The 57,671-nt window shown below is 71.6% G+C and carries 44 protein-coding genes (2 of these 44 only partly in view); 19 read left to right on the top strand and 25 right to left on the bottom strand.

Going from position 1 to position 57,671, the window contains the following annotated elements; all coding sequences use genetic code 11:
- A protein-coding gene (locus ACZ6MZ_RS20895) for a sigma factor-like helix-turn-helix DNA-binding protein (RefSeq protein ID WP_469353496.1) crosses the window boundary here: on the top strand, nucleotides 1-802 show its 3' portion. 554 nt of this gene lie to the left of the window's left edge; the window shows 802 of its 1,356 coding nt (coding positions 555-1,356); the start codon falls outside the window, past its left edge; the stop codon is at nucleotides 800-802.
- A 90-nt stretch (nucleotides 803-892) separates the two neighbouring features.
- Here the strand turns inward: ACZ6MZ_RS20895 and sucD are convergent, their stop codons facing one another.
- From sucD to ACZ6MZ_RS20865, 6 genes are all read right to left on the bottom strand, one after another.
- Nucleotides 893-1,777, bottom strand: coding sequence for a succinate--CoA ligase subunit alpha (gene sucD / locus ACZ6MZ_RS20890; RefSeq protein ID WP_384189429.1), 885 nt, complete (start codon nucleotides 1,775-1,777; stop codon nucleotides 893-895).
- A gap of 18 nt (nucleotides 1,778-1,795) precedes the next feature.
- Nucleotides 1,796-2,971 carry an ADP-forming succinate--CoA ligase subunit beta gene (sucC, locus tag ACZ6MZ_RS20885; protein ID WP_384189431.1) on the bottom strand — a complete coding sequence of 392 codons (1,176 nt, stop codon included), beginning with the start codon at nucleotides 2,969-2,971 and terminating at the stop codon, nucleotides 1,796-1,798.
- A gap of 336 nt (nucleotides 2,972-3,307) precedes the next feature.
- Entirely contained in the window at nucleotides 3,308-4,483 is a 1,176-nt protein-coding gene (locus ACZ6MZ_RS20880) for a VWA domain-containing protein (RefSeq protein WP_469353494.1), read from the bottom strand.
- A gap of 8 nt (nucleotides 4,484-4,491) precedes the next feature.
- A complete protein-coding gene (locus tag ACZ6MZ_RS20875) occupies nucleotides 4,492-6,798 on the bottom strand; it encodes a DUF5682 family protein (protein ID WP_469353740.1) in 2,307 nt (768 codons plus the stop codon).
- A 107-nt stretch (nucleotides 6,799-6,905) separates the two neighbouring features.
- On the bottom strand, nucleotides 6,906-8,027 hold the full coding sequence (locus tag ACZ6MZ_RS20870; protein WP_469353493.1) for an ATP-binding protein: 1,122 nt from the start codon (nucleotides 8,025-8,027) through the stop codon (nucleotides 6,906-6,908).
- A 108-nt stretch (nucleotides 8,028-8,135) separates the two neighbouring features.
- The gene (locus ACZ6MZ_RS20865) at nucleotides 8,136-8,570 is read right to left on the bottom strand and encodes an MmpS family transport accessory protein (protein WP_384189436.1); all 435 of its coding nucleotides are present in this window, start codon (nucleotides 8,568-8,570) and stop codon (nucleotides 8,136-8,138) included.
- A 132-nt stretch (nucleotides 8,571-8,702) separates the two neighbouring features.
- Here ACZ6MZ_RS20865 and ACZ6MZ_RS20860 point away from each other — a divergent pair, with 132 nt between their 5' ends.
- Nucleotides 8,703-10,058, top strand: coding sequence for an SWIM zinc finger family protein (locus tag ACZ6MZ_RS20860; RefSeq protein WP_469353490.1), 1,356 nt, complete (start codon nucleotides 8,703-8,705; stop codon nucleotides 10,056-10,058).
- Nucleotides 10,059-10,107: 49 nt separating this feature from the next.
- On the top strand, nucleotides 10,108-11,766 hold the full coding sequence (locus tag ACZ6MZ_RS20855; RefSeq protein ID WP_469353488.1) for a DUF5691 domain-containing protein: 1,659 nt from the start codon (nucleotides 10,108-10,110) through the stop codon (nucleotides 11,764-11,766).
- A 64-nt stretch (nucleotides 11,767-11,830) separates the two neighbouring features.
- Here the strand turns inward: ACZ6MZ_RS20855 and ACZ6MZ_RS20850 are convergent, their stop codons facing one another.
- The gene (locus ACZ6MZ_RS20850) at nucleotides 11,831-12,244 is read right to left on the bottom strand and encodes a cobalamin B12-binding domain-containing protein (protein WP_384189441.1); all 414 of its coding nucleotides are present in this window, start codon (nucleotides 12,242-12,244) and stop codon (nucleotides 11,831-11,833) included.
- Nucleotides 12,245-12,630: 386 nt separating this feature from the next.
- Here ACZ6MZ_RS20850 and ACZ6MZ_RS20845 point away from each other — a divergent pair, with 386 nt between their 5' ends.
- The gene (locus ACZ6MZ_RS20845; RefSeq protein ID WP_469353486.1) at nucleotides 12,631-13,518 is read left to right on the top strand and encodes an esterase/lipase family protein; all 888 of its coding nucleotides are present in this window, start codon (nucleotides 12,631-12,633) and stop codon (nucleotides 13,516-13,518) included.
- Between the two features lie 222 nt (nucleotides 13,519-13,740).
- Nucleotides 13,741-15,537 (top strand): M23 family metallopeptidase, encoded by a 1,797-nt coding sequence (locus ACZ6MZ_RS20840; protein ID WP_469353484.1) that lies wholly within the window; start codon nucleotides 13,741-13,743, stop codon nucleotides 15,535-15,537.
- Nucleotides 15,538-15,647: 110 nt separating this feature from the next.
- Here ACZ6MZ_RS20840 and pcrA read toward each other — a convergent pair whose 3' ends face one another.
- Entirely contained in the window at nucleotides 15,648-18,152 is a 2,505-nt protein-coding gene (gene pcrA / locus ACZ6MZ_RS20835; protein WP_469353483.1) for a DNA helicase PcrA, read from the bottom strand.
- A gap of 361 nt (nucleotides 18,153-18,513) precedes the next feature.
- On the opposite strand from pcrA, the gene ACZ6MZ_RS20830 reads away from it, so the two are divergent.
- From ACZ6MZ_RS20830 to ACZ6MZ_RS20820, 3 genes are all read left to right on the top strand, one after another.
- Nucleotides 18,514-19,689: a C40 family peptidase gene (locus ACZ6MZ_RS20830; protein ID WP_469353481.1), complete on the top strand. Its 1,176-nt coding sequence runs from the start codon at nucleotides 18,514-18,516 to the stop codon at nucleotides 19,687-19,689.
- Nucleotides 19,690-19,969: 280 nt separating this feature from the next.
- On the top strand, nucleotides 19,970-21,013 hold the full coding sequence (locus tag ACZ6MZ_RS20825) for a C40 family peptidase (RefSeq protein ID WP_469353478.1): 1,044 nt from the start codon (nucleotides 19,970-19,972) through the stop codon (nucleotides 21,011-21,013).
- 113 nt (nucleotides 21,014-21,126) lie between these two features.
- On the top strand, nucleotides 21,127-21,504 hold the full coding sequence (locus tag ACZ6MZ_RS20820; RefSeq protein ID WP_389783925.1) for a hypothetical protein: 378 nt from the start codon (nucleotides 21,127-21,129) through the stop codon (nucleotides 21,502-21,504).
- A 50-nt stretch (nucleotides 21,505-21,554) separates the two neighbouring features.
- Here the strand turns inward: ACZ6MZ_RS20820 and ACZ6MZ_RS20815 are convergent, their stop codons facing one another.
- Together ACZ6MZ_RS20815 and ACZ6MZ_RS20810 are read right to left on the bottom strand one after the other, a co-directional pair.
- Nucleotides 21,555-22,277 (bottom strand): LuxR C-terminal-related transcriptional regulator, encoded by a 723-nt coding sequence (locus ACZ6MZ_RS20815; protein ID WP_469353476.1) that lies wholly within the window; start codon nucleotides 22,275-22,277, stop codon nucleotides 21,555-21,557.
- Between the two features lie 97 nt (nucleotides 22,278-22,374).
- A complete protein-coding gene (locus ACZ6MZ_RS20810; protein ID WP_389783922.1) occupies nucleotides 22,375-23,673 on the bottom strand; it encodes a PspC domain-containing protein in 1,299 nt (432 codons plus the stop codon).
- A 176-nt stretch (nucleotides 23,674-23,849) separates the two neighbouring features.
- On the opposite strand from ACZ6MZ_RS20810, the gene ACZ6MZ_RS20805 reads away from it, so the two are divergent.
- A complete protein-coding gene (locus tag ACZ6MZ_RS20805) occupies nucleotides 23,850-25,181 on the top strand; it encodes a PspC domain-containing protein (RefSeq protein WP_469353474.1) in 1,332 nt (443 codons plus the stop codon).
- Nucleotides 25,168-25,431: a hypothetical protein gene (locus tag ACZ6MZ_RS20800; protein WP_469353471.1), complete on the top strand. Its 264-nt coding sequence runs from the start codon at nucleotides 25,168-25,170 to the stop codon at nucleotides 25,429-25,431. Before ACZ6MZ_RS20805 ends, ACZ6MZ_RS20800 begins: the two co-directional genes overlap by 14 nt.
- Here ACZ6MZ_RS20800 and ACZ6MZ_RS20795 read toward each other — a convergent pair.
- Complete coding sequence (locus tag ACZ6MZ_RS20795) at nucleotides 25,338-25,862, bottom strand: DoxX family protein (protein ID WP_386879148.1); 525 nt, start codon at nucleotides 25,860-25,862, stop codon at nucleotides 25,338-25,340. The two genes, ACZ6MZ_RS20800 and ACZ6MZ_RS20795, sit on opposite strands and share 94 nt — an antisense overlap.
- A gap of 208 nt (nucleotides 25,863-26,070) precedes the next feature.
- A complete protein-coding gene (locus tag ACZ6MZ_RS20790) occupies nucleotides 26,071-27,336 on the bottom strand; it encodes a hypothetical protein (RefSeq protein ID WP_384189477.1) in 1,266 nt (421 codons plus the stop codon).
- Between the two features lie 283 nt (nucleotides 27,337-27,619).
- Here ACZ6MZ_RS20790 and ACZ6MZ_RS20785 point away from each other — a divergent pair, with 283 nt between their 5' ends.
- A complete protein-coding gene (locus ACZ6MZ_RS20785; RefSeq protein ID WP_384189479.1) occupies nucleotides 27,620-28,042 on the top strand; it encodes a cupin domain-containing protein in 423 nt (140 codons plus the stop codon).
- Between the two features lie 79 nt (nucleotides 28,043-28,121).
- Here the strand turns inward: ACZ6MZ_RS20785 and guaA are convergent, their stop codons facing one another.
- Complete coding sequence (gene guaA, locus ACZ6MZ_RS20780) at nucleotides 28,122-29,708, bottom strand: glutamine-hydrolyzing GMP synthase (RefSeq protein WP_384336322.1); 1,587 nt, start codon at nucleotides 29,706-29,708, stop codon at nucleotides 28,122-28,124.
- Nucleotides 29,709-30,017: 309 nt separating this feature from the next.
- On the opposite strand from guaA, the gene ACZ6MZ_RS20775 reads away from it, so the two are divergent.
- Together ACZ6MZ_RS20775 and ACZ6MZ_RS20770 are read left to right on the top strand one after the other, a co-directional pair.
- Entirely contained in the window at nucleotides 30,018-30,347 is a 330-nt protein-coding gene (locus ACZ6MZ_RS20775; RefSeq protein ID WP_469353468.1) for a chorismate mutase, read from the top strand.
- Nucleotides 30,348-30,780: 433 nt separating this feature from the next.
- Complete coding sequence (locus ACZ6MZ_RS20770) at nucleotides 30,781-31,797, top strand: LPXTG cell wall anchor domain-containing protein (RefSeq protein ID WP_469353465.1); 1,017 nt, start codon at nucleotides 30,781-30,783, stop codon at nucleotides 31,795-31,797.
- A gap of 115 nt (nucleotides 31,798-31,912) precedes the next feature.
- Here ACZ6MZ_RS20770 and ACZ6MZ_RS20765 read toward each other — a convergent pair whose 3' ends face one another.
- The 6 genes from ACZ6MZ_RS20765 to ACZ6MZ_RS20740 form a co-directional block, all read right to left on the bottom strand.
- Nucleotides 31,913-33,757, bottom strand: coding sequence for a GMC oxidoreductase (locus ACZ6MZ_RS20765; protein WP_469353463.1), 1,845 nt, complete (start codon nucleotides 33,755-33,757; stop codon nucleotides 31,913-31,915).
- Nucleotides 33,758-33,806: 49 nt separating this feature from the next.
- Nucleotides 33,807-35,432, bottom strand: a complete 1,626-nt coding sequence (locus ACZ6MZ_RS20760; protein WP_469353461.1) for a succinic semialdehyde dehydrogenase — start codon at nucleotides 35,430-35,432, stop codon at nucleotides 33,807-33,809.
- A 75-nt stretch (nucleotides 35,433-35,507) separates the two neighbouring features.
- A complete protein-coding gene (locus ACZ6MZ_RS20755; RefSeq protein ID WP_469353459.1) occupies nucleotides 35,508-37,163 on the bottom strand; it encodes a serine/threonine-protein kinase in 1,656 nt (551 codons plus the stop codon).
- 116 nt (nucleotides 37,164-37,279) lie between these two features.
- On the bottom strand, nucleotides 37,280-38,935 hold the full coding sequence (locus ACZ6MZ_RS20750; RefSeq protein ID WP_469353737.1) for a serine/threonine-protein kinase: 1,656 nt from the start codon (nucleotides 38,933-38,935) through the stop codon (nucleotides 37,280-37,282).
- A 135-nt stretch (nucleotides 38,936-39,070) separates the two neighbouring features.
- Nucleotides 39,071-42,139, bottom strand: a complete 3,069-nt coding sequence (locus ACZ6MZ_RS20745) for a protein kinase (protein WP_469353457.1) — start codon at nucleotides 42,137-42,139, stop codon at nucleotides 39,071-39,073.
- Nucleotides 42,140-42,355: 216 nt separating this feature from the next.
- Nucleotides 42,356-44,257 (bottom strand): serine/threonine-protein kinase, encoded by a 1,902-nt coding sequence (locus ACZ6MZ_RS20740; protein ID WP_469353455.1) that lies wholly within the window; start codon nucleotides 44,255-44,257, stop codon nucleotides 42,356-42,358.
- A gap of 160 nt (nucleotides 44,258-44,417) precedes the next feature.
- Here ACZ6MZ_RS20740 and ACZ6MZ_RS20735 point away from each other — a divergent pair, with 160 nt between their 5' ends.
- On the top strand, nucleotides 44,418-45,572 hold the full coding sequence (locus ACZ6MZ_RS20735; protein ID WP_469353453.1) for a serine hydrolase domain-containing protein: 1,155 nt from the start codon (nucleotides 44,418-44,420) through the stop codon (nucleotides 45,570-45,572).
- A 51-nt stretch (nucleotides 45,573-45,623) separates the two neighbouring features.
- On the opposite strand, the gene ACZ6MZ_RS20730 is transcribed toward ACZ6MZ_RS20735, so the two are convergent.
- Complete coding sequence (locus tag ACZ6MZ_RS20730) at nucleotides 45,624-47,330, bottom strand: glycerol-3-phosphate dehydrogenase/oxidase (protein ID WP_389783890.1); 1,707 nt, start codon at nucleotides 47,328-47,330, stop codon at nucleotides 45,624-45,626.
- Nucleotides 47,331-47,584: 254 nt separating this feature from the next.
- Between ACZ6MZ_RS20730 and ACZ6MZ_RS20725 the strand changes: the two genes are divergently transcribed.
- Nucleotides 47,585-48,847, top strand: coding sequence for a nucleotide sugar dehydrogenase (locus ACZ6MZ_RS20725; protein WP_469353451.1), 1,263 nt, complete (start codon nucleotides 47,585-47,587; stop codon nucleotides 48,845-48,847).
- Nucleotides 48,848-48,941: 94 nt separating this feature from the next.
- On the top strand, nucleotides 48,942-49,472 hold the full coding sequence (locus ACZ6MZ_RS20720) for a hypothetical protein (RefSeq protein WP_389783887.1): 531 nt from the start codon (nucleotides 48,942-48,944) through the stop codon (nucleotides 49,470-49,472).
- 111 nt (nucleotides 49,473-49,583) lie between these two features.
- Here ACZ6MZ_RS20720 and ACZ6MZ_RS20715 read toward each other — a convergent pair whose 3' ends face one another.
- The 4 genes from ACZ6MZ_RS20715 to ACZ6MZ_RS20700 form a co-directional block, all read right to left on the bottom strand.
- Nucleotides 49,584-50,708 (bottom strand): GuaB3 family IMP dehydrogenase-related protein, encoded by a 1,125-nt coding sequence (locus tag ACZ6MZ_RS20715; protein ID WP_384188789.1) that lies wholly within the window; start codon nucleotides 50,706-50,708, stop codon nucleotides 49,584-49,586.
- A 125-nt stretch (nucleotides 50,709-50,833) separates the two neighbouring features.
- Nucleotides 50,834-52,336 carry an IMP dehydrogenase gene (gene guaB / locus ACZ6MZ_RS20710; protein WP_469353448.1) on the bottom strand — a complete coding sequence of 501 codons (1,503 nt, stop codon included), beginning with the start codon at nucleotides 52,334-52,336 and terminating at the stop codon, nucleotides 50,834-50,836.
- A 97-nt stretch (nucleotides 52,337-52,433) separates the two neighbouring features.
- A complete protein-coding gene (locus ACZ6MZ_RS20705; protein ID WP_030351487.1) occupies nucleotides 52,434-53,009 on the bottom strand; it encodes a sigma-70 family RNA polymerase sigma factor in 576 nt (191 codons plus the stop codon).
- A 260-nt stretch (nucleotides 53,010-53,269) separates the two neighbouring features.
- A complete protein-coding gene (locus ACZ6MZ_RS20700) occupies nucleotides 53,270-53,881 on the bottom strand; it encodes a response regulator transcription factor (protein WP_003948568.1) in 612 nt (203 codons plus the stop codon).
- Between the two features lie 425 nt (nucleotides 53,882-54,306).
- On the opposite strand from ACZ6MZ_RS20700, the gene ACZ6MZ_RS20695 reads away from it, so the two are divergent.
- Nucleotides 54,307-54,666, top strand: coding sequence for a WhiB family transcriptional regulator (locus ACZ6MZ_RS20695; protein ID WP_469353446.1), 360 nt, complete (start codon nucleotides 54,307-54,309; stop codon nucleotides 54,664-54,666).
- Between the two features lie 103 nt (nucleotides 54,667-54,769).
- Here the strand turns inward: ACZ6MZ_RS20695 and ACZ6MZ_RS20690 are convergent, their stop codons facing one another.
- On the bottom strand, nucleotides 54,770-55,660 hold the full coding sequence (locus ACZ6MZ_RS20690) for a LysR family transcriptional regulator (protein WP_386879140.1): 891 nt from the start codon (nucleotides 55,658-55,660) through the stop codon (nucleotides 54,770-54,772).
- Between the two features lie 81 nt (nucleotides 55,661-55,741).
- On the opposite strand from ACZ6MZ_RS20690, the gene ACZ6MZ_RS20685 reads away from it, so the two are divergent.
- A complete protein-coding gene (locus ACZ6MZ_RS20685) occupies nucleotides 55,742-56,437 on the top strand; it encodes an MOSC domain-containing protein (RefSeq protein WP_389791219.1) in 696 nt (231 codons plus the stop codon).
- Nucleotides 56,438-56,564: 127 nt separating this feature from the next.
- Nucleotides 56,565-57,671: the 5' portion of a multicopper oxidase family protein gene (locus ACZ6MZ_RS20680; RefSeq protein WP_469353443.1), read on the top strand. The gene runs 408 nt beyond the window's last position; only the first 1,107 of its 1,515 coding nucleotides appear in the window; it begins with the start codon at nucleotides 56,565-56,567; its stop codon lies off the right edge, out of view.

The following is a 57,671-nucleotide window of genomic DNA, read 5'->3' as shown; positions in this document are numbered from 1 at the left end:
CCCTGCCCAGGCCTTCGACGCGCTGTACGCGTTCGCGGCCCCCGCCCTCGTCCGCCAGGCGTACCTGCTCACCGGGCGGCGTAATCTCTCCCAGAATTCTGTCGAACGCGCCTTCCACCTCGCGTGGCAGCGCTGGCCCGAGGTCGCGGTCGACCGGGATCCGGCGGGCTGGGTGCGCGCCGCGGCGTACGAGTACGCGATGTCGCCCTGGCACCGGACGCGGCGCACCGGCAAGAAGCTCGACGTGGTCCCGGGCGAGCACGAAGGACGCGACGGACGGGAGCTGCGCGAGGCGCTGCTCGCTCTTCCGCCGTCGTACCGCCGCACGCTGCTGCTCTACGACGGACTCGGGCTGGACCTGCCGGAGACGGCCGCCGAGACGGAGGCGAGCACCCCGGCGACGGCGAGACGGCTGATCCACGCCCGCAAGGCCGTCGCCGGGCGGCTGCCGGAACTGACCGACGCGGAGCTGCTGCACGAGCGCCTCGGCGCGCTCACCCTGTCGGTGGAGCCGCCGAAACTCACCCCGGCCAAGAAGGTACGGAGCGGCTGCGAGCGGCGTGCCAGGCTCTGGACGCGGTCGGCCATCGCCTTCACCGTGCTGATCGTGGGGGCGACCGGGTTCACCCTGTCCACCGCGCCGACGCGGTACGAACCGCCGCAGTCCCCGGGTGAGCAGATCGAGGGCGTCCCGGTGGCCAGCGGTCCGCAGCGGCTGAGCAAGCAGGACCTGAAGCTGCGCGAGAAGCTCCGCAAGGAGCCGATGAACGGGCCGTACCGGCTCGTACCGCAGGTCCGCTGAGCTCGTACCGCCGGTCCCGCCGAGGGAGAACGCGCGTGGGCCCGCACCCCGGAAAGGGTGCGGGCCCACGCGCGTGGTGCGTTGAGACGATCAGCCCGCGAGAAGGGCGCGCGCCAGCTCGGCCGTCTCGGTCGGCGTCTTGCCGACCTTGACGCCCGCGGCCTCCAGGGCCTCCTTCTTCGCCTGGGCCGTGCCGGAGGAGCCGGAGACGATGGCGCCGGCGTGGCCCATGGTCTTGCCCTCGGGCGCGGTGAAGCCCGCGACGTAGCCGACGACCGGCTTCGTGACGTTCTTGGCGATGAAGTCGGCCGCACGCTCCTCGGCGTCGCCGCCGATCTCGCCGATCATCACGATCAGGTCGGTGTCGGGGTCGGCCTCGAACGCGGCGAGCGCGTCGATGTGCGTCGTACCGATGACCGGGTCGCCACCGATGCCGACGGCCGAGGAGAAGCCGATGTCACGGAGCTCGTACATCATCTGGTAGGTCAGCGTGCCGGACTTGGACACGAGACCGATGCGGCCGGGCTTGGTGATGTCGCCCGGGATGATGCCGGCGTTGGACTGGCCGGGGGTGATCAGGCCGGGGCAGTTCGGGCCGATGATCCGGGTCTTGTTGCCCTTGCTGCCCGCGTACGCCCAGAAGGCCGCGGAGTCGTGCACCGCGATGCCCTCGGTGATCACGACGGCCAGGCCGATCTCGGCGTCGATCGCCTCGACGACGGCCGCCTTGGCGAAGGCCGGCGGCACGAAGACGACGGAGACGTCGGCGCCGGTCTTCTCGATGGCCTCGGCCACCGAGCCGAAGACGGGTACGGAGGTGCCGTCGAAGTCGACGGAGGTGCCCGCCTTGCGCGGGTTGACGCCGCCGACGATGTCGGTGCCGTCAGCGAGCATGAGCTTGGTGTGCTTCATGCCGGTGGCGCCGGTCATCCCCTGGACGATGACCTTGCTGTCCTTGGTGAGGAAGATAGCCATGGTGTGCTGACCTGTCCCTTACTTCGCGGCCGCGAGCTCGGCGGCCTTGTCGGCCGCGCCGTCCATGGTGTCCACGCGCTGCACGAGCGGGTGGTTGGCGTCGGACAGGATCTTGCGACCCAGCTCCGCGTTGTTGCCGTCGAGGCGCACGACCAGCGGCTTCGTGACGTTCTCGCCCTTGGACTCGAGCAGCTCCAGGGCCTGGACGATGCCGTTGGCGACCTCGTCGCACGCGGTGATGCCGCCGAAGACATTGACGAACACGGACTTGACGTCCGGGTCGCCGAGGATGATCTCCAGGCCGTTCGCCATGACCTCGGCGGAGGCGCCGCCACCGATGTCCAGGAAGTTGGCGGGCTTCACGCCGCCGTGGGCCTCACCGGCGTACGCGACGACGTCGAGGGTCGACATGACCAGACCCGCGCCGTTGCCGATGATGCCGACCTCGCCGTCGAGCTTGACGTAGTTGAGGTTCTTGGCCTTGGCGGCGGCCTCGAGCGGGTTGGCCGCGGCCTTGTCCTCGAGCGCCTCGTGCCCGGGCTGGCGGAAGTCGGCGTTCTCGTCGAGCGAGACCTTGCCGTCCAGCGCGATGATCGTGCCGTCGCCGGACTTGATCAGCGGGTTGACCTCAACGAGGAGCGCGTCCTCCTTGATGAAGACGGTCCACAGCTTCTGCAGGACGTCGGCGACCTGGTCGGCGATCTCGGCCGGGAACTTCGCGGCGGCGACGATCTCGGCGGCCTTCTCGGGCGTGCAGCCCTCGTTGGCGTCGACCGGGACCTTGGCGAGCGCGTCGGGGTTCTCCTCGGCGACGACCTCGATCTCCACGCCGCCCTCGACGGAGGCCATGGCGAGGAAGGTGCGGTTGGTGCGGTCCAGCAGGAAGGAGACGTAGTACTCCTCCGCGATGTCCGCGGTCTCGGCCAGCATGACCCGGTGGACCGTGTGGCCCTTGATGTCCATGCCCAGGATCTGGCCGGCCTTCTCGACGGCGTCCGCCGGGTCGGAGGCCAGCTTCACGCCGCCGGCCTTGCCGCGGCCGCCGACCTTCACCTGCGCCTTGACGACGGCCTTGCCGCCGAGCCGCTCGGTCACCTCGCGGGCCGCTTCAGGCGTCTCGATGACTTCACCGGCCAGCACCGGTACACCGTGCTTGGCGAAGAGGTCCCTCGCCTGATACTCGAACAGGTCCACGCGTGTCCGTCCCTTTAGTCTCTTAAACCGCAGCCTGGTGATCGCGGGTTCGTTGTCTGCGTGGGCGTGCCGCGAAGGGCAACGTGACTGCGCTGTCACTGAGGGAGGCGTACACGCTGTCCGGTACGCGGCATGTCCGCCTCGCAGGTTATCCCCGTGGGCCGTAGGTCCCTAAATCACAGATCACACCTGAGCGGTGATACCTGTCACAGAGCGGTGATACCCGTCACAGTGGGCTCGGAGGGGCCCGCACACCCGGCCGATCGCCTTCCGCGGACCGGCGGAACGCGACCCCTTTATGCCTTTAGCAACCATTACACCCCTCACGCCCCCTTGTCACCCAAGAGTCGCGGTATCCGGCACGGGGAGGGGGCGCTTCTCGATCGCCGCCGCCATCACCTCGGGGAACAGATCCGGTGTGCAGGCGAACGCGGGAGCGCCGAGCGCCGCGAGGGCCGCCGCGTGCTCCCGGTCGTACGCGGGCGCCCCCTCGTCCGACAGGGCGAGCAGCGCCACGAACTGCACGCCCGACGCCTTCATCGCCGCGACGCGCTTGAGCATCTCGTCGCGTATGCCGCCCTCGTACAGATCGCTGATCAGGACGACCACGGTGTCGGCGGGCCGGGTGATCTGCGACTGGCAGTACGCGAGCGCGCGATTGATGTCCGTACCGCCGCCGAGCTGGGTGCCGAAGAGGACATCGACGGGATCGTCGAGCTGGTCGGTGAGGTCGACGACCGCCGTGTCGAAGAGGACGAGCCGGGTGTCGATGGAGCGCATGGAGGCCAGGACCGCACCGAAGACGGAGGCGTAGACGACGGACGCGGCCATCGACCCCGACTGGTCGATACAGAGGACGACTTCCTTCTTCACGGACTGCGAGGCCCGGCCGTATCCGATGAGCCGCTCGGGGACCACCGTGCCGTGTTCCGGCAGGTAGTTCTTGAGGTTGGCCCGGATGGTGCGGTCCCAGTCGATGTCCCGGTGGCGCGGCCGGCTGATCCGCGCGGACCGGTCGAGCGCGCCGGTCAGGGTGGCCCTGGTCCGGGTGGCGAGCCGCTTCTCGATGTCCGCGACCACCGTGCGTACGACGGCGCGCGCCGTCTCCTTGGTCGTCTCGGGCATCGCCTTGTTGAGGGAGAGCAGCGTGCCGACCAGATGGACGTCGGCCTCGACCGCCTCCAGCATCTCCGGCTCCAGCAGCAGCGTGGACAGACCGAGCCGGTCGATCGCGTCGCGCTGCATGATCTGGACGACGGAGCTGGGGAAGTACGTACGGATGTCTCCGAGCCAGCGCGCGACGGACGGTGCGGAGGCGCCGAGCCCGGCGGAGCGCTTGGCGCCGCTGTCGCCGCCCTTGCCTGCGCCGTACAGCGCGGCCAGCGCGCTGTCCATCGCCGCGTCCCGGCCCGAGAGCGCGCATCCCGTCCCGTCGGCGCTCTCCCCGCCGAGCACCATCCGCCAGCGGCGCAGCCGCTCGTCGGCCTTCCGGTCCGTCCCGTCCGTGCTCATCCCGTCACTCATCCCGTCACCCCCGCGAGGTCGTTGTCATCGGAGCCGAGCAGCAGCCGGAGCACCGGCAGCACGGCGTCCGCCCGCGCCTCGTCGAGGCCGGGCCCGAAGCCGGGGGCGGCGGCCTCGGACTCCACGGGTCCGCCGGCGGCGGGCCCGCGCCGCACCAGCTCGCCCAACGTGCGGCGGACGCCCGGCTCGTACGCGGAGAACGTGCGGCGCAGCAGCGGGAGAACGTCCGTGAAGGAGTCGGCGGACACCCCGGTCAGCCAGGCGTCGACCAGGCCGAGGAGCCGTTCGTCGTGGACCAGGAGCATCCCGCCCGCCCCGCCGACGAAACCCTCGATCCAGGCCGCGGCGTCGGCCGGCGGGGTGCCGGGCGACAGGGCGAGGCCCATGAGCCGCGCGGCCTCGTCCTCCGCGAGCCGTCCGTCGTCCAGCAGCAGCCGGGCGGCCCTCCCCCGGATTACCCCGGGCACGGTGTCCCGCTCCGCGAGCTTGCGCAGGACGGCTCCCCAGCGCCCGCCCAGATCGCGGACGTGGCCGTCGGGAAGGAGGCCGATCGCGGTGTGGACGCTGTCGAGATGCGTCCGCATCTCGGCGGCCCCGTCCGCGTCGAGGCCGGCGCACGCGGGCGGCAGACCGACGCAGATCCGCTCGGCGAGCCCGGCGGCGACCTCGCCGAGCGCGTCGGTATCGGTGGACCGTACGTCCCCGTACCGCAGCGAGCGCGCCAGCGCGGGCAGCGCCTGGGCGAGGTGGCCGACGTCGGCGTCGAGCGCGGCACGGTCGGCGAGGGCCCGCATCACCACCGGCAGCGCGTCGGGCAGTTCGGCCAGCAGACAGCGCTCGGCCAGCGCCGTGACCTCGGCGAGCGCGGTCGCCGACATGGCCTGCGACTCGGCCTTGCCGGTGGCGGCGGAGAGCACGGTGGTGCCCCATACGCCGGCCTCCGCGACCCGTACGAACAGCTCGGGCTCCCAGCGCAGCCGCCAGCTCTCCCGGAAGGTGCCGGTGGACCCGCGCCCGGCGGCCGGCTCGCCCCAGCCGACGGCGAGCAGCCGCAGCCGGTGCAGGAGCCTGCTGCGCGCCGCGTCGGTCTCCTTGCGCAGGTCGAGGTCCAGCTCGCGCTCCAGCGCCTCCGGCTTGAGCCGGAGCGAGCGCTGCAGCCGGGTGAGATCGCGCTGGAGCGGCACGGCGGGCGCCGTGTCCGGGACTTCGCCGAGCACATCCCCGACGATGAGCCGGTCCCGGATGAGCCCGAGCGGCACCTCGGATCCCTCGCACATCACGGCCCGGATCGCGTCGGTGGTCTCGGTGAGACCGGCGAGCGGGCGGCCGCGCATCGCGGCGAGGGTCTCGGCGAGCCGTACGGCCTCGATGACATGGGCGGAGGAGACCATCCGGTCCTCCTCCCGCAGCAGGCCCGCGACTTTGGTCAGCCAGCGCTCCACGGGGCGGTCGGTCACGCCGAAGAGATGGCCGTACCAGCCGGGCGAGTCGATGCCGGCTCCATAGCCGCTGTGCCGGGCGAGCCTGCGGTGGGTCCAGGGCACCCAGGTCATCTCGGTCCTGACCTTGGGCAGCCCTTTCAGGCGCGCGCGGTCCGCGCCGGCGGTGGTCTTCCCGGCCAGCGCGGGCACATGCCAGGCCCCGCAGACGACGGCGACGCCGTCATCCCCGAACTCCTTGCGCGCGGCGCGCAGTTGGAGCCGCATATGGGCCTCGCGGACGAGATCCCGCTGATGTCCGCCGTCGCCGTACTCCTCGCGCAGCGCGCCCATGGCCTCGGCGACCGCTTCGAACGGTGCGAAGGGGTCGTCCGCGCGCCCGCCGGAACCCCGGTGCTCGACGACGTCCTCCCACCAGCGCTCGGGATCGTCGTACCCCGCCGCCTCGGCAAGGACGGCGAGCGGATCGACGCGCAGCCCGCCGGTCTCGGGCGCGTCGGGCTCGCTCGCGGACTCGTCGGGCTCGTGGGGCTCGGCGTGCTCGCTCGCGGACTCGTCCCGCGCGGCGAGCGCCAGGGAGTGCGCCGTCGGCAGGTCGATGAACCGCACCGGTACGTCGTGCGCGAGGCCCCAGCGGAGGGCGACCCACTCCGGAGAGAACTCGGCCAGCGGCCAGAACGCCGCGCGCCCCGGATCGTCCACGGCGTGCGCGAGGAGCGCGACGGGCGGCCGCATCGCCTCATCGGCGGCGAGCGCCAGCAACGCGTCGCCCTCGGGCGGCCCTTCGATCAGCACGACCCGCGGCGCGGCCGCGTCGAGCGCCGCCCGCACGGCCCGCGCGGACCCCGGTCCGTGGTGCCGCACCCCGAGCAGCAACGGCCCCCGTCCGGCGGCCCGCCGTCCGGCACCGGCCGCCGGGCCCGGCGCCGTGTCCGGTACGGCGACGGCCGCGCCCCGCGAGTCCGTCGTGGTCACGCGCTCACCTCGCGGCAGGCGCGGTAGAAGTCCTTCCAGCCGTCCCGCTCGCGGATGACCGTCTCGACATACTCCTGCCAGATCACCCGGTCCGCCGCCGGGTCACGGACGACCGCGCCGAGGATGCCCGCCGCGACATCGCCCGGTCGCAGCACGCCGTCGCCGAAATGGGCGGCGAGCGCGAGGCCGTTGGTGACGACCGAGATCGCCTCGGCCGTGGAGAGTGTGCCGGAAGGGGACTTGAGCTTCGTACGGCCGTCGGCCGTGACACCGTCGCGCAGTTCACGGAAGACCGTGACGACTCGGCGGATCTCGTCCATGCCCTCGGGACCGGCCGGCAGGTCGAGCGAGCGCCCCATCTGGTCCACGCGCCGGGAGACGATGTCGACCTCGGCCTCCGCAGTGGCCGGCAGCGGCAGCACCACGGTGTTGAAGCGCCGGCGCAGCGCGCTCGACAGGTCGTTGACCCCGCGGTCGCGGTCGTTGGCCGTGGCGATCAGATTGAAGCCGCGGACGGCCTGCACCTCCTGTCCCAGCTCGGGCACCGGGAGGGTCTTCTCGGACAGGATCGTGATGAGCGAGTCCTGCACATCGGCGGGGATACGGGTCAGCTCCTCGACCCGCGCGGTCATGCCCTCGGACATGGCCCGCATCACGGGGCTGGGCACCAGCGCGTCACGGCTGGGGCCGTGGGCGAGCAGCCGCGCGTAGTTCCAGCCGTAGCGGATCGCTTCTTCCGGCGTGCCCGCCGTGCCCTGCACCAGCAGGGTCGAGTCACCGCTGACGGCCGCCGCGAGATGCTCGGAGACCCAGGTCTTGGCGGTGCCCGGCACGCCGAGCAGCAGCAGCGCCCGGTCGGTGGCGAGCGTGGTGACCGCGACTTCGACGATCCGCCGCGGTCCCACGTACTTGGGTGTGATCACCGTCCCGTCGGGCAGCGTGCCACCGAGCAGATAGGTGGCCACGGCCCACGGCGACAGCCGCCAGCGGACGGGCCGCTGCCGGTCGTCGGCCGCGGCCAGGGCCTTCAGCTCGTCGGCGAACGCGTCCTCGGCGTGCGGCCGCAAGGCCTCGCCGCCGGTGACGTCGGTGGTCGCAGTGGTTTCGGGCACGGTCATGGATCCCCCTCCAGATCGATCGACCGGATGTGGGATCCACGGTGCACCACGCCACTGACAATCGGCCGTCGTCGCAGGCCGGGGTGGTTCGCGGGGGAGTTGAGGGAGTTACTCCACGATCGGGGAGGCCGCGACGCAGCCGCCCGCGGCGGTCAGGCCCTCGCCCGACTCCTCCGTGATGACCTTGCCCTTGTAGATGATCTTGCAGGTTACCTCGGCGCCCGTGGGGTCCACGGCGATCGGCATGACGGCAGGCGGCATGATCCCGCGGAGCGTGACCGTCTTCGTCCAGGGCAGCGTGGGCTTCTCGACCTTTTCGATCTTCGGGTTCATGGCCTCGCCCCCGCCGGCGTGGAAGTCGATCGTGTCGATGTTCTTGCCCGTGACCTCGTACGTGACCTCGTACGTCTCGTTGACGGCCTTGTCGACCTCTTCGACCACGGCCTTGTCGATCTGCTCGGTGGCCTCGGAGCAGGCGCCCAGGCCGAGCGCGAGGCCGCTGACGGCGACGGCGCAGACGGCGGCGCGGATGGTGCGGTTCATCGGTGATCCCCCCGGATCTTGGTGTAGGAAGCTCGCCCACGGTAGCAAAGAAAAAGTAAAGCGCCCCCGCACAAGCTCCGTTGAATCAGCAGGTCAGGGCGATTGTCAGTGGGGCGTCCTAACGTCATCCCCATGAATCAACCGGGGGTGCGCTGGACGACGGAACAGGTGCTGGCTCTGGCTCCTGACGACGCGTCACGCAAGGCGGGAAACAAGCTGAGCGCGGCCGGGCCGTGGTCGGACGCGGGTAGCAGCGGCGTGGGAGCCGTGTGGGGCCTGTGCAAGGGCAGCGGCAGTAAGCCGTATCAGACGATAGTGGACATCACGGGCCCTGCCTACAGGTGCAGTTGCCCGAGCCGGAAGTTTCCGTGCAAGCACGCGCTGGGGCTGCTGCTGCTCTGGGCGGCGGACGAGAAGGCCGTGGGGGAGAAGCCGGAAGCGCCCGGCTGGGCCGGGGACTGGCTCGAAGAGCGCCGGAAGAAGAGCGCGGGGACGGCGGAGGGGGCCCCGGGCGAGGGCGGGACCGGAAAGCCGGCCGATCCGGCGGCCGCCAGGCGCAGGGCGGAGCGCAGGGCCGTGCGGATCACGGCGGGCGCCTCGGAGCTGGAGCAGCGGCTGACGGATCTGCTGCGCGGCGGACTGGCCGCGGCGGAGCAGTCGGGATACGGGCTGTGGGAGGAGACGGCGGCCCGCATGGTCGACGCGCAGGCGCCGGGGCTGGCCGGGCGGGTGCGGGAGCTGGGGGCGATCCCGGGCTCGGGCCCCGGATGGCCGGTGCGGCTGCTGGAGGAGTCCGCGCTGCTGCACCTGCTGACCACGGGGTGGCTGGGGCTCGACCGGCTGCCGGAGCCGCTGGCGGCGACGGTCCGCACCCGGGTCGGCCTTCCGTCGCCCGCCGGGGGTGCGCCGGTCCGGGACCACTGGCTGGTCCTCGCTCAGGACGACTCCTCGGACGGCAAGCTGATCACCCGCCGTATCCGGCTGTACGGACGGGACTCGGGGCGTTCCGCGCTGGTGCTGTCCTTCGGGGCGGCCGGCCGCTCCCCGCAGCTGGGGCTGCCGGTGGGCCTGATGATCGAGGCCGAGGTCACTCCGCACGCGGGCGCCGGGCAGCTGCGGGCCGACTGGGGAAGCCAGTTCGGCGCACCGGCCCCGATCCAGGGGCCGCCGCCGGGCGGCTCGACGGCCGCCGCGGTCGAGGCGTACGGACGCGCGCTGCGGGACGACCCCTGGCTGGAGTCGTGGCCGGCGACGCTGAGCGATGTCATACCCGTCCCCGAGATGGGGGGCGGCTGGCAACTGGCCGACGCCGACGGCGGATCCGCGCTGCCCGTCGCGCCCGCCGCCCTCTCGCGCCCCGGGCTGTGGAAGCTCGTCGCGCTGTCCGGTGGCGGCCCGGTCACGGTCTTCGGCGAATGCGGCCACCGCGGCTTCCACCCGCTCGCGGCCTGGTCCGCGGAGCTACCGGGGCCGGTTCCGCTCACCTGACCGCCGCCCGCGCCGCTTCGGACGACCCGACGCACGTACGGAGGACCCGATGACCAGCACCACCGCCACCGCCGCCACTACCGCCGCGTCAGGCACGACCCGTACCGCCCGCGCCACGACGCCCTGGGAAGAGCTCGTCACCTCGGCGCTGCTCGGCACGGACCGCCGCACCCCACCGGCGGAGCTCATGGCCCCGGGCCGGGACGCGCCCGTCGCCCTGCTGGACGCCGCCGCGCTGCACACCGTACGGCGCAGGGCGGGCCTGCTCCCCGCCCGCGCCGCCGGGCGCCCCGAGCCGGCGCCCCACGACGGCCGGGGACCGTTGCCGGAGGCGGCCGGCAGACGGCTCACGCAGCTGCTCGCCGACCGGTCGGCGCCCTCGGGCGGAAGCGGCCGGCGCGGTACGGCACCCGATCTCACGGAGCTGCTGCCCCAGTGGCTCGCCGCCGCCAACGAGCGGGAGTACCACGCGCCCGCCGCCGTACTGCCCGCGCTGCTCGACGCGGCCCGGGCGCGCACCGATCTGCGGCCGCAGGCCCTGAGGTTCGCCGGGCCGCGCGGGCTCTGGCTCGCCCGGCTCAATCCGGAGTGGAAGTTCGCCCTGCGGGGCGCGTCCGGTGGCTCCGTGCTGCCCGATACGCGCGACACCGGGGCCGTCCGGCTGCTCTGGGAGGAGGGCCTGTTCGCCGAGCGGGTCGCTCTGCTCTCCGCCGTGCGGACCCAGGGCGGGCAGGCGGCGCTGGAACTGCTGGCCTCGACGTGGTCCACCGAGCGCGCCGAGGACCGGCTGATGTTCCTCGACTCCCTGCGGACCGGGCTGTCCGGCGCGGACGAACCCTTCCTGGAACAGGCGCTGTCGGACCGCAGCCGCAATGTCCGGTCCACCGCGGCGGAGCTGCTCTCCGCCCTGCCGCACTCCGCGCTCGCGGGACGGATGGCGGCCCGCGCGGCGACCTGCGTCAGCATGGACCGCACGGGCGGCGGGGCGGCCGTCATGGTCGAGGCGCCGCACGAGTGCGACGCGGATATGCAGCGGGACGGCGTGATCCCGACACCGCCCGCCGGGCGGGGCGAACGCTCCTGGTGGCTGGGCCAGTTGGTGGAGGCCGCCCCGCTGGACTCCTGGCAGGCCAGGCTCGGCGGCCGCTCGCCGGAGGAGATCGTCGCGCTGCCCGTGCTGGACGACTGGGCGGACGAACTGCACGCCGCGTGGTGCCGGGCGGCCGTCCGGCAGCGGGACGCGCGGTGGTCCGGCGCCCTGCTGGGCGCGCCCGGGGCGTCCCCGGCCACCGGCACCGGCACCCCGTCCCTGGCCGAGCGCGCCAAACTCCTCGCCACGCTGCCGGCCGGCGACCGGGCCGACTGGGTGGCCGCGTTCATCGCCGCCCATGGTCTGTCGGAGGCGTTCCAGCTGCTCGGCGTCTGCGCGGTGCCCTGGGCGGGGCCGCTCGGCCGCGCGGTCGTGGACGCCCTCGACATCGCCCGGGACGCGGGAAGCTACCCGTGGAGCTTCAGCGGGGTCATGGGCCTCGCGGAACGCTGCCTGGATCCGGCGGAAGCGAGCCTCCTGGAGCTCCTCACGGCGACCCCGGACGAGCCGGAGGACGCGTCCCCGGGCGCGGGCGGCTACTGGTCGGAGGCGTTCCAGCGGCTGGTCTCGACCCTGCGCCTGCGCGCGTCGATGCTGACGGAACTGGCGCAGCCGTAGCGCGGGCCGGCCCGGTCCGGCCGGCCCGCGCGCCGCTGTCACGCGCCGCTGTCACGCCCCGCCGTCATGCACCCGCGGGCTGGCGGACGTTCGCGTTGACCCAGGTGACGATCGATGTCGTCGTCGCGCCCGGGGTGAAGAGCTCCGCCACACCCAGTTCCTTCAGCGGAGCGATGTCCGCCTCCGGGATGATGCCGCCGCCGAAGACCTTGATGTCCGCCGCGTCCCGCTCCTTCAGAAGCTCGATCACCTTCGCGAAGAGCGTGTTGTGGGCGCCGGAGAGGATGGACAGGCCGATCGCGTCGGCGTCCTCCTGGATCGCGGTGTCCACGATCTGCTCGGGCGTCTGGTGGAGACCCGTGTAGATGACCTCCATCCCCGCGTCCCGCAGCGCACGCGCGATCACCTTCGCCCCGCGATCGTGGCCGTCGAGACCCGGCTTGGCCACCACCACGCGGATCGGACCGGTCACACCCATCACTGCCTCCACATACCGACTGCGCCGTCATTGGTCCGGGTTCCCGGGCCCGTCGGGCCGGAGAAGTGAACGAACGTTATCTACAGCATCCCGCAAGCGGCCGTTTCGCGGAGGCCCGCGAGGGGGAAATCACACCTGGGACATGTTCGCTTTGCGTCCTTCCCGCACCGCCCGGCACTTCGGGCGGCAGGGACGGCCGCAAGGGGAGCCGCACAGGGAGCCGACCCACGGGCCCCGTTCCACCGTGCCGCCAGCCGCGCGGCGCGGTGGCGCGGCTTGTGTACCGGCCCCCGGCGTGTCGGCAGCCACCCGACCCGCCATGAGCGGCGCCCCATGAGGGCACCGGGGGACAGAGCCGCCTCCCGGGTGCCGTTCGGAGGTCGGCCATGAAGTTCCTGCCCGCCTTTCCGTCATTCGTACTGCAGCCGCTTCAGTCGCTTCAGCCCCTGCTGCGCCAGGTGGACCGGGTGGGCCACCCCGAATTCCCCGTCGCCGTCCTGCGCGCCACCGCGCTGGAGCTGGCGATCCTCACCGGCCATCTCTTCCTCTACCCGGCCGGGGTCGTCCAGGAGCGCCGCGCCGCCGCCCTCCCGCCGGAAACCTCCCAGCTCCCCACCGGGGGCCGCTCCCACCTGCCCGTCGTCCTGCTCCACGGGCTCGTCGACAACCGCTCGGTCTTCGTCCTGGTGCGCCGCTCGCTGTCCCGGCACGGCTGGCGCCATCTCGTATCGCTCAACTATTCGCTGCTGACCTGCGACGTCCGTACGGCCGCCGAGCTGCTCGGCCGGCACATCGAGGAGATCTGCGCCCGCACCGGACACCGTCAGGTCGATGTCGTCGGGCACAGCCTCGGCGGTCTGATCGCCCGCTATTACGTACAGCGCCTGGGCGGTGACACCCGGATACGCACCCTGGTAACCCTCGGTACGCCCCATGAGGGCACCGCCGCCGCCCCGATCGCGAGCGCCCATCCCGTCGTACGGCAGATGCGGCCGGGATCGGCCCTGATCGAGGAGCTGCGGCTGCCGGCGCCCGGCTGCCGCACCCGGTTCGTGAGCTTCTGGAGCGATCTCGACCAGCTCATGAGCCCCGTCGGGACGGCCCGGATCGAGCACCCGGATCTGCTCGCGGAAAACGTCTGCGTGAGCGGCGTCGGCCATCTCGCCCTGCCGGTCCACCCCGCGGTCGTCTCCGGCATCCGGCACACCCTTGAGAACGGTCCCGGGTCCGGCGAAAGCGGCACCGGTACCGGCGGTACGGCCTCCGTCGCCTGACGGACTTCTCTCGAACAGCCTTCGAACGTAGGGCCAAAGCTGTGCCCACAGTCCGCCGAAACACGGCCGAATGCCCGTTTCCGCGCAGCCCAAAACCTGCCGAAGATTGTCGCCGTCGCATACCGCCGGGTACAGTCGCGGCCACTGCTTTCCCTCTGGGGTCCGTCCGGTCAGGACCGGGCCCCAGACCCTGGTTCTGCTGCCGAGGCGAGAGAGAAGTTGGTGAACGACCAGCACGCCCACGCCGGGTATGCCGCATATGACGGCTATCAAACCGGCAGCTTCGAGACCGATCCGCTCTTCGGCAACCTTCCGGGCGGCCACGAAGGTTCCCCGGCCCACAACGGGCAGTACGACACCACGCAGTGGGACACAGGTGCCCACCAGACGGCCGGATATGACGCGTACGGCACGCCGCAGTACGACGCCGGCGGCCAGTGGGCCACCGTCACCGCCGCGGACGCCGGCTATCAGCAGCCGGCGGAGCACCTGGGCCAGCCCGATGCCACGGGACAGTGGGACGCGGATGCATGGAACCAGGCGAACCAGCTGAACGGGCCTGTCCAGACAGGACAGTTCGACAACACCCCGTTCGATCAGGCCCAGTTCGACCAGACGCAGTTCGACCAGAGCCAGTTCGACCAGACCCAGTTCGACGGCTCGCAGTTCGGCGCCACCCAGTTCGGGTACGGCGCGTCGGACCAGCCGGTCCCTCTCCCGTTCGACCCCGCGCAGGCCGCGCACTTCGAGACCGCGCAGTTCGACGCCGGGCAGTTCCAGGCCGCGCCCTTCGCCCACGAGCCGACCGCTCAGTGGGCGGCGCCCGCCTTCGACACCGGCGCGTACGACGCCACCGCGTGGAACTCGGGCGGCACGACGCCCGACGCGGCGCCGGAGACGCTCCTCTCGGAAGCCGTCGTACCGGAGCAGTACCACCCCGACGCGGAGTACACCCCGGACGGGCAGTACGACCCGCAGCAGCAGTACGACCCCCAGGCGCAGTACGCGCAGGACGGGCCGTACGAGACGGACGGCCCGTACGACGCCGACGGCCAGTACACCCCGGACGGCCAGTACAGCCCGCAGGAGCAGTACGGCCCCGACGCCGGGGACGACGTCCAGGAGGCCGGCTCCGACAACGGGTCCGACGCGCAGGCCGGCCACGACGACGACCCCGAGTCCGACCAGGTGCACATGGCAGCGACCATGACCGCACCCGCCATCACCCTCACGCCCCGCCCGGTACGCCGGGCCGGCGGCAGCGCGAACGGCAGCCGCGGCCGCCGCCGTACGCCCGCCAAGCGCTCCGCGCTCCTGACCGTCGCGGTCCCCTCCGCCTGCGTGATGGGCGTCGCCGGCATCGCCGCCGCCTCCGTCGGCGGACTCGGCGGCGAGGAAACTCAGGACGACACGACCACGACGGCCTCGGCCCCCGACCCCGGCTCCGTCAAGCCCGTCGCGGCCAACAACAAGCTGGACACCCAGCTCGCCGCCCTCAGCGCCGACGCCCGTGACTTCGGTGACCGCGCCAGCCGTACGCAGGAGCGCATCGACCTCAAGGCACGGCAGGAGGCGGAGAAGAAGCAGCGCGAGGAGGAGGCGGCGCGCAAGGAGGCCCTGCGCCCCAAGTTCGTCCTCCCCGTCTCGCAGCACGGACTCAGCGCCTACTACGGCCAGGCCGGCGTCAACTGGATGTCCGTGCACACCGGGATCGACTTCCCCGTGGCGTACGGCACGCCGGTGATGGCCGCGACCGACGGCACCGTACGGACGCAGTACAACAGCGCCTACGGCAACATGGCCATCGTGACCGCCGCCGACGGCACCGAGACGTGGTACTGCCACCTCAGCACCACCAAGATCCGCTCGGGTACGGTCAAGGCCGGTGACGTGATCGCGTATTCGGGTAACTCCGGCAACTCCACCGGACCGCACCTGCACTTCGAGGTACGGCCCGGCGGCGGCTCCGCGATAGACCCGCTGCCCTGGCTCCGCAGCCATGGCGTCAGCCCGACGTAGCGCGCGGACCGCGGAACGTACTCATGACGGAAGCCCCCTCCGAGGAGGGGGCTTCCGCCGTATGTCCGTGTGCGTCTATGCCCGTGTGGCGGGAGGCCCGCCGGCGGGCGCTACAGCTTCTGGACCGGCGCGTACCGCAGCAGCAGCCGCTTGGGCTTGGTGTCCCCGAAGTCGACCGTCGCCTGCGCGTCCGCGCCCGTGCCCGTCACCGCCATCACCGTGCCGAGGCCGAACTGGTCGTGCGTGACACGGTCGCCCACCACCAGCGAGACCACCGGCTTGTCCGTCGTACGCCGGGTGGCGAAGCCCGACGGGCCGCCGCCGGACCGCGACCGCGAGGACGACAGCGAGGACGTGACCCCGGACGTCGGACCCGCCGGGATCTGCGCGCCGGTCCGCTTCCAGTCCAGATGATGTCCCGGGATCTCCTCCAGGAACCGCGACGGCGGGTTGTACGAGGGCTGCCCCCAGGCGCTGCGCATCGAGGACCGCGTCAGATAGAGCCGTTCACGGGCGCGCGTGATGCCGACGTACGCGAGGCGCCGCTCCTCCTCCAGCTCCTTTGTCTGGCCGAGGGCGCGCATGTGCGGGAAGACGCCGTCCTCCATGCCCGTCAGGAACACCACGGGGAACTCGAGTCCCTTCGCGGTGTGCAGCGTCATCAGCGTGATGACCCCGGAGCCGTCCTCGTCCTCGTCGGGGATCTGGTCGGAGTCGGCGACGAGCGCCACCTTCTCCAGGAATTCGGCGAGCGTGCCGGTCGTGGCGGCCGCGCCACCGGCCGCGTCGCCCGCCGCGTCGGCCGTGCCGTCGTCGCCCTGGGCGGCCTGGCCACGCTCCTGCTCGAACTCCAGCGCCACCGCTGCCAGTTCCTGCAGGTTCTCGATGCGCGTCTCGTCCTGCGGGTCGGTCGAAGCCTGCAACTCCGCCAGATAGCCGGTCCGTTCGAGCACGGCCTCCAGCACCGTCGCGGGCCCGGCGCCCGATTCGACGACCGTACGCAACTCCTCCATCAGCGTGTTGAAGCGCCTGACGGCATTGGTGGAGCGGGCCGCCATGCCGTACGCCTCGTCCACGCGCCGCAGCGCCTGCGGGAAGGTGATCTTCTCCCGCAGCGCCAGGGCGTCGATCATCGCCTCCGCACGGTCTCCGATGCCCCGCTTGGGCACATTGAGGATCCGGCGCAGCGGGACGTTGTCCTCCGGGTTGGCCAGCACGCGCAGATACGCCAGCACATCGCGGACCTCCTTGCGCTCGTAGAAGCGCACGCCGCCGACGACCTTGTACGGCAGGCCGACCCGGATGAAGATCTCTTCGAAGACCCGGGACTGCGCGTTCGTACGGTAGAAGACGGCGACGTCGCCCGCCTTGGCCTCGCTCGCGTCCGTCAGCCGGTCGATCTCGTCGGCGACGAACTGCGCCTCGTCGTGCTCGGTGTCCGCGACATAGCCGGTGATCTGGGCGCCGGCGCCGGCCTTCGTCCACAAATTCTTCGGACGGCGGCTCTCGTTCCGCTCGATGACGGCGTTGGCGGCGCTGAGAATCGTTTGCGTGGAGCGGTAGTTCTGCTCCAGCAAAATAGTTGTCGCGTCCGGGTAGTCCTCCTCGAACTGGAGGATGTTACGGATCGTGGCGCCCCGGAAGGCGTAGATCGACTGGTCGGCGTCGCCGACGACACACAGCTCCGCCGGGTCGTCATCCTCGCCGGAGGGGCCCACCAGCTCGCGTACGAGCGTGTACTGGGCGTGGTTGGTGTCCTGGTACTCGTCCACCAGGACATGCCGGAAGCGCCGCCGGTAGTGCTCGGCGACATCGGGGAACGCCTGGAGCAGATGGACGGCGGTCATGATGATGTCGTCGAAGTCCAGGGCGTTGGCCTCGCGCAGCCGCGCCTGGTACATCCGGTACGCCTCGGCGAGCGTCTTCTCGAAGCCGTCGGTGGCCTGGTCGGCGAAGGTCTCCTCGTCGATCAGCTCGTTCTTCAGATTCGAGATCTTGGCGCTGAAGGCCTTGGGCGGGTAGCGCTTGGGGTCGAGGTCCAGATCGCGGCAGACCAGGGCCATCAGGCGCTTGGAGTCGGCGGCGTCGTAGATCGAGAACGACGACGTGAACCCGAGCCGCTTCGACTCGCGCCGCAGGATCCGTACGCAGGCGCTGTGGAACGTCATCACCCACATGGCGGCGGCGCGCGGGCCGACGAGCTGCTCGACACGCTCCTTCATCTCGCCCGCGGCCTTGTTGGTGAAGGTGATCGCCAGTATCTGGCCGGGGTGCACGCTGCGCGCGCCCAGCAGATACGCGATCCGGTGGGTCAGGACCCGGGTCTTGCCGGACCCGGCCCCGGCCACGATGAGCAGGGGCGATCCGGTGTGCGCGACGGCGGCGCGCTGCTCCTCGTTCAGCCCTTCGAGCAGCGCGACCGGGTCCACGACCGTGCGCGGGGCGCCGTCGCGGTGATACGGATCCCGCGCCGGGGGCTGGTCGAAGGCGCCCTCGAAGAGGTCGTCCGGCATCTGCTCCGGGGCGTGGTCGGCATGCTCCTCGGGCGGCGGGGGGTGCTCGTCGCCGGAGGGCTGGAGGTCTGCCAGGAAACTGTCGTCAAAGAGGCTGCTCATCGCTCTACGAGTCTAGGCCGCCGGACTGACAGCCCGCCGCCGCCTTCGGAAGTCTCCGCCTCAGGCCGGCGATCTCCGGCGCAGGGCGCTCGCGCGGTCACGAAGGGTGACGGCAACCCCTCCGGAAGGCTTCCCTCCGCATCGCATGCGCAAATGTCACGGAAATGTATCGGGCATATCGGCCATCGACCTTCACATCAGCACCACACTTTGGCTAGCGTGCTCGATCAGGCAGCCCGAACCCCCGTCGGCGACCCACGCCGAGCGGGCAGCCCATGCCGAATGCGGGCTTCCCGCACGGAAGTCCAGAACCGAGGACCCACTCCGCACAACCGGGGTGGCAGGCGGTCCACGGAAGGAGATGCCGGCCTTGGCGTCGCATCGCAAACCGCGCAGCCGTAGCGGAGTACGCACCAACTCCCCCGCCGTCGGAATCACGACGGCCGCCCTCGCGTCCGTCACGCTGCTCTCGACGCAGAGCGCGAACGCCGCGCCCACCGAGCCGGCGCCGTCGGTGGAAGAGGTGCAGAAGAAGGTCGACGATCTCTACCGCCAGGCCGGCGTCGCCACGCAGCAGTACAACAAGGCGAAAGAGGCCACGGAGAAGCAGCGGCGCACGGTCGGCCGGGTGCTCGACGAGGTCGCCAAGCGCGCGGACAAGCTGAACGAGGCCCGCCGTACGCTCGGCAGCTACGCGGCCGCGCAGTACCGGGAAGGCGCGGTCAGCCCGGCCGCCGCCCTGATGTTCGCGGACAGCCCGCAGACGTACTTCGACCAGACGCAGCTGATGGAACGGCTGACCGACCGTCAGCGCGGCGCCGTCACCGACTTCCAGTCGCAGCAGGCCGCCGCCGCGAAGAAGCGCGCGCAGGCGGCGAAGAGCCTGGAGTCGCTGACCGCCTCGCAGGCGTCGCTGCGGACCAGCAAGCAGAACGTCCAGCAGAAGCTGGGCGCGGCGCGAACGCTGCTGTCGCGGCTGACCGCGCAGGAGAAGGCGCGGCTGGCCGCGCTGGAGCGCGAGAAGGAAGCGGAGGCCCGCCGCAAGGCGAAGGCGAAGGCCGAGGCGGAAGCCCGCGCGAAGGCGGAGGCCGACCGCCTGCGCGAGGAGCAGGCCCAGCGCCCGTCGACCGGCACGGGAGCGGGCGCGGGAACGGGCACCGGCTCAGGGACCTCCGACGGTACCTACGCCACCAAGGCCGCGAAGGTCCTGGCCTTCGCCCGCACGCAGATAGGCAAGCCGTACGTGTGGGGCGCGACGGGCCCCAGCTCGTACGACTGCTCGGGCCTGACCCAGGCCGCCTGGAAGGAGGCGGGCGTGGAACTGCCGCGCACCACCTGGGACCAGGTGAAGGCCGGCACCCGGGTCGCGACGGAGGATCTGCTCCCCGGCGATCTGGTCTTCTTCTACGACGACATCAGCCATGTGGGCATCTACATCGGCGACGGCATGATGATCCACGCCCCCAAACCGGGCGCGAATGTCCGCGAGGAGTCCATCTACTACATGCCGATCTACGGCAGCGTCCGCCCGGCATAACGGATCAGCGGAAGCCGGGCCCGGCGCGCGCACGGGCCCGGTGCGTGGCCGGGGCCGTACCAGCTCCGGTGGCCGGGTGGGGGCTTGTTCCCGGATCGGTCGGGTCCGGGAACAAGAGCAGCGTTCCACCGCGATCATCCCGGTCACAAAGCGCCCCAGATCCCTCACCTGCCGCCAATACCCGCCATGCCGACACCGGCCTGTGACCTTGCCCCTTAGCGTCCTTGTCCAGGTGGCCCCACTGCCACCACTGACAGACGCAAGGAAGAGGACCACCCCCGTGGCAGCGCACCGAAAACGAAAGCAGCGCCGGCTCACCGGCCCCGCCGGCCGCACCGCCGCCACGCTCGCGCTCGCCGGGGCCGCGACCGCCACCGCCCTCGATGGCCCCGCGCACGCCGAGCCCCGGCTCACCCCCGCCCAGGTCAAGGCCAAGGTGGACACGTTGTACGAGCAGGCGGAAGCCACCACCGAGCGGTACAACGGGGCGAAGGAGAAGGCGGACGACGCCCGCGCCGCGCTGACGAAGCTGCGCGACGAGGCCACCCGCAGAACGGAGCGGCTCACCACCTCACGCAACGCGCTCGGTTCGATCGCCGCCGCGCAGTACCGGGCCGGCGGCCTCGATCCCGCCGTACAGCTCGTGCTCAGCTCGAAGCCCGGACGGTTCCTCGAAGGGGCCGCCCTCGCCGAACGGGCCGGTGCCCGCCAGGCCCACGCCATCGCCGGAATCCGCAAGGAACTCGCGGAGATCGCCACCCTGCGCGCGCAGGCCGACGGCAAGCTCGTGGATCTCAGGGCCCGCCAGTCGGAACTGGCCCGGCACAAGTCCGCCATCCAGCGAAAGCTGGACGCCGCCCAGCGGCTGCTGGACCGGCTCACCGCCCCGCAGCGCGCCGAGTACGACCAGCAGGGCGGTACGACCGGGGCCCAGGCGGGCAGGCCGGCGGCTCACGGCCCGCAGGCGGCGCCGGACTCCCGCGCCGCGGCCGCCGTCGCCTACGCGTACGGCGCGCTCGGCAAGCCGTACGTCTGGGGCGCGACGGGGCCGGGGTCCTTCGACTGCTCGGGGCTGACCCAGGCCGCCTGGCGCTCCGCCGGAGTCTCCCTCCCCCGCACCACGTACACCCAGATCAACTCGGGGCCACGGATCCCGCGCTCCCAGCTCGCCCCCGGCGACCTGGTGTTCTTCTTCTCCGGGATCAGCCATGTCGGGCTCTATGTCGGCGGCGGGCAGATGATCCACGCCCCGCGGCCCGGCGCCGCGGTCCGTATCGCCCCGATCGACCAGATGCCGTTCGCGGGAGCCGCCCGCCCCGCCTGAGAGCCGCCCGGCACCACGCCCCGTCGCCGCACTGGCCCACGCCGGGATGCCCCGCCCCCTCCCCCAGGTCACGATGAGCAGCAGCACGCCCATCGGCCCGCGAAGGGGTTGCCGTGAGACGAGCCACCGCAGTCAGAGCGACGGGGCTCACCGTCGGCGCCCTCTTCATCATGGCACCGGTCGGATTCACCCCCAAGAGCTGCGGCGATCTCTCCGGCGGGCGGCTCTGCATAGAGGGCCCGATCGGCGGCGCGGGCGGCTTCACCGTCCGCTACGTCCAGCACGCGGGCCGTCCGGACATCGCCGTACGCCTGGGCTACCAGCGCAAGGACGACCGGATCACCGCGTTCCCCGGCTGGTTCGGCACGCAGTGGACCCGACAGGGCCGCGCCGAGCTGACCGGCACGCTCGACACCCTGCCGGGTGAGTGCATCCGCGGCGTGCTCAGCCATCAGAACCTGACGTACGTGACCCGGTGGTACTGCTCGTAACGCCGGGGGAGCCCCGGAAAGCCCCGGGAAGGACCGCGGTCCTGGCGCCGTCAGACCAGCCTGCGGGCCGTCGCCCAGCGCGTCAGCTCATGCCGGTTGGAGAGCTGGAGCTTCCGCAGCACCGCCGAGACATGCGATTCCACGGTCTTCACCGAGATGAAGAGCTGCTTGGCGATCTCCTTGTACGCGTAACCCCTGGCGATCAGCCGCAGCACCTCGCGCTCCCGCTGCGTGAGCCGGTCCAGGTCCTCGTCGACCGGCGGCGCGTCCGTCGACGCGAAGGCGTCCAGGACGAACCCCGCCAGCCGGGGGGAGAAGACCGCGTCGCCGTCCTGCACCCGGAAGATCGAGTCGACCAGATCCGCGCCGGTGATCGTCTTCGTGACATAGCCGCGGGCACCGCCCCTGATCACCCCGATGACGTCCTCGGCCGCGTCGGAGACCGACAGCGCCAGGAAGCGCACCGGGTGCTCGGACGCCACCATCAGCGGCGCGCAGCGGCGCAGCACCTCCACACCGCCGCCGCCCGGCAGATGGACGTCGAGCAGCACGACCTCGGGGCGGGTCGCCGTGATCACGGTGATCGCCTGGTCGACATCGGCGGCCTCACCGACGACTTCGACGCCGGTCTGTTCGGTGCGGCCGATCTCGGCCTGTACGCCGGTACGGAACATCCGGTGGTCGTCGACCAGCACGACCCGTGCGCGGCGGCCGTCCTCGGCCCGGCCGCCGCTCTCCCCCGGAGTGCCTTCGGCCTGTGCGCCCTCGCTCATGGTCTGTACCCCTCGCCCTCGTCGCTCCGCCGCCCGCGCGGCATTCGTACCGTACGGTCACCGGCTGTCCGGCCGGCAGTCACCCGCCCGCCGGCGGTCAGTCCGCCCGTTCCATCTCCAGCTCCACTTCCGTGCCGCCGCCGGGCACCGACCGCAGCCGTGCCGTGCCGCCGTTGCGCTGCATCCGGCCGATGATCGACTCCCGCACGCCCATCCGGTCGTCCGGCACGGCGTCCAGGTCGAACCCCGGCCCCCGGTCCCGTACGGAGAGGAAGACCGTCCGGCCCTCCACCTCCGCGAAAACCTGCACAGCGCCCCCCTCGCCACCGTACTTGGCGGCGTTGACCATCGCCTCGCGTGCGGCCTGCATCTGTGCGGCCAGCCCCTCGTCGAGCGGGCAGTCGCCGACGACCACGACCTCGATCGGCACTCCGTGGTAGTCCTCCACCTCGGCCGCCGTCCGCTTCACCGCCTCGGCGAGGGTCGTGGGCTCGTCCTCCTCGTCCTTGCCCGTGCCCTCCGGTTTGTACAGCCAGGCCCGCAGCTCGCGCTCCTGGGCCCGGGCGAGGCGGCGGACCTCGCCCCCGTCGTCCGCGTTGCGCTGGATGAGAGTGAGGGTGTGCAGCACGGAGTCATGGACATGCGCGGCGACCTCCGCGCGCTCCTGCGCGCGGATGCGCATCAGCCGCTCCTCGGAGAGGTCCTGGGTCATCCGTACGAGCCAGGGCCCGGCGAGCAGCGCGACCCCGGCCACGACAGCGATGGCCCCGGTCAGGACGTTGCCGAGCTGGGCCGCCGCGCCGCGCACCACCATGAAGACGGCCAGGCCGAGGCCGACCAGGGCGACCCCCGCGAAGGCGCGCGCCAGCTGGAGCACCCGGCGGCGTCTACCGACCTCGGTCCAGCGGGCCCGGCGCGCGTTGTCCGCCTGCCGCCAGACCAGGACGACGCCCGCGCCGATCAGCAGCATCGGCCAGATGTAGCGGTCGGCGTGGCTGCGGCCCAGATTGACGTTGCCGATGAAGATGCCGGCGCCGATCACCAGCGCGATCAGCGCGAATATCTGGCCCTTGTCCGGCTTGCGGAGGCGGCGTCGGCCGTCCGGGCTGAGCTCGAAGACGGAACGCGGTTCGGTCGCCGTACCGCCGACGCCGAGCGGGACGACGATCCAGAAGACCGCGTAGAGCAGCGCGCCGAGGCCCTGGGCGAAGAAGAGCCCGAGGAAGACCAGCCGTACCCAGACGACCGGCAGGCCGAGATGGCCGGCCAGCCCGCGGGTGACCCCACCCAGGAGCCGGCCGTCCGCGCTGCGGTACAGCTTGCGCGGCGGCTGCTCCTCCGGCGCGGTGGCGCGGGAGGATGACGGCGTGGCGGCGCGGGGCGGGGCGGCGGGCATGACACCGATGGTCACACGGCGGGGCGGACGGGCACATCAGGGTCCGACCCCTGACGCGACCCTGATGACGCAACCCCTGAGGGAGTACATCCCCTAGACCGCCCGGGGCCGATATCAGGGACAGCCCAGGGTCGGGGTGGCTGGAGCCACGGCACCGGCGCCGTCACCATGGACGTATGACCCAGTCGCCGACCCAGCCGCCCCCCGCGCCCCCGCCACCGTCGGCGCCGGCCTCCGCCGCGGGTCCGGTGTCGCCCCCCGCGGCCTCGCGGTTGCGGCGCAGTCCGCGGCAGAAGGTGTTCGCCGGCGTGTGCGGCGGGCTCGGGCGGTACTGCGACGTCGATCCGGTGATCTTCCGGATCGTCATCGGGGTGCTCACCGTGACCGGCGGCCTCGGGCTGATCTTCTACGGCTTCGCCTGGCTGCTGATCCCGCTCGACGGCGAGGACGAGAACGAGGCCCGCAGGCTGCTGTCCGGCCGGGTCGACGGCGCGTCGCTGATCGCCGTGCTGCTCGCGCTGATCGGCTGCGGGCTGTTCCTGTCCATGCTGGGCAACGGCGGCACGCTCGGCTTCGCCGCGATGCTGTCGATCGCGGTCGTGGGCTCGGCCGTCTGGTCCCAGCGCCGCCGGGTCACCGCTCCGGCCGGCGGTCCGCTCGACCCCGCCACCGCGCACGCCGTCGCGGAGGCGCCGCCGGAGACCAAGGCGCCGCCGACGCCGGGCTTTCCCTCGTGGTGGCGCGACCCGATCATCAAGGACGGCGCCTCGGATCCGGCCGGCGCCCTCTATCTGTGGGGACCGGAGGACGGGATCGCCGACGCGGCGCCGCCGGGATACCGCAAGACCGCCCCGGTGCGCGCCTCCCGCTCCCGGGGGCCGCGCGGGATCGGCGGCATCGTCTTCCTGCTCGCCCTGCTGGCGGGCGCGCTCGGTACGGGCCTGTCCTGGGAGAGCCGGCCGTTCGGTACGAGCGTGCAGATCGGCCTGGCCGCCGCGCTGGCGGTCTTCGGCCTCGGTCTCGCGGCCAGCACCTTCCTGGGCCGTACCGGCGTCGGCACGATCTTCCTGACCCTGGTCACGGCCGGGCTGCTCGCGGGAGCCTCCGCGGTCCCGAAGAACATCAGCACGGAGTGGGGCCGCCAGCACTGGACCCCGGCCTCGGTCTCCGCCGTACAGCCTCGGTACGAACTGGGCTCCGGTGTCGGCACCCTCGATCTGGGCGCTGTCGCCGTCCCCGAGGGGCGGACCGTCAGCACGTCCGCCGAGGTCGGCGCCGGGCTGCTCAAGGTCGTCGTACCGGACGGAGTGACCGTGAAGGTCCGCGCCACCACCGGCCTCGGGGACATCAGTCTCCCCGGGGAGCGGCCCAACGACGTGGACGTCTCCCCGGACCAGTCGCGTCAGCGCACGCTCACGCCGCGGCCGGGCGCCGGCCCGGCCGGCACGCTGGAGCTGCGGCTCGAAGTCGGCCTCGGCCAGGTGGAGGTGACCCGTGCTTCTTCATGAGATCCGGCCGGGCCGGCTGGTCGTGGGCCTGGCGGTGCTGGGTGCGGCCATCGCCTACGCAGGCGACGCGGTCGATGCCTGGCACACCCCGTGGTACACGGTCTTCCCGGTCATCTCCGGCGGCCTCCTCCTGGCCGCCCCGGTGACCTGGACGCACTACCGCGTACGCCGCCGCCGACTGGCCAGGACCGCGTCCAGGGAGAACATCGAGGCACCGGCGAACACCAGCGGCAGCCAGGCCATCAGATAGGGCAGATCATTGCCGTAGTAGTACGGATCGCTCTGCCAGCTCATGGTCAGCCACAGGCTCAGCGAGATGAGGGCGCCGCCGAGTGCGGCGAGCCGGGTGAGCAGTCCGAAGAGGGTGCCCAGGCCCACGGCGAGTTCGCCGAGGGCCATGGCGTAGCCGAACCCCTCGGGACTCCTGAGCGCCAGATCGACGAGCGCGGGGATGGCCGAGCTGTCCCGTACGCCGCGCATCATGTCGCCGATCGACCCGCTGCCCGACGCCGAGAGGAACGCGCTGTCGGTCAGCTTGTCGAGTCCCGCGTAGATGAAGGTGATGCCGAGAAAGATCCTGAGCGGCAGCAGCGCGTAGCGAGTGGCGTTCTCACGCCAGCCGCTCCGCTCACCGCCGGGTCCGGTCTGTCCGTATGTGTCCGTCCGGTAGCCAAGTGTCATCGCCGGTCCGCCTTCCCTGTCCCTGTCCACGCCGCCGCCGCGGGGGTGTATGTCCCCGCGTGCCTCTTCCATGCATACGCATACGACGCGTCCCGCGCTCAGCGGACGGGCCGATCACCTGTCGGAATCGGCCATACCCCTCACCGGTGTGAAACAGATACAGGCCAGGTCCGTTCAGACGCAGCCAGTTTCGCTCAGCGAGCGCTGCTCAGTCCATCACTTCGACGGTGACCGGGTTGGTCTCCACCCCGGCCGCCGTGACGACCTGCACCTCGACGGGGCCCGGCTCGACGTCCACCGGTACCGGCACGGTGAGGGAGGTGTCGGCGGGGTTGGCGAAGCCGCCGGGGACCGGCACCAGCGGGACATGGACATGGACCGGGCCGATCCTGACGACCATCCTGGCCAGCCGGTCCGGGGTGCCCGCGCCCGGCGGTACGAAGCCGGCGCCGCGGATCTCGATGTCGTCGCCGGTACGGATGGGGGCGTCCAGGTCCCCCGCCTCACGGGCCCGTACCACCGACAGGATGACGGGCCGCCCGCCCTCCGCGTACTTTCCGGCGAAGTAGGTCGCGGCGGAGACGGCGACCAGCAGGGCGAGCGCCCAGGGCAGATCGGGCAGTTGCTCGGGCCGCCGGGCCAGCCGGACCACCGAGAACAGCACGGCGACGGCGTTCACCACGGCGTACTGCACATCGGTGAAACTGCCGCGCCCGGCGTCGTCGCAGAGCAGATCGGCCGGCCGCGGCCGCTCGGCCCGTACCTTCTGCAGTCGCTGGGCCAGCACCCGTACGGCCACCACGCGGCGTACGACGACGGCGATGGCGCACACCACGGCCAGCACGGTCACCAGGCCGGCGCCCCTGGCCAGCTCCAGGCCCGCGACCAGCTCGTCGCGCTGAGCGTGCCCGGAGGCGCCCGCGAGCTGGAGGGCGAGCACGAGCACGGCGAAGACGACGAGCAGCACCCAGGCGGAGGCGACGGTCCGTGAGGTCGACAGCCGGTTGTCCTCACCGATCAGCGGCGCGAGCAGTCCGCCGCGCGCACGGTGCAGCCTGGCGGCTCCGGTCAGCAGCCCGGCGACGGCCAGCGCGGCGAGCAGCCCCGCCGTACGGGCGACCGTCCAGCCGGAGCCGATCGCGGTCGCGGCCTGGGCCAGGGCGAGCAGCAGGACGCCGCCCCAGACCGCCAGCAGCGTGAGCCGCCAGACGGAGTGCAGCCAGGCCGCGCCCGCTTCGCGGCTGCGGTCGGCGACGGCGCGGGCGGACTGGGTGAGCTCGTCGGACACCCACTGCCGGGAGGCTCCGGGTGAGTACGCGACCGCGGCGGGCAGCCCGTGCCCGGCGGCCAGCTCGTCCCGCTTCGCCAGGAACGCGGCCACGGCCCGCCGGTGCCCCTCGCGCGCTCCGTGCGGACAGTCACCGCACGTACAGCCCCCGCCGTGCGCGCCCAGTCTCGCCTCTTGCACCGACACGCCGAACGCCGCCTTCCCCGCCCTGATCCCAGTGAACTTCCTTGCGCCGTATGCGAATTGTGCCGTACTGAGTGAGGGAAACACGCAGTTGGCCCGGTCAGTCCGGGTGACGACATCGTTACGGTGTTGACCAGGCGGTGTTCGCGGTCCTTGCGGGCGGTCCCGGGACTACCGGGGCTGCGCGCCCGTCCGGTCGGCGATGCCGACACCGCGTTGCGAGTTTTTGACCGCGGCGCGATTCCGCTCGGGCGCGGCGGGAGCAGGGTGGACGAGAATGCCGGCCATGACTGACACCATCTCGCCGCTGGTCGCCCTGCTCGGTCTGGAACCGCATGTCGAGGGCGGCTGGTTCAAGGAGACCTGGCGCACCGGGAGTTCCGCCGTCCCGCCCGGCTACCCGGGGCCGCGCGCCTTCGCGACGGGCATCTACTTCCTGCTGCACCCCGGCGAACGCTCCGCCCGCCACCTTGTGCGCTCCGACGAACTCTGGCTGTGGCACCGGGGCGGACCGCTGCGGCTGCGCATCGGCGACGAGACCCATGTCCTGGGCCCGGCCGTCGAGTCCGGCGAACGGCCGCAGCTGCTGGTTCCAGCCGGGGTCTGGCAGTCGGCGGAACCGGCGGGCGACGAACCCACGCTCGTCACCTGTGTCGTCTCGCCGGGCTTCGACTTCGACGACTTCACCCTCGACCCGTCGGCCCCCTGATCAGCCGGATACGGCGACGCCGCCGCCCGGAGGAAAGGGCGACGGCGACGGCGTTGACCTGAGGTGGGGGGTGGAAGGGTTACTCCCACTCGATGGTGCCCGGCGGCTTGCTGGTCACGTCGAGGACCACGCGGTTGACGTCCGCGACCTCGTTGGTGATCCGCGTGGAGATCTTCGCCAGGACTTCGTACGGCATCCGCGTCCAGTCGGCGGTCATCGCGTCCTCGGACGAGACGGGCCGGAGCACGATCGGGTGACCGTACGTCCGTCCGTCGCCCTGGACGCCGACGGAGCGTACGTCCGCGAGGAGCACCACCGGGCACTGCCAGATGTCGCGGTCGAGCCCGGCGGCGGTCAGCTCCTCGCGGGCGATGGCGTCCGCCTCGCGGAGCAGGTCGAGTCGCTCCCTCGTCACGGCGCCGACGATGCGGATGCCGAGGCCCGGCCCCGGGAACGGCTGGCGCTGGACGATCTCGTCCGGCAGGCCCAGCTCCTGGCCGACCATCCGGACCTCGTCCTTGAACAGCTTGCGCAGCGGTTCGACGAGCTGGAACTCGATGTCGTCGGGGAGCCCGCCGACATTGTGGTGGGACTTGATGTTGGCGGTGCCGCTGCCGCCGCCGGACTCCACCACGTCCGGGTAGAGCGTGCCCTGGACGAGGAAGGCGACGTCCTCGCCCTCCGCGCCCGCCTCGGCGACGATCTCGGCCTGGGCCTGCTCGAAGACACGGATGAACTCGCGGCCGATGATCTTCCGCTTCTGCTCGGGGTCGGAGACCCCCGCCAGCGCGGTGAGGAAGCGCTCCTCCGCCTCGACGACCTTGAGCTGGACGCCCGTCGCGGCGACGAAGTCCTTCTCGACCTGCTCGGTCTCGCCCTTGCGCATCAGCCCGTGGTCGACATACACGCAGGTCAGCTGGGAGCCGATGGCCTTCTGGACGAGGGCGGCGGCCACCGCCGAGTCCACTCCGCCCGACAGACCGCAGATGGCGCGCTTGGTGCCGACCTGCTCGCGGATGAGCGCGACCTGCTCGTCCACCACATTGGCGGTGGTCCAGGTCGGCTCGATACCGGCGCCGCGGTAGAGGAAGTGCTCCAGGACCTGCTGGCCGTAGGTGGAGTGCATCACCTCGGGGTGGTGCTGGACGCCGTACAGCTTCTTCTCGTCGTTCTCGAAGGCGGCGACGGGCACGACGTCCGTGGACGCGGTGACGGTGAAGCCCTCGGGAGCGGCGGAACAGGCGTCGCCGTGCGACATCCAGACGGGCTGCTCGGCCGGGGTGCCCTCGAAGAGGGTGGAGCCGGTCTTGGAGACATGCAGCGGGGTACGGCCGTACTCACGCGCTCCCGTGTTGTCGACGGTCCCGCCGAGGGTCGTCGCCATCAGCTGGAAGCCGTAGCACATGCCGAAGACGGGGACGCCGGCCTCGAAGAGCGCGCGGTCGACGCTCGGGGCGTTCTCCGCGTACACGGAGGACGGGCCGCCGGAGAGGATGATCGCCTTGGGGTTCTTGGCCAGCATCTCGGCCACGGGCATCGTGGACGGGACGATCTCGCTGTAGACCCGGGCCTCGCGGACGCGGCGGGCGATGAGCTGGGCGTACTGCGCTCCGAAGTCGACAACGAGGACGACATCGGGGGCGGCGGCGGGGGGCGCTGCTGGCACGGGCGGCCTTCCGGCGGTGATGAGCATGGGATCGGGTTACATCGATTCTAACGGGGGGCGATGACGCCATTTCGTCTCACCATCCGAACCCGCTGTGGTCCCGGCGGAGGCATCGGGTCCATACTGTCCGCATGCACAAGCAGCTGACCTTCGTCTTTACCTATGGCACCGGCCCGTCCGGCTGCCATGGTCGTGCTGCTTGATCTGACAAGCGACTTCCCAGGCGCCCCGGGCCGACAAGGCCCGGGGCGTCTGTCGCGTTCGGGGGCCTGCCGCTCCGGGGCATCTCTCCCCGACAAGGAATCCGACATGACGACCGACACCACGACCGGCACGACGACCGGCACCACGATCGGCCCGGCCCGCACCGAGAAGACCGGCGCCCGTACGGATGAGGCGGCCACGCTCATCGGTGACGCGCGTGAACGTATCGACGCGCTGGACGACCGGATCATCGGTCTCGTCCAGGAACGCATGGCGGTCTCGGCCGTCATCCAGGACGCCCGCCTCACCTCCGGCGGCCGCCGGGTCAATCTCTCCCGTGAGATGGAGATCCTCGGTCACTACCGGGACGCCCTCGGCAAGCCGGGCACGGCGCTGGCGATGACGCTGCTGGAGCTGTGCCGGGGCCGTATCTGAGTTCGGGGACCGCCCTCACCCGTACGGCGCGTGACCGCCCCCGGCGGGGCTTCGTTGGGCCGTACGGGCACGCAGCGAAGCAGAATCCCGCCGTTGGCTCCGCCGGGGCGTGCGACGTACCGCAGGTGCGTCGTGGGACCTCGCCCCGGCGCCCGTGACCGGTCGGCAGGGGACAGCGGCCCGGTCACTCAAGGCCGGCCGGCCCGGGGACGCCCGGCGCCGGCCGGCCCCCCGGATCCTCCCCCACGCGGGTGTGACGCAGGCCACTTAAAGATTCTGTGAAGTGGACAACAACCATTTCCGCACGTCACGGGTCTTGCATGCGAAACCAAAGGCCACACCCGTGACCCCCACCCGGAGGGCCCCAAGACTCCGCACCGCGTATCGGCGGTGCGCCGACTTCGCTGAGGTCTTCATGAAGCTCCGCCGCGCTATGGCCGTCGCAGCCGCGACCGCTGTCATAGCCCCTGCCGCTTTCTTCGCGGCGCCGGCCGCGTTCGCGACCGACGGTGACACGACCACCCCGCAGACCAGCGCCGAGTCCCCCGCACCCGAAATCTCCGAGACCCCGAGCGAGGGCGAGAGCACCCCGCCCGCCGGGGAGACCTCGGAGCCCGCCGGCGAGACGTCCTCGCCGGCCGAAGAGACCTCGAAGCCGGCGGAGGAGACCTCCAAGCCGGCCGAAGAGACCTCGAAGCCCGCCCCCGAGACCTCCGCGCCGACCCCCAGCGAGGACCCGTCGGAGCCGGCCGACGAGTGCCCGACCGATGACGACGGAAACGACCTGAACTCCGCGCTCGAGCTGGGGATCAGCGGTCTGCCCGGCAAGATCGTCGCCGGCAGCGGATGGCACTCGTTCTCGCTGCGCGCGACCAACACCTCCGACAAGGCGCTCGGCACCGTCGAGTGGGCGCTCTTCGTCGACAACTTCTCGGAGAGCTGGGAGGAGAAGGACTGGCTCAGCTCCTACGCCGAGATCGAGTTCCAGGACAAGAACGGCGCGTGGGTCTCGATCTCCGACGAGTTCGGCACCGGTGCCTACTTCGGCGAGACCGAGCTGGGCGCCAAGGCCTATGTCGACCTCAAGCTGCGGCTGAACATCAGCGCCAAGGCCCCGGCCGGCGACGGCTACGCGCTGGGCCTCGCCGGCTACGCGGACGCCGACCAGAACTGCTACCACAGCGCCTACGCCGACTGGTACTTCACGGTCCTGGCCTCCGGCTCCGGTAACGAGAACCCGGGCGAGGCCGAGCCGGGCAAGGGCGACAAGCCCTCGGAGGGCCCGAAGCCGCAGGGCGGCTCCAAGGAACTCCCCGCCACCGGCAGCCTTGCCGAGACCGGGTCGTCCTCCATGGTTCCCGTCATCGGTATGGCCGGCGGAATCGCCATCGTCGCCGGTGCCGGCGTGATGTTCGCGATGAAGCGCCGCCGGGACGACGCCACCGCGTAAGGCGTACGGACAGAGAGAGGCGCTGCACTCGGAGGGGGGTGCAGCGCCTCTCTCTGTCTCTACTGTCTTTCTGTCTCTCTGCTTCTTTCCGTCGGCTTCTGTCCGCCCGCCCGCGTTACTTCTTCTTCGGCGGGATCTTCGGCATCTCCAGGAACGGCAGCTTCAGTGCGCCGAACGCCTCCGGCGGGACCGCCGGGGACATCGGCTCGACCGGGGCGGGACGTAGGTACGCCGTGCCCGCGCCCTGTTCAGGGCGCGGATCCGGCTCGCCCTTGTTAGGCCAGAAGGACATCGCGCGCTCGGCCTGCGCCGTGATCGTCAGGGACGGGTTCACGCCCAGGTTCGCCGAGACCGCCGAGCCGTCGACCACCGAGATCCCCGGGTGGCCGTACAGCCGGTGGTACGGGTCGATCACGCCCTCCTCCGCCGACGCGCCGATGGCACAGCCGCCCAGGAAGTGCGCGGTCAGGGGCGTGCCCATCAGCTCACCCACATTGCTGCCCGGGAAGCCGTTGATCTCCGCCGCGATGAGGGTCGCGGCCCGCGTCGCCTCCGGGATCTGCTTCGGGTTGGGGGCGCCGTGGCCCTGGCGGGCGGTGAGCAGGCCCTTCCCGACGCCACCCGGTTTGCGGTACGTCGTCAGGGAGTTGTCCAGCGACTGCATGACCAGACCGATGATGGTCCGCTCCGACCAGCGGCGGTTGGAGAGCGAGCGGAGCAGCAGCGCCGGATGCCTGGCCGCGTTCCCGAGCCATGCCCGTACCCGCCGCTCGCTGTGCGGCACCTGGAGGATGGACAGCGCGCCCATCGCGTTGGAGCCCCTGCCGTAACGCACCGGCTCGACATGGGTGGAGTCGTTCGGGTGGATCGAGGACGTGATGGCGACGCCCTTGGTGAAGTCGGCCTTCGCCGCTCCGTGCCGCGCGCGATAGCGCCGGTTGTCGGTCTGCGCGCCCACCAGCGCCTCGGAGTTGGTACGGGTCAGCTCGCCCAGCCTCGCCGAGATACCCGGCAGCAGGCCCCGGTCCTTCATGGTGTGCAGCAGCGTCTGCGTGCCGTACGTACCCGCCGCGATCACCACCCGGCGGGCGCGCAGGTCCTTCGTACGGCCCTTCCGGCGGGCCCGGCGGGCGCCCGTCGGCACGGTCGAGACGCGGTAGCCGCCCGCCTCGTCCTCGGTCACCGCGACCACCGAGGTCATCGGGTGGATGACGGCGCCCGCCCGCTCCGCCAGATACAGATAGTTCTCGTTGAGGGTGTTCTTCGCGCCGTGCCGGCAGCCCGTCATGCATTCGCCGCACTCGGTGCAGGCGTTGCGCGACGGTCCCGCCCCGCCGAAGTACGGGTCGTCGACGGCCGCCCCCGGCCCGGCCGTGGCCGTACCCTCCGCGTCCTCGCCGTCGCCGAAGAAGACGCCGACCGGGGCCAGATGGAAGCTGTCGCCGACGCCCATCGCGTCGGCCGCGGCCTTCAGATGGACGTCCGAAGGGGTCATGGTCGGGTTGAGCCGTACGCCGAGCATGCGCCGCGCCTGGTCGTAGTACGGCTTCAGCTCCTGCTCCCAGTCGGTGATGGACGCCCACTGCGGGTCGTTGAAGAACGCCGCGGGCGGTACGTACAGCGTGTTGGCGTAGTTGAGCGAGCCGCCGCCGACCCCGGCGCCCGCCAGCACCATCACATTGCCGAGCAGATGCACGCGCTGGATGCCGTAGAGCCCGAGGGCGGGCGCCCAGAGGTAGTTCTTGATGTCCCAGGAGTTCTTGGGGAGCGTCTCGCGGGTGAAGCGGCGGCCCGCCTCCAGGACGCCGACGCGGTACCCCTTCTCGGTCAGCCGCAGCGCGGAGACCGACCCGCCGAAGCCCGAGCCGACCACGATCACGTCGTAGTCGTAGTCGTACGCGCCGCCGTCGGCATCGGCGACGCTGTCGGGCTGGTTCCGGGCATGGCTGTCCTGTGACACTGGCTCTCCTCGTTGAGAACTACCGCGCTGCGCACTACCGCGTGGCGGACTACCGCAGCCGTAGCGCCTTCATGGCCCGCAGACTGCGGCTCATGAAGGCCGCGTACTTCTCGTCGTCCATCCCGAGGGACGGGGCCATGGGCAGGATCCGCTGCTGCGCGACGGTCTGGGCCTCGGTGTACTTGAGGATGCCCTCGGAGCCGTGCCGCCGGCCGAGACCGGATTCCTTCATGCCGCCCATCGGCGCCCGCACGCTGCCGTACGCCGACGCGTATCCCTCGTTGATGTTGACCGTGCCGGTCCGCAGCCGGGCCGCGACCGCCCGGCCCCGCCGGGCGTCCTTCGTCCATACGCTCGCGTTGAGGCCGTAGGGCGTGCCGTTGGCGCGGGCGATCACCTCGTCCTCGTCGCTGAAGCGATAGACCGAGACGACCGGGCCGAACGTCTCCTCCGTACAGACCGCCATCGGTGCCTCGACGCCGTCGAGGATGGTCGGCTCGTAGAAGAGCGGCCCGATGTCCGGCCGGGCCACACCGCCGGCCAGGACCGTGGCGCCCTTGGCGACGGCCTCCTCGACATGGCGGGCGACCGTCGTGAGCTGACGCTCGCCCACCAGGGAGCCCATGTCGGCGCCGTACGCGAGCGAGTTGCCGAGCCGCATGGCCTTCGTGCGGGCGGCGAACCGCTCGATGAAGGCGTCGGCGACCGACTCGTGGACGTACAGCCGCTCGATGGAGATGCAGAGCTGTCCCGCGGAGGAGAAACAGGCACGCACCGCGCCCGCCGCCGCCTTCTCCACATCCGCGTCCTTCAGGACCAGCATGGCGTTCTTGCCGCCCAGTTCGAGGGAGACCCCGACCAGCCGCTCCGCCGCGCCCCTGGCCACCTCGCGGCCGGTGCGGGTCGAGCCGGTGAAGGAGACGTAGTCGGCGTGCTTGACGACCTCGGGGCCGACGACCGGGCCCTCGCCCAGCACCACCTGGAAGACCTCGGCCGGCAGCCCGGCCTCGATCAGCAGGTCACGGGCCCACAGCGCGGTGAGCGCGGTCTCGGTGTCCGGCTTCATCACGAGGGCGTTGCCCGCGACGAACGCGGGCAGGGCGTCGCCGACGGACAGCTCGAACGGGTAGTTCCAGGGCGCGATCTGGCCGACGACCCCGCGCGGCTGGCGCAACTCGGTGACCTTGGTCAGGGTGGGGATGGCGCCGGTGTGGCGCTTCGGCCTCAGATAGGACGGCGCCGTGCGCCCGTAGTGGCGGGCGGCAACGGCCACGGCCTGGATCTCTTCATGGGCGTGCAGCCGGGCCTTGCCGGTCTCCAGCTGGATCAGGTCGAGCACCTCGGCCTGGCGTTCCAGTACGAGATCGTGGAAGCGGAGCAGCACGGCGGCCCGCTGCCGGACGGGCAGGGCGGCCCAGCCCGGCTGGGCCGCGCGGGCCCGCCCGAAGGCGGTCGCGACGTCCTCGGGCGTGGACTCGGGCAGATCGGCCAGCTTCTCCCCGGTGAAGGGGGTGTGGTTGGCGGTACGGCCGGAGCCCACGACGCCATGGGTGAGCTGGGCAACCACCTCGGGGGTGACCACATCGGCCGCGGTGCGCGCACCGGCCGGGGCGGCGGCCACCGGGTTGGTGCCGAGGGCGCCGGGGCTGACAGTGGGGGCCTGCGAGTCCGTCATGGGGCCGAGAGTATGCCGCATCCGGAGCTTTGGGTACCCGTCGGTAACACCTTTTCACCGGCCGTCCACCGGCCCCTAGGACTGCTCGATGTCGAGGTGGTCGACGACGTTCGCGAACAGCTCCTCGCCGTCCTTCACGGCCGCGCCCTCGGCGGGCATGGCCACCCGCAGCCGCAGATAGACATCGTTCTCGTCGGGGATGACGAGTTCGTGCCAGCGGTAGCGGACCGGGTCGTCGTCCGACGTACTGTATTCCGTGTAGTCGACGACGGTCTCGAAGCCCTGCTTGCCCTGGTGCTCCGCCTTCTTGGTGGTGACCTTGGCGTCCTTGATCTCCGTGCCGTTCTCGCCGCCGCTCTCGTAGTACGTCTCCCAGACGTCCGGATCCGGCGCCAGCACCTCGTTGTCCGCCCGCTTCTCGACCCGCTCCACATAGATGTGGAAGACATCGCTGGGGTCGTCGTAGGCGACATTGCTGGCGGGGGTTCCCCGGTCGTCCTGCGTGCGCTTGTACTCGTCGGGTACGGCGACCTTCGCGTGCAGGATCTCCTTCTCCTGACGGACGGCCCAGCCCTCGGGCAGCTCATCGCCCCCGAAGGGACTGGCGAAGATCAGGGCCAGGGCGACGGCCACGGCGAGCACCCCGCCGCCGAGTCCGTACCGCGCCGTGCGGTTGCCGTGCAGCACCGGCGGCACCCAGGCACCGGCGCCCGTCACCCGCGCACCACCGCTCTGCAACAGCTGCGTCGCGGCGAGCGCGGCCTGCGGCGGTCGCGCCACCGAGTCGAGGGTCTGGCGGATCTCCGCCGCGTCCGGCCGCGCCGCCGGGTCCTTGCGCAGCAGCCGCATCACCAGCGTGCCGAAGGCCCCTGACCCGCGCGCGGGCATCTGCGGCTCTGCGGACAGCACCGCCTGGAGGGTCGCGGGGGCGTTGGAGCGGCGGTACGGGGACATGCCCTCGACCGCCGCGTACAGCACCACACCCAGCGACCACAGGTCCGACTCGGGCCCCGGCCGCTGCCCCAGCACCCGTTCGGGCGCGATGTATTCGGGCGAGCCGACGAACGCGCCGGTCTCGGTCAGGCCCTGCTCGCCCTCGATCTGCGCGATGCCGAAGTCGCTGAGCACGACCCGACCGCCTCTTCCCAGCAGGACGTTGTCCGGCTTGACGTCGCGGTGCAGCACGCCCTTCTCGTGGGCCGCGGTGAGCGCGTCCAGCACGGCGAGTCCGATCCGCGCGGCCTCGCGCGGGTCGAGCGTGCCCTCCTGCAGCCGGTCGGCGAGCGACTGGCCGCGCACCAGCTCCATCACGATCCACGGCTTGGCGTCCTCGACCACCACATCGTGCATGGTGACGACGGACGGGTGGTCGATCCGGGCCGCGGAGCGCGCCTCGCGCTGCATGCGCAGATACACCCGGTCCCGGTCGTGCTCGCTCACGTGGTCGGGAACGCGGGGCTCCTTGACCGCCACATCGCGGTCCACGACCTCGTCGTGCGCCAGCCAGACCGTGCCCATACCGCCGTGCCCCAGCCTGGAGACGAGCCGGTAGCGGCCACCGAGCACCCGTCCCTCGGCCGGATCCCGCCGCGCGGTCTCCGTCGGCGCGTACCCGGGCGCCGCGGGACTCTGTGACTGCGGCGGCACCTGCGGCGCGTTCGGCGGCCGGAGTGCGTAACTGGTGGGCTCCTGGCCGGTGGGCTCGTTCACCCGTCCCCCGTCGTTGGTCATGCTCACATCCTTACGAAGTGCGGTCACGGTTGCCACGGTGAAAGCGGCCCCGTTCACTGTGCCCGATCGCTGTGCTCGCTCGCTGTGCCCGTTCGCTGTGCCTGTTCACTGGCCGTTCACTGGCCGGAAGCGACGGGCGGCGGCTGCCAGCTGCGCAGTACGGCGTCGAACTGCTTGCGCGTCGTCGCCCAGTCCTCTTCGGGGCCGGACATGTAGATCGCGTACTCCGTGCTGCTGTCGTCCGAGTAGTAGATCTGGTCGATCGCGTGCCGCCTGCCCGGGTGCGTCTTCTCCTCGGTCCAGGTGAACTCCCAGCTCGCCGAGTGCGTCTGGTCGCGGTAGGTGTTCGGGGCCAGCTTGATCCGGTCGTACTCCGGAAGCCGCTGCAGGCTCTTCTCCATGCTCAGCATGTGCATGTACGGGTTCTCGAAGTCGGGCGAGCCGACGCTGATGCGCAGGAGATGGCGGCCGTTGTCCGGGGTGAAGTCGATCTGGTCGCCGTCCATCTGGCGTTCCCAGCCCTCGGGGACGTTGAGGCTGAAGCCCTCGTCGGCCTGGACATGGACCCAGCCCTCCGGTATGGAACCGGCCGCCGTCGTACCGCCGTTCGCCGTCCCGGCGCTTGCCGTCCCGCCGGTCGTCGTCCCGCCGGTCGTCGACTGGCCGGTCGTGGCGTTCTCTTCCGGGGAGCCGTCGTCCTTTCCGTTCACGTACTGAAGCGCCGCGAAGCCGGCGCCGCCGCCGAGGACGGCCGCGATGACGACGGCCACGACCGTCCTACGCCAGCGGCCGCCGCGGCCCGGCGCCGAGGAGGCGGGGAGCGGGGCGGGAACGGCCGAGGGAACGGTCACGGCCGGAGGCAGCTGCGCACTGACGCCCTGCCGGTCACCGTCCGGCATGACCCGCGTCGGGATGTACGCGTGCGCCTCGGTCGGCGGCCGCCCCTCCAATACTTCGCGCAGCATCCGCTCGGTCTCGGCCACCCCGGGCCGGCCCTCCGGGTCCTTGCACAGCAGCGCCGCGATCACCGGAGCGAGCGGCCCGGCCTGGTCGGGGTAACGCGGCTCCTCCGTGACCACGGCCTGCATGGTGGAGATCGGTGAGGTGCGGCGGAACGGCGAATTCCCCTGGACCGCCGTATAGAGCGTCGCCCCCAGCGACCAGAGGTCGGAGGCGGGACCGGGATCGCCGCCCCGTACCCGCTCGGGTGCCAGATAGTCGATGGAGCCGACCAGTTCACCGGTCCTGGTGATGGTCGAGTCGCCCTCTATCGCCGCGATTCCGAAGTCGGTGAGCAGCACTCCGCCGTCGCGCGCGAGCAGGACATTGCCGGGCTTGACGTCGCGGTGCAGCACCCCGGCGGCGTGCGCGGCGCGCAGCGCGCCGAGGACTTCGAGACCGATCCTGGCCGCCTCGCGCGAACCGATCCGGCCGGACTCCTTCGCCTTGTCGGCGAGGGAGGGGCCGTCGACGTACTGCATGACGATCCACGGCCGGCCGTCGTGGTTGAGGACGTCATGGACGGTGACGACGCCCGGGTGGGTGATCCGGGCCGCGGCCCGTGCCTCCTTCTGCGTCCGCTGGTGCAGTACGGCCCGGTCGGCCTCGGAGACGTACCGTCCGGCCGTCAACTCCTTGACGGCGACGGTCCGGTGCAGCACCTCGTCGTGCGCACGCCACACTTTGCCCATGCCACCGCTGCCGATGGACTCGCCCAGCCGGTAACGCCCGGCGAGCACGAGCCCCGTGCCCGTACCCGCTCCCGCGCCCATGCCCGTTCCCTGCGAATGATCCACGTCCCCCGCCCCGTTCATTGGTTTGACAGGGTACGGAGGCGAGGTACGGACGGGGAACCTCGGGTGGCGCACGGAAACAGCACTGTGACGCGCGGACGCGCCCAACAGGCGTCAGTCCGCCGCCCGGTAGGCCTCGGTGGCCTGCTGATAGATCTCGCTGACCTTGTCCCGCTGACCGTCGGGACCGATGACCTGGATGATGTGGTACCGGTCGCCGACGATCATGGCGAGGTTGCGCACATAGACCTCGCGGCCGCCGCTGTCCTGCCAGGTGAACTGGCCTTCCGCCATGGCCTGCTTGCCCACGTCGATCCGCCGCAGGCCGGAGGCGCCGGCCCAGGACGAGTCCCGGAAGGGCTGCAACTCCCGTTCCACGTTGCGCTGGTACTCCATGGGATCGCTGCCGCCGTCCGCCACCGTGTCCCGGCCGGGGACGACGATCAGCGTGAATTCCCCTTCGGTGTAACGGACTTGCCTGCTCTCGTTGATGGGCTGTCGCTGCCAGTCCTTGCCGACGGCGATCCGGAACCCCTCGGAGTCCTCGCGCAGGGTGTAGCCCTCGGCAAGATCGACGGCGGGACCGGAGGTCTGGGGCGCGGCGGACGTGCTGGGATTCGCTTCCCCGACTTGCTGCCCCTGCTGTCCCGTACCGGCCTTGGGCAGGAACATCACGGCGTACACGATGGCCCCCACGAGCAGGAGCAGTATCAGCACGAGCAGGGTGCGGCCCAGCGAACGGGGGCCACGCCCCCGGCCCTGCTCGTGCCGCTCCGCCCGCTCGTGCCTCTCCGGCCGCTCGTGCCGTTCCAGCCGCTCCGGCCTGCTCATCCGCTCCGGTCGCTCGCGCGGCTCCTCGGCCATGTGCTGGTGCTGGGGCCGGTGCTCGTACGGCTGCTGATACGGGCGCTGTTCCTCGTAGCCGCCCCTGCCGCCCTTCTCCTTGCGCTCCTTGCCCTTCTTGTGACGGTGGCGCCCCTGGCCCACGTCACGGCCGCGCCCCCAGCGCTTGCGCACCAGCTCGCCCCGGCGCCGCACTATCGGCAGCCGCTCGTCCACGGACGGCAGCGGTACGACGTCGAGACCGGCCTCCGGCTCGGGCGCGGACCGTACGAGCGAACGCAGCCAGCCGCGCAGCTCCTCGAAGTCCGGCCGCTCGGTGGGGTCCTGACGCAGCAGCGACTCGACGACGGGGCGCAGCGGGCCGCACTCCTCGGCGAAGGCGGGCGGTTCGGCGCAGACGAGCTGCACCAGCTCGGCGGCGTTCTCCTCCGGGTACGGGGCATGGCCCTGCACCGCGCGGTACAGCAGCGCGCCGAGCGCCCACAGGTCGGTGGAGGGGCCGATGGGCGGTGCCAGCTGCCAGTTCTCGTGTACGGGCCCGGCCTGTTCGGGCGCCCAGCGCTCGGTGACGGCCCCGACCACGGCGATGCGCGCCTGCCGGGCGCGCTCGGCGGCGAGGGGCGTGGCGGGACCGCGGTACGCGGGTACGGACCCGCTCGCCACGATCTCGTCCCACCGGCCCGCTCCGGCGGGCTGCCCCGCCACGGCGGGCAGGTGCGCCGTCTGCCGCTGCGCGTCGGCGCGCATTCCGTCCCGTGGCCCGGTGCTCTGCCCACCGCCGCCGCCGGACGCGGAGTAACCCGAGCCGCCGCCCCGGGCCATGGCCACGTCGGTACCGGGCGGCAGGGCGGGGGCGCCGCCCGGGCGGTCACCGGCCGGGGGAAGCGCGGGCGTACCACCCGGGCGGCCGCCGGCTGCCGGGACTCCCGACGCCGGGAGTCCGGACGCCGGGAGTCCGGACGCCGGGAGTCCGGACGTGTCACCGTGGGCGGATCCCGAGCCGAAGGGGCCGGCCGAATCGGGGCCGTACGGGCTGCCGCCCGCCGGGACCGAACCCGAGGCGTCGTTCCACGGCGCGGGGCCGTCGCGCCAGGTGCCGGCGAGTTGGGCGCGGTAGGGCGTGGGCGGGTCGTCGTCCTCGTCGGCGTCCGGCTCCTCGAAGCCGCGCGGCGGCTGCGCCCACCAGTCGGGGTCGGAGCTGCCGCCGTGCGGCGGGTCCTGCGGCCCTTCGCCGGCTTCCGGCCGCCTCGGCGGGGGCAGCACGCCCTCGTCGGCGCGCCGGTCGTCGTCAAAGCGCTGATCGTCGTCGGAGCGCCGGTCGTGGTCGGAGCGCTGGTCGTCGGAGCGCTGGTCCTCGCCGGCGCGGGCGGCGGCGCGCGCTCCCGCGCGGTAGGCGGCGATGGCACCGGCGCGCGCGGCGCGGATGTCCCCGGAGGCGTTCCCCGAGGCGTTCCCGGCGGGCAGCGCCGCCCGGCCGCCGTACGGGGCGGGGACCCCCGGCGTGCCGTGGTGGGGCCGGGGCATCGCGCCGGACGTACCGGACGAGGTGCCGTCGTCGTACGGGAGGTCGAGGCGGGGCGCCCCCAGCGCGGGGCGGCCCGGCGAGCCGGGCACTCCCGCCGTCGACCCGCGATCGTAGGGCAGTTCCGGCGCCTCGGGCCCCGGCTGCTCCCGCGGCGGAGCGAGCTGCTCCGGCGGTGCGGGCTGATCCCCGGGTCCGAACTGGTCCGGTGGTCCGAACTGGCCGGGCGGCTCCGGCACCGGCGCGTATCCGCACAGCGCTTCCTCGGCCGCGCCCGCCGCGAGCCCGGTCAGCACCACCCGTCCGTCGTCGCAGACCAGCACCGTACGGACGGTGATGTTCCGGTGGGTCCAGCCATGGGCGTGCAGCACGCGCACGGCCGTGAGCACATCGGAGGCGATCTCGGCCGCCCGGTAGGGATTCAGCGGCTTCTCGGCGAGCAGCGCCGCCAGCGGCCTGGCCGCGACCAGTTCGCTCACTATCCACAGCGAGCCGGCCTCCGCGAACACGTCGAAGACCTGGTCGAGACGGGGATGGTCGGGGATCTGGGCAGCGCTCTGCGCGGCCTCGATGGCCCGCCGCACCGCCGGGTCCGTGGCCCTGCGCGGCGCCCGCCCGGAGACCCGCCGCGGGGCCGCGGCGCCCTCCGCGTCGATGACCTCCGCGTCCACGACCTCCGGCAACGGCACTTGCCTGACGAGGACTTCCTGCCCGCTGTACGTGTCGAACGCCCGGGTCTCGACAAGTTCGAACTCGTCGGAGGGCGGCAACGGCAGGCGATAGCGGTCGGCCAGCACCCGTCCCGCGTAGTCGTCCACGACGCCTCCCCACACACGCTGTCTCCCGGTCCCGGAGACCCGCGAAACCGCCAATTCCGGTCGTTTACCGGCCCATTGTGGATGCGTACGGTTCGCGAGCTCTCACGATACGTGGCCGCAGGCAAACATGCCGCCGGGTCGCGGCAACCCGCTGCCGAACGTTCGCCTCCGGTACGCGAAATCGCCTCTCCCCACGGCCGGAACGAGCCGGTCCGTTCACCCCGCGGGCTTGAACGTCGCGTACGCCGTCTCGCGCAGCGTCGTGCACTCCGCCGCGTCCCACTCACTCGCCTTGCAGCTGATCATGATCGCGTAGCCGCGCTTGCCGTCGACCTTGAAGCCCCGGTTGAGGACCCTGATCCGCTGGCCGCCCTGGTTGCGCTCGAACTGCCAGTCGGCGACGGTCGGATAGCCGTTGAAGTCGGCCTTCTTTATGCCGAGGAGCTTGTAGGCCGAGCTGCTGCCGCGCACCGCCGGTTCGAGTCCCTGCCACGCGGCGACGGCGTCGTCGGTCGGACTGCCGTTGAAGTCGACCTGGATACGCGGGAACGCGCCCTTGGCGGTGTTGTATATGCCGCCGGAGTTGCGGCCGGCCGTGTCGGTCAGGCGGAACCCCTTGGGCATCGCCATCGAGAAGCGGAACTGCTTGTCGCTGACCGTGGCGTAGCCGTCGGGCAGCTCGTCGCCGCTCCCCTTGCCACCGGAGTCGTCCGACGCGCCGGACTCGGAATCGCCGGACGGCTGCCCGCCGCCCGCGGCGTCGTCCCCCTGGCCGTCCTCGCTCGCGCCCGGGTCCGCGCTCTGCTGCCCCTTGTCGCCGTCCTGGGCCGCGCCGCCGGTCGTCGTCGCCCCGGCCGATGCCGCCGTGCCGTCCTTGCCCTGCTGGGCGTCGTTGTCGTCGCCCCCGCTCAGGGCGACCGCCAGGACCGTCGAGATGATGGCCAGCGCGGCGACGACCGCGATGATCACCTGCGTGCGCCGGGGCACCACATCGGTGAGCGACGCCCGTGGCGGGGCCGGCCGGGACGGGCCGGCAGCGTCCGGACGGGGCCCGGACTCGGGCGTGGCCGCCGCGTTCCGTACGGAGCGCAGCGCGCCGCGCACCCGGTCGGCACTGGCGTCGCCCGTGTCCTTCGGGGACTTGGCGGACTTACCGGCACGGCCGTCGGCGGTCGCCGGCGGCAGCGGGACGACCCGCGTGGCCTCGGGCCCCGGCTCCGGCTCCCGTTCCGGCGCGGAGATGATGGCCTGGAGCAGCGTCCGCGCGCCCGCGTCGTCGAGCCGCTGCTCCGGGTCCTTGGCGAGCAGCCCGTAGATGACCGGTTCCAGCGGGCCCGCGTTCTTGGGCGGGTCGACCGGCTCGGTCATCACGGCGGTGAGCGTGGCGATGGCGGAGCCCTTGTCGTACGGCGGGCAGCCTTCCACCGACGCGTACAGCAGACCGCCGAGCGACCAGAGGTCGGCGGCGGGCCCCGGCTTGTGGCCGCGGGCGCGCTCCGGCGAGATGTACGAGGGGGCGCCGACGAGCATGCCGGTGGAGGTGACCGACGGGTCGCCCTCGACCTGGGCGATTCCGAAGTCCGTGAGCACGACGCGCCCGTCCTCGGCGATCAGCACATTGGACGGCTTCACATCGCGGTGCAGGATGCCCTCGCGGTGCGCGGAGCGCAGCACGTCGAGGATCACGAGGCCCACCTCGGCGGCGCGCCTGGGGGTGAGCGTGCCGTCCTCGCGGATGGCCTCGGCGAGCGACTTGCCCTCGACCAGTTCCATGACGATCCAGGGCCGGTCGTCCTCGTCGACGACGTCGTAGACCGTCACCGCGCCGCTGTTGCGGATCCGGGCGATGGCCTTGGCCTCGCGCAGGGTGCGGGTGATGAGCCGGCGCTTCTCGTCCTCGTCGATGCTGGTCGGAAAGCGCAGTTCCTTCACGGCGACCGTACGGCCGAGGGTCTCGTCGAGAGCCCGCCATACCGTGCCCATGCCCCCGCGCCCGAGGACCCCGCCCAGCCGGTATCTGCCCGCGAGCAGGCGCCCTTCCGGGCTGTCGTCGGCGCTCTTCCTCGTGTCCTGCTGGGGCTCCTGCGCCGTGTCCCGCGACTGCTCCGACTCCGACATGCGTCCCCTCTGCGATCCCTGATCCTGGCCCGCGACTGCAGCCCGCCCACGCGGTGCCGTAACGCGCCCTGGCAGAGCCTTCATTGTCCCTCATTCCGGGACGGCCGGTACTCCCGGGTCCGGTGTCCGCCAGGATGGGGCCGGAGGAAGGGATCCCACCATGCCACTACCCCGGGCCCGGCTGAGCACCCCGCTGGTCATGGCCCTCTTCGGACTTGGCGCGAGTGTGCTGGGAACGGGTGTGCCGAGCGCGGGTGTACGGGATACGACGGCGGAGCCGGGCCGGCCCTCGCCCACGCCCGCCTCCCAGGCCCTTCCCCTGCCCGCCTCCCAGATCCTTCCCGCGCCCGCCTCCCAGATCCTTCCCCTGCTCGTCTCCCGGGGCCGTGTTCCGGGCGCCGCCCTGCTCTCCCGTTCCGCGGCCGGCTCCACCCGGTTCGAGACCGCCGGATCCGGGATCCGCCGCGCCGACCGCTTCCGCGCCGGCAGCGTCACCAAGACCCTGCTGGCGACCGTCGTCCTCCAGCTGGCCGCCGAAGGCAGGCTGAAGCTGTCCGACACCGTCGAGCGTCATCTGCCCGGACTCGTGCGCGGCCACGGCAACGACGGCCGCCTGCTCACCCTGCGCGCTCTGCTCACCCACACCAGCGGTCTGTACGACTACACCGCCGAGGACTCCGCACCCGGCCCGGCCACACCCCTGGCCGCGATCCGTACCGCGCTCGCCCACGCACGGGGCCCGCGCGGCTCGTACGCGTACTCCAACACCGACTACATCCTGCTCGGCCTGATGGTCGAGCAGGTGACAGGCCGTTCGTACGCGGCCGAGGCCGAGGCCCGCGTCATCGTCCCCCTCGGTCTCACCGGTACGTCCTTCCCCGGCGACCGCACCACGCTCCCCTCCCCGCACGGCCGCGCCTACAGCCGCACCCCGGGCCCCGGCCACCCGCTGCGCGACGTCACCGAACTCGACCCCCGCCCGGCGGGCGCGGCCGGTGAGCTGATCTCCACGCTCGACGATCTCGACCGCTTCTACACCGCTCTGCTCAGCGGCGAGCTCCTCCCCGCGCCCCAGCTGCGCGAGCTGCTGGACACCGGCGCCGCACACGGCGCCTACGGCATGGGCATCTACCCGGAGCGGCTCTCCTGCGGTATCACCGTCTGGGGCCACAACGGCCGGATCGCGGGCAGTTACGTCCGGACCGCCGCCACCGCCGACGGCCGCCGCACCCTCACCTTCCGCGTCAACACGGACGCTCTCGCCGACGGCTCCCTCGAACCGGCCCTCCTGGACGAGGAGTTCTGCGCGTCCTGAAGGGCCGGCACATGCGGCGGCGGGAGCAGTGGGAGCGGCGGGCGGGGGCCGTCAGATCGGCACGATGTCCGGCGCACCCAGCCGCGCCGCGTCGGCCGTCTGGTCGTCCGGCTGCCGCTGCGACTCGCGCTCCGCCTCCACCCGCTTCTCGTAGTGCTCGATCTCCCGCTCGATCCGGTTCTTGTCCCAGTCGAGCACCGGAGCCATCAGCTCCGCGCACTCCCGCGCGCTGCGCGTCCCCCGGTCGAAGGTCTCGATCGATATCCGGGTCCGCCGGGTGAGCACGTCATCGAGATGGCGCGCCCCTTCGTGCGAGGCGGCGTAGACGACCTCGGCGCGCAGATAGTCCTCGGCCCCGCCGAGCGGCTCGCCCAGACCGGGATCGGCGGCGATCATTTCGAGCAGCTCCTCGACGAGCGTGCCGTAGCGGTTCAGCAGATGCTCCACGCGGACCACATGGATCCCGGTCCGCTGCGCCATCCTCGCGCGCGCGTTCCACAGCGCGTGATATCCCTCGGCGCCGAGCAGCGGCACATCCTCCGTGACACAGTCCGCCACCCGCTGGTCGAGGCCGTGCACCGCCTCGTCCACCGCGTCCTTGGCCATCACCCGGTAGGTCGTGTACTTGCCTCCGGCGACGACCACCATGCCGGGCACCGGATGCGCGACCGTGTGCTCGCGCGACAGCTTGCTGGTCGCGTCGGACTCCCCGGCGAGGAGCGGACGCAGGCCCGCGTACACCCCCTGCACGTCGTCCCGCGTCAGCGGCACGGACAGCACGGAGTTCACATGCTCCAGCAGATAGTCGATATCGGCGCTGGAGGCCGCCGGATGGGCCTTGTCCAGGTCCCAGTCGGTGTCGGTGGTGCCCACGATCCAGTGCCGGCCCCAGGGGATGACGAACAGCACCGACTTCTCGGTCCGCAGGATCAGCCCGGTCGAGGAGTGGATCCGGTCCTTGGGTACGACCAGATGGATGCCCTTGGAGGCCCGGACGTGGAACTGCCCGCGCTCGGCGATCAGCGCCTGGGTGTCGTCCGTCCACACTCCGGTGGCGTTGACGACCTGCTTGGCCCGGATCTCGTACTCCCCGCCGCCCTCCACGTCCTGCACGCGCGCGCCGACGACCCGCTCACCCTCCCGCAGGAAGCCGACGACCCGCGCCCGGTTGGCGACCTGCGCGCCGTAGGTCGCGGCCGTACGGACCAGGGTGGCCACATAGCGGGCGTCGTCCATCTGGGCGTCGTAGTACTGCAACGCCCCGACCAGCGCGTCCTTCTTCAGACAGGGCGCCACCCGCAGCGCGCGCCGCCGCGAGAGATGGCGGTGGGCCGGCAGTCCGCGTCCGTGCCCGGACGATATGGACATCGCGTCGTACAGCGCGACGCCCGAGCCGGCGTAGAGCCGCTCCCAGCCCTTGTGCTGCAACGGGTACAGGAAGGCCACCGGCTTCACCAGATGGGGCGCCAGCTTCTCCAGCAGCAGCCCCCGCTCCTTCAGGGCTTCCCGCACGAGCGCGAAGTCGAGCATCTCCAGATAGCGCAGTCCGCCGTGGATCAGCTTGCTCGACCGGCTCGATGTGCCGGACGCCCAGTCGCGCGCCTCCACGAGGCCGGTCGCCAGTCCTCTGGTCGCGGCGTCGAGAGCGGTCCCCGCCCCGACCACCCCCGCGCCCACCACCAGCACGTCCAGTTCACGCTCGGCCATCGCCGCAAGCGCTTGGGTGCGCTCCGCAGGTCCCAGTGTCGCTGTCCTCACTGCTGCCTCCCGTCGTCCCCCGCGTGGTCGGGCTCACAGATCGATTCTGTCCGCACTGCGCGACTTCAGCCACCGCCTGTGGATAACGCCGGCCGACGATCGGCCCGGCCCCCGACAAACCAGACTCTCCCCGGCCACGCAATGCCACATAACGGTCATATTTACGCCTAGTCTGACATTGCGCGTGCCCGTTCTGTCCACACGGCTTGCGTCCACTGTCCACTCCGGCTAAGGGAAGGACGGCCTCCACCGCCATGCCCGCAGATCTCGCCGTCATCGGACTCGGCCATCTCGGCCTGCCCCTCGCCCAGGCCGCCGTTGCCGCCGGTATCGACACCATCGGCTACGACACCGACCCACGGCCCGTCGCGGAGCTGGCCGCCGGCCACACCCCCGTCGACGGCCCCCTCACCGCCTCGGACGTCCGCCGGATGCTCTCGGGGGGGTTCCGGCCCACCACCAACCCGACCGAGCTGGGCCGGGTCCGTACCGCCGTCATCTGCGCGCCCGCCCCCCTCGGCGCCGACCGCACCCCGGATCTGACCGCCATCGGCGAGGCGGCCCGCGCGCTGGCCGCCCGGCTGCGCCCGCACACCACCGTGCTGCTGGAATCGCCCGTGGCGCCCGGCACCACGGAGGGCTTCCTCAGGACCATCCTGGAAGACGGCTCGGGCCTGCGCGCGGGACGCGACTTCCACCTCGCGTACTCCCCCGGCCGGCTCGACCCCGGCAACCGCACCCATGGCCTCGCCAACACCCCCAAGGTGATCGGCGGCCTCACCCCCGCCTGCACCGAATCGGCCGCCGCCTTCTACGGCCGCCTCACCGACAAGGTGGTCCGGGCGCGGGGCCCGCGCGAGGCCGAGACCGTCAAGCTCCTCGAAACCAACTTCCGGCATGTGAACATCGCACTGGTCAACGAGATGGCCGTGCTCTGCCACGACCTCGGCGTCGACCTCTGGGACGTCATCCGCTGCGCGGAGACCAAGCCGTTCGGCTTCCATTCCTTCCGGCCGGGCCCCGGCGTCGGCGGCCACGGCGTGCCGATGGATCCCAGCTATCTGCCGCACGCCGGCCGCACCCCCGGCCATCCGCTGCGCATGGTCGGCCTCGCCCAGGAGATCAACACCCGGATGCCGCAGTACGTCATCCAGCGCTGCGCGGCCCTGCTCAACGAACACGGCAAGTCCGCGCGGGGCGCCCGGGTGCTGCTCCTCGGCGTCACCTACAAACAGGACCTCGCCGACCAGGAGAGCTCACCGGCCACCGAGATCGCCTGCCGGCTGATGGATCTGGGCGCCGCCGTCAGCTACCACGATCCGTACGTCTCCGACTGGCGCGTGCGCCAGCTGCCCGTACCGCGCGCGGACTCGCTCTACGAGGCCGCGGCCAACGCCGATCTGACGGTGCTGCTCCAGCACCACCGCACGTACGACCTCCAGGGTCTCGCGGTCAAGGCCCAGCTGCTGCTGGACACCCGGGGGGCGAGCCCGGCGGGCACGGCGTACCGGCTCTGAAATCGCGTACGGGACTGTCGGACCTGCCTGCTACTGTCCAGGGCCATCGTGCGCAAGTCATGCGCACGACACTTTCCCTGGGGGGAATTCCCGCATGAGCCAGCCCGTTCCGCCGCCCGGCAATCCATTCGCCGAGGGCGCCGCCCCGTCCGGCAACCCGTCGCCGTCCGGCAACCCGTTCGCCGAGGGCGCCTCCCCGTTCGCCCCGCCGCCCCCGCCCGTCCGCGCGAACATCGGTCTCGGCCTGGCGGCGGCCCTGGTCGCCGCCCTCGTCGCCGCCGGGGTCTACGGCGGGATCATGGGGGCCATCGAGCGGGAGATCGGCTGGGCCGCGATCGGCGTCGGCTTCCTGACCGGATTCGCCGCGGGCAAGGTGGGCGGCCCCAACCCCGTCCTGCCGGTCGTCAGCGCGGTCCTGTCCCTGGGCGCCGTCTACCTCGGACAGCTGGTCGGCATCGCGATCCTCTTCGGCAAGGATCTGAACGTGTCCGCGACGGACGTCTTCCTCGACCACCTCGACGTCGTCACCGCGGCCTGGAGCGAGGGCACGGACGTCATGAGCTTCCTGTTCTTCGCGCTCGCCGCCTTCGCCGCCTTCTCGGGCGCCAAGAAGGCCTCTTTCTAAAAGACATGGCCTAAAAGGCATGGCGCACAGCGAAGTGCCCGGACCGGTCCATGGTCCGGGCACTTCGCCGTGCGCGACGCGTTCGTGAGCGCCGGCGCTCAGTGGCGGCGCTCAGCGGCGGTGCTGCGAGTCCCCCACCGTCACCTCGACGCGCTGGAACTCCTTGAGTTCGCTGTAGCCCGTCGTCGCCATGGCCCGCTTCAGCGCGCCGAAGAAGTTCATGGATCCGTCCGGGCTGTGCGAGGGGCCCGTCAGGACCTCCTCCGTCGTCCCGACGATGCCCAGGTCCACCAGCTTGCCGCGCGGCACGTCCTCGTGGACCGCCTCCATGCCCCAGTGGTGCCCCTTGCCCGGCGCGTCCGTCGCCCGCGCCAGCGGGGAGCCGATCATCACGGAGTCCGCGCCGCAGGCGATGGCCTTGGGCAGATCCCCGGACCAGCCGACGCCGCCGTCCGCGATGACGTGTACGTACCGGCCGCCGGACTCGTCCATGTAGTCCCTGCGGGCCGCCGCCACATCCGCGACCGCCGTCGCCATCGGAACCTGGATGCCGAGCACATTGCGGGTGGTGTGCGCGGCGCCGCCGCCGAAGCCCACCAGCACGCCCGCGGCGCCCGTACGCATCAGGTGCAGGGCCGCGGTGTACGTGGCGCAGCCGCCGACGATGACCGGCACGTCCAGCTCGTAGATGAACTGCTTCAGGTTCAGCGGCTCGGCGGCGCCGGAGACATGCTCGGCGGAGACCGTCGTACCGCGGATGACGAAGATGTCGACCCCGGCGTCCACCACGGCCTTGGAGAACTGCGCGGTGCGCTGCGGCGAGAGCGCGGCCGCCGTGACCACGCCCGAGTCCCGCACCTCCTTGATGCGCTGCCCGATCAGCTCTTCCTTGATCGGCTCGGCGTAGATCTCCTGGAGCCGGCGGTTGGCGCTCGCCTCGTCCAGCTGCGCGATCTCGTCGAGCAGTGGCTGCGGGTCCTCGTACCGGGTCCACAGACCTTCCAGGTTGAGCACCCCCAGACCGCCCATCTCACCGATCCGGATCGCGGTCTGCGGGGAGACGATGGAGTCCATCGGAGCGGCCAGGAACGGCAGCTCGAACCGGTAGGCGTCGATCTGCCAGGCGATCGAGACCTCCTTCGGATCCCGGGTGCGCCGGCTCGGAACGACGGCGATGTCGTCGAAGGCGTACGCCCTGCGGCCGCGCTTGCCGCGCCCGATCTCGATCTCAGTCACGATGTGTGGCCTTTCCCTCTACGTCTGCCGTCCCAGTATCCCCGAGACGCGTACCCTCCAGCGCCCCCGCGCATCGGTAAGGGGGCGGCCGGGTGTCCCGGCCGCCCCCTTACCGATGCTTACGCTCAGTGCTTGTTGTAGTTCGGTGCCTCGACGGTCATCTGGATGTCGTGCGGGTGGCTCTCCTTGAGGCCCGCCGCGGTGATCCGGACGAACCGGCCCTTGGTCTCCATCTCGTCGATGGAGACCGCGCCCACGTATCCCATGGTCTGGCGCAGGCCGCCGATCAGCTGGTGCAGTACGGCGGAGAGCGGACCCCGGTAGGGCACCTGGCCCTCGATGCCTTCGGGGACGAGCTTGTCGTCCGCGGAGACGTCCGCCTGGAAGTAGCGGTCCTTCGAGTACGAGCGTCCCTGACCACGGGACTGCATGGCGCCCAGCGACCCCATGCCGCGGTACGACTTGAACTGCTTGCCGTTGATGAACTGCAGCTCGCCCGGGGACTCCTCGCAGCCCGCGAGCAGGCTGCCGAGCATCACCGTGCTGGCGCCGGCCGCGAGGGCCTTTCCGATGTCGCCCGAGTACTGGAGGCCACCGTCGCCGATGACCGGGACGCCCGCGGCCATGCAGACCACTGCGGCCTCGTAGATCGCCGTGACCTGCGGGACGCCGATCCCGGCGACGACGCGGGTGGTACAGATCGAGCCGGGCCCGACACCGACCTTCACGCCGTCCACGCCCGCGTCGATCAGCGCCTTGGCACCGTCGCGGGTGGCGACGTTGCCGCCGATGATGTCGATGCCGACACTCGACTTGATCTTCGACATCCAGCTGAGCGCGTTGCTGTTGTGGCCGTGCGAGGTGTCCACGACCAGGAAGTCGACCCCGGCGGCGACCAGCGCCTGGGCCCGCTCAAGGGCCTCGGGGCTGGCACCCACGGCGGCGCCGACGAGCAGCCGGCCCTCCGCGTCCTTGGCCGCGTTCGGGTACTTCTCGGCCTTGACGAAGTCCTTGACCGTGATGAGGCCCTTGAGGATGCCCGCGTCGTCGACCAGCGGCAGCTTCTCGATCTTGTGGCGGCGCAGCAGCTCCATGGCGTCCACGCCGGAGATGCCGACCTTGCCGGTGACGAGCGGCATCGGGGTCATGACCTCGCGCACCTGGCGCGTACGGTCCGCCTCGAAGGCCATGTCGCGGTTGGTGACGATGCCGAGCAGCTTGCCCGCGCGGTCGGTGACCGGGACGCCGCTGATCCGGAACTTGGCGCACAGCTGGTCGGCCTCGGCGAGCGTCGCGTCGGGGTGCACCGTGATCGGGTCGGTGACCATGCCGGACTCGGAGCGCTTCACCAGGTCGACCTGGTTGGCCTGGTCGGCGATGGAGAGATTGCGGTGCAGTACGCCGACGCCGCCCTGGCGGGCCATGGCGATGGCCATCCGTGCCTCGGTGACCTTGTCCATCGCCGCGGAGAGCAGCGGGATGTTCACCCTCACGTTGCGGGAGACCAGGGAGGCGGTGTCCACCTGGTTCGGCAGCACTTCCGAGGCGCCCGGCAGCAGCAGCACGTCGTCGTATGTCAGCCCGAGCGTCGCGAATTTCTCGGGCACTCCGTCGACGTATGCAGTCATGACACCTTCCCCATATGGCCTTGATCGGTGCGGATGCCCATGCTAACGGGCTCCGCGGGCCTCTCATTCCACGATCAAGATCACCGAACAGCTTCGCTCACTGCTCGGCGAGCGCCCGCAGCCTGCTGAGCGCGCGGTGCTGCGCGACCCGTACCGCACCCGGGGACATCCCCAGCATCTGCCCGGTCTCCTCCGCGGTGAGCCCGACGGCGACCCGCAGCACCAGCAGCTCGCGCTGGTTCTCCGGGAGATTGGCGAGCAGCTTCTTGGCCCACTCGGCGTCGCTGCTGAGCAGGGCACGCTCCTCCGGCCCCAGCGAATCGTCGGGACGCTCCGGCATCTCGTCGGACGGCACGGCCGTCGATCCCGGGTGCCGCATGGCGGCCCGCTGGAGATCGGCGACCTTGTGGCCGGCGATGGCGAAGACGAAGGCCTCGAAGGGCCGGCCGGTGTCGCGGTACCGCGGCAGGGCCATCAGGACCGCGACGCAGACTTCCTGCGCGAGGTCTTCCACAAAGTGCCGCGCATCACCCGGCAGCCGGTTCAGTCGCGTACGGCAGTAGCGCAGCGCGAGCGGATGAACGCGGGCCAGGAGATCGTGCGTGGCCTGTTCATCGCCGTCGACGGCACGGTGAACGAGCGCACCAATCACCGTGGTCTCGTCATCGCGCATCGGTCCATGGTGCCTTGGTGGCTGCTGATTGGTGGCACCGCGTCCATAGTTGTGCACCGAAGCGTTATGAGCAGGTGCGGCAGAACTCATCCTCTGCGCCCTCCCCTCGCGCTCGTCCGACTCGTCCCCGAGGAACTCCACAACTCAAGGATGCGGCATCGCGCGCGAAACAGTTGCGTACGGGCGTACGTTGCCCCGCCCGCCTCGGCCCTGTCCCCTGGACAGGATCGTGCGGCGGGCGGGGGTGAGGGCCTGTCGCGTCAGCGGACCAGGCCCCAGCGGAAGCCGAGCGCCACCGCGTGCGCGCGGTCCGAGGCACCGAGCTTCTTGAACAGCCGCCGGGCGTGTGTCTTGACCGTGTCCTCGGAGAGGAAGAGCTCGCGGCCGATCTCGGCGTTGGAGCGGCCGTGACTCATGCCTTCGAGCACCTGGATCTCCCGCGCGGTGAGCGTGGGCGCGGCGCCCATCTCGGCCGAGCGGAGCCGGCGCGGGGCGAGCCGCCAGGTCGGATCGGCGAGCGCCTGTGTGACGGTCGCGCGCAGCTCGGCGCGCGAGGCGTCCTTGTGCAGATAGCCGCGGGCACCGGCGGCGACCGCGAGCGCGACTCCGTCCAGGTCCTCCGCGACCGTGAGCATGATGATCCGGGCGCCGGGGTCGGCGGAGAGCAGCCGGCGGACCGTCTCGACTCCGCCCAGCCCCGGCATGCGTACGTCCATCAGAATCAGGTCGGAACGATCGGCGCCCCAGCGGCGGAGGACTTCCTCGCCGTTGGCCGCGGTCGTCACGCGCTCGACGCCGGGCACGGTCGCAACCGCTCGGCGGAGCGCCTCTCGGGCAAGCGGGGAGTCGTCGCAGACGAGGACGGATGTCATGACCGTCCTCCGCAGCTGATGCGCGTCACCTTGAGCCTCCAGGCTGGGTACATATCGTCACCTGTGCGATTGACGCTTTCGGACATGTGCCCGACCGCTCGTTCTCTCAACCGCCTCGCACACTCAACGACGGTCACTCGAAAGAGTTACGGGTCGGACGGCCGAGTTCGGCACTCCCTGTAAGTGGTCGCACACAGAGGAGAGCATCGCAGGTCATCCGGCCCTTATTTCAGAGCTATGCCCCATTTAGCGGCTTTTCTTCCCTTTTGCTGGTGTCTGTGGCTAGATTCGCAATGAGTCATATTTACATCTACTTACATAGTAGATGTACGGTCGTGAGCACCGGTGCGGGAGCGCGTCGGGCTCGTACCCGGCACCCAAGCGACCCGTATCCGCCTCAGCACGGTTTCAAGGGGACATGAGCAATGGCAGATTTCTCCCGCCTTCCCGGACCGAACGCCGATCTGTGGGACTGGCAGCTCCTCGCGGCTTGTCGTGGTGTCGACAGTTCACTCTTCTTCCACCCGGAAGGGGAAAGAGGCGCGGCACGAAGCGCGCGTGAGAACTCGGCGAAAGAGGTGTGCATGCGGTGCCCGGTCCGCGCCGAGTGCGCGGCGCACGCGCTGGCGGTGCGGGAGCCGTACGGCGTGTGGGGCGGGCTGACCGAGGACGAGCGCGAAGAGCTGATGGGGCGGGCGCGCACCCGGTTGATCCCGGCCTCCGCGTCGGCCTCGGGACCGGGACCGGGCTCCGGAACCGGCCCTGACAGCCACGCCAGCGGTTGACTCCCGTAGCGCCAGAACCTTCTGAAGAAACGTTCCTGCACTCTCGCCGCTCAGCCTTCCCGCCGCTCAGCGGGTCGCAGGCCGCGGGAGGAGCGGGGCGCCGTCAGCGCGCGGCGGCCAGGACCAGCTGGTCCAGCGTGGCCGCGACGGCCGGAACCCGCGCCAGATCCGGCAGGGTCAGCGCGACGATCTCCCGGCGGACCGAGGGCTCGACCGTGAGCGTACGGATCCCCTTGGGGCGTACCGACTCCATCGCCAGCTCCGGCAGCACCGCCACCCCGAGCCCTGCGGCGACCAGGCCGATCACCGCCGGATAGTCGTCCGTCGCGAAATCGATCCGGGGCGTGAAACCCGACTCCGCACAGGCGTCGACGAGCTGCTTACGACAGCGCGGACACCCCGCGATCCACGACTCCTCGGCGAGATCGCCCATCGCGACGGCGCCGGCGTCCGCGAGCCGGTGGCCCTCGGGGACCAGACCGACGAGCCGGTCCACCAGCAGGGGCCGTACCACCAGGTCGTCCCACTCCGCGGCGGAGCCGCCGTACCGGAACGCCAGCGCCACATCGCAGTCGCCGGCCCGCAGCATCTCCGCGGAGCTCGGCGGCTCGGCCTCGACGAGCGAGACCCGGGTGCCGGGATGGGCCGCGCGCAGGGCGGCCAGCGCGGTGGGGACCAGCGTGGAACTGCCGCTGGGGAAGGACACCAGCCGGACCCGGCCGGCCCGCAGCCCCGCGATGGCCGCGATCTCCTCCTCCGCCGCGGTGAGTCCTGCGAGGATGCCCGTCGCGTGCCGTACGAGCACGTCGCCCGCGTGCGTCAGCCGCATCTCGCGGCCCGTGCGGACGATCAGCGGGGTGCCCGCCGACGCTTCGAGCGCCTTCATCTGCTGGCTCACGGCCGGCTGCGTACAGCCGAGTTCACGCGCGGCCGCCGAGAAGGAGCCCGTGGCGGCCACGGTGCGCAGGACACGGAGATGGCGGGCTTCGATCACACCGCGACCATAAGCGACGCTTGGGGATAACGCGAAATATCCGGTGGATCATTTGAGACTCGGGGGGATACCGTGCCGCGTATGAGACTTCTGACCGTGAATGTGGGACGGCCGAAGGCCGTGGAGTACTCCGACGCCCCGAGCGGCACCACGGGTATCGACAAGCGGCCGGCCGACGGTCCCGTACGGGTGGCGGATCCCGGGCCCAAGGGCGAGGGCGCCGGCGGTGTTGCCGGTGACACGGTCTGCGATCTGCGCCATCACGGCGGCACCGACCAGGCGGTGTACGCCTTCGCCCGCGAGGATCTGGACTTCTGGGAGCGGGAGCTGGGACGGCCGCTGGCCAACGGCGTCTTCGGTGAGAACCTCACCACGTCCGGCCTCGACCTCACCGGCACGAAGATCGGTGAGCGCTGGCGGATCGGCCCCGATGTGGTGCTGGAGGCGACGAGCGGCCGGATTCCGTGCCGTACGTTCCAGGGCTGGCTCGGCGAGAAGGGCTGGGTCAAGCGCTTCACGAAGGAGGCCGTCACCGGCGTGTATCTACGGGTCCTCACCCCCGGCGAGATCCGGGCGGGCGACGCGATCGAGATCGTCCACCGTCCCGATCACGAGGTGACGGTGGCCATGGCCTTCCGGGCCGTCACCCTGGAGCGGGAGCTGCTGCCCCGGGTTCTCGCCGCCGGTGAGGCGCTGCACCACGAGGCGCTGAGGATCGCGCGGGAGTACTGCGAGCGGTACGGCGAAGTCGGCGCCGCACCGGCCAACCGGCCCTGACCTGGGCCGATTTGGGCGGAATACTTCATGCGTAGGGGATGTCCCTGAGAGCACTGAGGGGTGAGTCGGGGGCGCCTCGGGGTGGCCCCCGATGACCCAGGGTGGCACCCACCGCGACGCTCAGTACATGCCTGGGTTCAAGCGTGTCCTCATCATTCTCGCGTCTGTCGCGACCGTGCTCGCCCTGGCGGTCGGCGGTGGTTTCCTGTGGCTCTACTCCGGCGCCAAGGTGTCCACGGTCGGCCGGACCTCCTTCCGCAATGAGCTGGCCGTACCGCCGCTCGCCGAGTCGACCGTCACGGCGGACGGCACCCGCGTCTTCGATCTGAAGATGCAGGCGGGCGAGACGGAGTTCAAGGCCGGGCGGAAGACCCCGACCTGGGGCTTCAACGGAAGTTATCTGGGCCCCACGCTGCGCGCCGAGCGCGGTGAGAAAGTCCAGGTCAGAGTCAGGAACACGCTGGGCGAGGCATCCTCCGTGCACTGGCACGGGATGCGGCTGCCCGCGAAAATGGACGGCGGACCGCACCAGATGGTCGCGCCGGGCACGACCTGGTCGCCGCATTGGAAGGTCGACCAGCCGGCCGCGACGCTCTGGTATCACCCGCATCCGCACGGCGAGACCGAGGACCATGTGCAGCGTGGCCTGGCCGGGATGTTCATCCTCGACGACGCCAAGTCCCAGGGGCTCGCGCTGCCCGACACCTACGGGGTCAACGACCTTCCCTTGGTCGTCCAGGACGTGAAGTTCGACGGAGCACGGTTCGACCATGGCAAGGGGGTGACGCAGACCGTCGGATTCCTCGGTGACCGCACGATGGTGAACGGCACCCTCGATCCGTACCAGGTGGTCGGGGACGAACTCGTACGGCTGCGGCTCCTCAACGCCTCGACCGCCCGCACCTACGACTTCGGCTTCGACGACAGCCGCGCGTTCTCCCTCATCGGCACGGACGGCGGGCTGTTGGAGAAGGCCGCGCGGATGGACCGGATCCAACTCTCCCCCGGAGAACGGGCCGAGGTCGTGGTCCGGGTGCGGCCGGGCGAGCGGACGGTGCTGCGCAGCTTCCCCCTCGACATCGGCCAGGACTTCTACAACCAGCGCTTCAACGGCGGCGACGACACCTTCGACGTACTGGAGTTGCGCGCGAAGAAGCGGTTGCGCCCCTCCCCCGCGCTGCCCGCCACGCTCGGAAAGCTGGAGATACCTGACGGCTCGCACGCCGCGCGCGGG

The organism is Streptomyces sp. NPDC042201, from assembly GCF_055582185.1.
This window is presented reverse-complemented; position numbering and strand designations above follow the sequence as displayed.

Coding starts and splice junctions, on each gene's coding strand:
- sucD (WP_384189429.1), bottom strand. CDS start 1,777: ATGGCTATCTTCCTCACCAAGGACAGCAAGGTCATCGTCCAGGGGATG.
- ACZ6MZ_RS20880 (WP_469353494.1), bottom strand. CDS start 4,483: ATGAGCACGGACGGGACGGACCGGAAGGCCGACGAGCGGCTGCGCCGC.
- ACZ6MZ_RS20870 (WP_469353493.1), bottom strand. CDS start 8,027: ATGACCGTGCCCGAAACCACTGCGACCACCGACGTCACCGGCGGCGAG.
- ACZ6MZ_RS20865 (WP_384189436.1), bottom strand. CDS start 8,570: ATGAACCGCACCATCCGCGCCGCCGTCTGCGCCGTCGCCGTCAGCGGC.
- ACZ6MZ_RS20860 (WP_469353490.1), top strand. CDS start 8,703: ATGAATCAACCGGGGGTGCGCTGGACGACGGAACAGGTGCTGGCTCTG.
- ACZ6MZ_RS20855 (WP_469353488.1), top strand. CDS start 10,108: ATGACCAGCACCACCGCCACCGCCGCCACTACCGCCGCGTCAGGCACG.
- ACZ6MZ_RS20850 (WP_384189441.1), bottom strand. CDS start 12,244: ATGGGTGTGACCGGTCCGATCCGCGTGGTGGTGGCCAAGCCGGGTCTC.
- ACZ6MZ_RS20845 (WP_469353486.1), top strand. CDS start 12,631: ATGAAGTTCCTGCCCGCCTTTCCGTCATTCGTACTGCAGCCGCTTCAG.
- pcrA (WP_469353483.1), bottom strand. CDS start 18,152: ATGAGCAGCCTCTTTGACGACAGTTTCCTGGCAGACCTCCAGCCCTCC.
- ACZ6MZ_RS20830 (WP_469353481.1), top strand. CDS start 18,514: ATGCCGGCCTTGGCGTCGCATCGCAAACCGCGCAGCCGTAGCGGAGTA.
- ACZ6MZ_RS20815 (WP_469353476.1), bottom strand. CDS start 22,277: ATGAGCGAGGGCGCACAGGCCGAAGGCACTCCGGGGGAGAGCGGCGGC.
- ACZ6MZ_RS20810 (WP_389783922.1), bottom strand. CDS start 23,673: ATGCCCGCCGCCCCGCCCCGCGCCGCCACGCCGTCATCCTCCCGCGCC.
- ACZ6MZ_RS20805 (WP_469353474.1), top strand. CDS start 23,850: ATGACCCAGTCGCCGACCCAGCCGCCCCCCGCGCCCCCGCCACCGTCG.
- ACZ6MZ_RS20795 (WP_386879148.1), bottom strand. CDS start 25,862: ATGACACTTGGCTACCGGACGGACACATACGGACAGACCGGACCCGGC.
- ACZ6MZ_RS20785 (WP_384189479.1), top strand. CDS start 27,620: ATGACTGACACCATCTCGCCGCTGGTCGCCCTGCTCGGTCTGGAACCG.
- ACZ6MZ_RS20775 (WP_469353468.1), top strand. CDS start 30,018: ATGACGACCGACACCACGACCGGCACGACGACCGGCACCACGATCGGC.
- ACZ6MZ_RS20770 (WP_469353465.1), top strand. CDS start 30,781: ATGGCCGTCGCAGCCGCGACCGCTGTCATAGCCCCTGCCGCTTTCTTC.
- ACZ6MZ_RS20760 (WP_469353461.1), bottom strand. CDS start 35,432: ATGACGGACTCGCAGGCCCCCACTGTCAGCCCCGGCGCCCTCGGCACC.
- ACZ6MZ_RS20755 (WP_469353459.1), bottom strand. CDS start 37,163: ATGACCAACGACGGGGGACGGGTGAACGAGCCCACCGGCCAGGAGCCC.
- ACZ6MZ_RS20750 (WP_469353737.1), bottom strand. CDS start 38,935: ATGGGCGCGGGAGCGGGTACGGGCACGGGGCTCGTGCTCGCCGGGCGT.
- ACZ6MZ_RS20740 (WP_469353455.1), bottom strand. CDS start 44,257: ATGTCGGAGTCGGAGCAGTCGCGGGACACGGCGCAGGAGCCCCAGCAG.
- ACZ6MZ_RS20735 (WP_469353453.1), top strand. CDS start 44,418: ATGCCACTACCCCGGGCCCGGCTGAGCACCCCGCTGGTCATGGCCCTC.
- ACZ6MZ_RS20725 (WP_469353451.1), top strand. CDS start 47,585: ATGCCCGCAGATCTCGCCGTCATCGGACTCGGCCATCTCGGCCTGCCC.
- ACZ6MZ_RS20720 (WP_389783887.1), top strand. CDS start 48,942: ATGAGCCAGCCCGTTCCGCCGCCCGGCAATCCATTCGCCGAGGGCGCC.
- guaB (WP_469353448.1), bottom strand. CDS start 52,336: ATGACTGCATACGTCGACGGAGTGCCCGAGAAATTCGCGACGCTCGGG.
- ACZ6MZ_RS20705 (WP_030351487.1), bottom strand. CDS start 53,009: ATGCGCGATGACGAGACCACGGTGATTGGTGCGCTCGTTCACCGTGCC.
- ACZ6MZ_RS20700 (WP_003948568.1), bottom strand. CDS start 53,881: ATGACATCCGTCCTCGTCTGCGACGACTCCCCGCTTGCCCGAGAGGCG.
- ACZ6MZ_RS20695 (WP_469353446.1), top strand. CDS start 54,307: ATGGCAGATTTCTCCCGCCTTCCCGGACCGAACGCCGATCTGTGGGAC.
- ACZ6MZ_RS20685 (WP_389791219.1), top strand. CDS start 55,742: ATGAGACTTCTGACCGTGAATGTGGGACGGCCGAAGGCCGTGGAGTAC.